The 55084-nt window shown below is 61.6% G+C and carries 60 protein-coding genes and 1 pseudogene (1 of these 61 cut by a window edge); 28 read left to right on the top strand and 33 right to left on the bottom strand.

Annotation, left to right across the window (positions count from 1 at the left end):
* Both FHS92_RS00305 and FHS92_RS00300 read left to right on the top strand, forming a co-directional pair.
* Nucleotides 1-43: the end of a Do family serine endopeptidase gene (locus FHS92_RS00305; RefSeq protein WP_184076435.1), read on the top strand. Its footprint begins 1454 nt before the window's first position; the window shows 43 of its 1497 coding nt (coding positions 1455-1497); its start codon lies beyond the left edge, outside the window; its stop codon occupies nucleotides 41-43.
* Nucleotides 44-195: 152 nt separating this feature from the next.
* Nucleotides 196-1845 carry a helicase HerA-like domain-containing protein gene (locus FHS92_RS00300; protein ID WP_184078632.1) on the top strand — a complete coding sequence of 550 codons (1650 nt, stop codon included), beginning with the start codon at nucleotides 196-198 and terminating at the stop codon, nucleotides 1843-1845.
* 6 nt (nucleotides 1846-1851) lie between these two features.
* Here the strand turns inward: FHS92_RS00300 and glmS are convergent, their stop codons facing one another.
* Together glmS and glmU are read right to left on the bottom strand one after the other, a co-directional pair.
* Entirely contained in the window at nucleotides 1852-3675 is a 1824-nt protein-coding gene (gene glmS / locus FHS92_RS00295; RefSeq protein WP_184076433.1) for a glutamine--fructose-6-phosphate transaminase (isomerizing), read from the bottom strand.
* Nucleotides 3676-5043 (bottom strand): bifunctional UDP-N-acetylglucosamine diphosphorylase/glucosamine-1-phosphate N-acetyltransferase GlmU, encoded by a 1368-nt coding sequence (glmU, locus tag FHS92_RS00290; RefSeq protein WP_425506208.1) that lies wholly within the window; start codon nucleotides 5041-5043, stop codon nucleotides 3676-3678.
* 114 nt (nucleotides 5044-5157) lie between these two features.
* On the opposite strand from glmU, the gene FHS92_RS00285 reads away from it, so the two are divergent.
* The gene (locus FHS92_RS00285) at nucleotides 5158-5826 is read left to right on the top strand and encodes an HAD family hydrolase (RefSeq protein ID WP_184076431.1); all 669 of its coding nucleotides are present in this window, start codon (nucleotides 5158-5160) and stop codon (nucleotides 5824-5826) included.
* Here the strand turns inward: FHS92_RS00285 and FHS92_RS00280 are convergent.
* The 4 genes from FHS92_RS00280 to FHS92_RS00265 are packed head-to-tail and all read right to left on the bottom strand — an operon-like array spanning nucleotide 5823 to nucleotide 8427.
* Nucleotides 5823-6818 (bottom strand): nucleotidyltransferase domain-containing protein, encoded by a 996-nt coding sequence (locus FHS92_RS00280; RefSeq protein WP_184076429.1) that lies wholly within the window; start codon nucleotides 6816-6818, stop codon nucleotides 5823-5825. The genes FHS92_RS00285 and FHS92_RS00280 overlap by 4 nt on opposite strands.
* Nucleotides 6815-7681: an HprK-related kinase A gene (locus FHS92_RS00275; RefSeq protein ID WP_184076427.1), complete on the bottom strand. Its 867-nt coding sequence runs from the start codon at nucleotides 7679-7681 to the stop codon at nucleotides 6815-6817. The genes FHS92_RS00280 and FHS92_RS00275 overlap by 4 nt, the downstream gene beginning before the upstream one ends.
* Nucleotides 7678-7917, bottom strand: coding sequence for an HPr-rel-A system PqqD family peptide chaperone (locus FHS92_RS00270; RefSeq protein WP_343056604.1), 240 nt, complete (start codon nucleotides 7915-7917; stop codon nucleotides 7678-7680). The genes FHS92_RS00275 and FHS92_RS00270 overlap by 4 nt, the downstream gene beginning before the upstream one ends.
* Nucleotides 7918-7971: 54 nt before the next feature.
* Nucleotides 7972-8427 (bottom strand): hypothetical protein, encoded by a 456-nt coding sequence (locus FHS92_RS00265; RefSeq protein ID WP_425506207.1) that lies wholly within the window; start codon nucleotides 8425-8427, stop codon nucleotides 7972-7974.
* Nucleotides 8428-8519: 92 nt separating this feature from the next.
* On the opposite strand from FHS92_RS00265, the gene FHS92_RS00260 reads away from it, so the two are divergent.
* Both FHS92_RS00260 and phoB read left to right on the top strand, forming a co-directional pair.
* Nucleotides 8520-9803, top strand: coding sequence for a sensor histidine kinase (locus FHS92_RS00260; RefSeq protein ID WP_184076421.1), 1284 nt, complete (start codon nucleotides 8520-8522; stop codon nucleotides 9801-9803).
* 134 nt (nucleotides 9804-9937) lie between these two features.
* Nucleotides 9938-10633: a phosphate regulon transcriptional regulator PhoB gene (gene phoB / locus FHS92_RS00255; RefSeq protein ID WP_184076419.1), complete on the top strand. Its 696-nt coding sequence runs from the start codon at nucleotides 9938-9940 to the stop codon at nucleotides 10631-10633.
* 31 nt (nucleotides 10634-10664) lie between these two features.
* On the opposite strand, the gene FHS92_RS00250 is transcribed toward phoB, so the two are convergent.
* A complete protein-coding gene (locus tag FHS92_RS00250) occupies nucleotides 10665-11018 on the bottom strand; it encodes a DUF2794 domain-containing protein (RefSeq protein ID WP_184076417.1) in 354 nt (117 codons plus the stop codon).
* A complete protein-coding gene (gene epsC, locus FHS92_RS00245) occupies nucleotides 11018-11731 on the bottom strand; it encodes a serine O-acetyltransferase EpsC (protein WP_184076415.1) in 714 nt (237 codons plus the stop codon). Before epsC ends, FHS92_RS00250 begins: the two co-directional genes overlap by 1 nt.
* Nucleotides 11732-11876: 145 nt before the next feature.
* Between epsC and FHS92_RS00240 the strand changes: the two genes are divergently transcribed.
* Nucleotides 11877-12797 carry a hydrogen peroxide-inducible genes activator gene (locus FHS92_RS00240; RefSeq protein WP_184078627.1) on the top strand — a complete coding sequence of 307 codons (921 nt, stop codon included), beginning with the start codon at nucleotides 11877-11879 and terminating at the stop codon, nucleotides 12795-12797.
* Nucleotides 12798-12799: 2 nt separating this feature from the next.
* Here the strand turns inward: FHS92_RS00240 and FHS92_RS00235 are convergent, their stop codons facing one another.
* Genes FHS92_RS00235 through pgsA form a run of 3 tightly spaced genes read right to left on the bottom strand, consistent with a single transcriptional unit; the run spans nucleotide 12800 to nucleotide 14065 of the window.
* Nucleotides 12800-13240: a molybdenum cofactor biosynthesis protein MoaE gene (locus FHS92_RS00235; RefSeq protein ID WP_184076413.1), complete on the bottom strand. Its 441-nt coding sequence runs from the start codon at nucleotides 13238-13240 to the stop codon at nucleotides 12800-12802.
* Complete coding sequence (locus FHS92_RS00230; RefSeq protein ID WP_184076411.1) at nucleotides 13237-13497, bottom strand: MoaD/ThiS family protein; 261 nt, start codon at nucleotides 13495-13497, stop codon at nucleotides 13237-13239. The genes FHS92_RS00235 and FHS92_RS00230 overlap by 4 nt, the downstream gene beginning before the upstream one ends.
* 4 nt (nucleotides 13498-13501) lie before the next feature.
* Nucleotides 13502-14065 carry a CDP-diacylglycerol--glycerol-3-phosphate 3-phosphatidyltransferase gene (pgsA, locus tag FHS92_RS00225; RefSeq protein WP_184076409.1) on the bottom strand — a complete coding sequence of 188 codons (564 nt, stop codon included), beginning with the start codon at nucleotides 14063-14065 and terminating at the stop codon, nucleotides 13502-13504.
* A 157-nt stretch (nucleotides 14066-14222) separates the two neighbouring features.
* On the opposite strand from pgsA, the gene FHS92_RS00220 reads away from it, so the two are divergent.
* Nucleotides 14223-15521, top strand: coding sequence for an MFS transporter (locus FHS92_RS00220; protein ID WP_184076407.1), 1299 nt, complete (start codon nucleotides 14223-14225; stop codon nucleotides 15519-15521).
* Here the strand turns inward: FHS92_RS00220 and FHS92_RS00215 are convergent, their stop codons facing one another.
* Complete coding sequence (locus FHS92_RS00215; protein WP_184076405.1) at nucleotides 15522-15701, bottom strand: hypothetical protein; 180 nt, start codon at nucleotides 15699-15701, stop codon at nucleotides 15522-15524.
* 200 nt (nucleotides 15702-15901) lie between these two features.
* Nucleotides 15902-16528, bottom strand: a complete 627-nt coding sequence (locus FHS92_RS00210; protein ID WP_184076403.1) for a class I SAM-dependent methyltransferase — start codon at nucleotides 16526-16528, stop codon at nucleotides 15902-15904.
* A gap of 188 nt (nucleotides 16529-16716) precedes the next feature.
* Here FHS92_RS00210 and FHS92_RS00205 point away from each other — a divergent pair, with 188 nt between their 5' ends.
* Nucleotides 16717-17493 carry an enoyl-CoA hydratase-related protein gene (locus tag FHS92_RS00205; protein ID WP_184076401.1) on the top strand — a complete coding sequence of 259 codons (777 nt, stop codon included), beginning with the start codon at nucleotides 16717-16719 and terminating at the stop codon, nucleotides 17491-17493.
* A 28-nt stretch (nucleotides 17494-17521) separates the two neighbouring features.
* Here the strand turns inward: FHS92_RS00205 and FHS92_RS00200 are convergent, their stop codons facing one another.
* From FHS92_RS00200 to FHS92_RS00145, 12 genes are all read right to left on the bottom strand, one after another.
* On the bottom strand, nucleotides 17522-18046 hold the full coding sequence (locus tag FHS92_RS00200; protein ID WP_184076399.1) for a L,D-transpeptidase family protein: 525 nt from the start codon (nucleotides 18044-18046) through the stop codon (nucleotides 17522-17524).
* Nucleotides 18046-19107, bottom strand: a complete 1062-nt coding sequence (ribA, locus tag FHS92_RS00195; RefSeq protein ID WP_184076397.1) for a GTP cyclohydrolase II — start codon at nucleotides 19105-19107, stop codon at nucleotides 18046-18048. Before ribA ends, FHS92_RS00200 begins: the two co-directional genes overlap by 1 nt.
* Nucleotides 19107-19901: an exodeoxyribonuclease III gene (locus tag FHS92_RS00190; RefSeq protein ID WP_184076395.1), complete on the bottom strand. Its 795-nt coding sequence runs from the start codon at nucleotides 19899-19901 to the stop codon at nucleotides 19107-19109. The genes ribA and FHS92_RS00190 overlap by 1 nt, the downstream gene beginning before the upstream one ends.
* Nucleotides 19902-20240: 339 nt before the next feature.
* Entirely contained in the window at nucleotides 20241-20873 is a 633-nt protein-coding gene (locus tag FHS92_RS00185; RefSeq protein ID WP_184076393.1) for a LolA family protein, read from the bottom strand.
* Between the two features lie 82 nt (nucleotides 20874-20955).
* Nucleotides 20956-21618: a COQ9 family protein gene (locus FHS92_RS00180; protein WP_184076391.1), complete on the bottom strand. Its 663-nt coding sequence runs from the start codon at nucleotides 21616-21618 to the stop codon at nucleotides 20956-20958.
* Between the two features lie 60 nt (nucleotides 21619-21678).
* On the bottom strand, nucleotides 21679-22101 hold the full coding sequence (ribH, locus tag FHS92_RS00175; RefSeq protein ID WP_184076381.1) for a 6,7-dimethyl-8-ribityllumazine synthase: 423 nt from the start codon (nucleotides 22099-22101) through the stop codon (nucleotides 21679-21681).
* Between the two features lie 20 nt (nucleotides 22102-22121).
* Nucleotides 22122-23408: a 3,4-dihydroxy-2-butanone-4-phosphate synthase gene (gene ribB / locus FHS92_RS00170; RefSeq protein WP_184076379.1), complete on the bottom strand. Its 1287-nt coding sequence runs from the start codon at nucleotides 23406-23408 to the stop codon at nucleotides 22122-22124.
* Nucleotides 23409-23465: 57 nt separating this feature from the next.
* On the bottom strand, nucleotides 23466-24074 hold the full coding sequence (locus FHS92_RS00165) for a riboflavin synthase (RefSeq protein WP_184076377.1): 609 nt from the start codon (nucleotides 24072-24074) through the stop codon (nucleotides 23466-23468).
* A gap of 9 nt (nucleotides 24075-24083) precedes the next feature.
* A complete protein-coding gene (gene ribD / locus FHS92_RS00160; protein ID WP_281377732.1) occupies nucleotides 24084-25061 on the bottom strand; it encodes a bifunctional diaminohydroxyphosphoribosylaminopyrimidine deaminase/5-amino-6-(5-phosphoribosylamino)uracil reductase RibD in 978 nt (325 codons plus the stop codon).
* A complete protein-coding gene (locus FHS92_RS00155; protein WP_246351706.1) occupies nucleotides 25061-25609 on the bottom strand; it encodes a hypothetical protein in 549 nt (182 codons plus the stop codon). Before FHS92_RS00155 ends, ribD begins: the two co-directional genes overlap by 1 nt.
* A gap of 257 nt (nucleotides 25610-25866) precedes the next feature.
* Nucleotides 25867-26769, bottom strand: coding sequence for an RNA polymerase sigma factor RpoH (gene rpoH, locus FHS92_RS00150; RefSeq protein ID WP_184076375.1), 903 nt, complete (start codon nucleotides 26767-26769; stop codon nucleotides 25867-25869).
* A gap of 63 nt (nucleotides 26770-26832) precedes the next feature.
* Entirely contained in the window at nucleotides 26833-27789 is a 957-nt protein-coding gene (locus FHS92_RS00145) for an RluA family pseudouridine synthase (RefSeq protein WP_184076373.1), read from the bottom strand.
* Nucleotides 27790-27806: 17 nt separating this feature from the next.
* Here FHS92_RS00145 and FHS92_RS00140 point away from each other — a divergent pair, with 17 nt between their 5' ends.
* From FHS92_RS00140 to FHS92_RS00100, 9 genes are all read left to right on the top strand, one after another.
* On the top strand, nucleotides 27807-28256 hold the full coding sequence (locus FHS92_RS00140) for a M67 family metallopeptidase (protein WP_184076371.1): 450 nt from the start codon (nucleotides 27807-27809) through the stop codon (nucleotides 28254-28256).
* Between the two features lie 51 nt (nucleotides 28257-28307).
* A complete protein-coding gene (locus tag FHS92_RS00135; protein ID WP_184076369.1) occupies nucleotides 28308-28964 on the top strand; it encodes a histidine phosphotransferase family protein in 657 nt (218 codons plus the stop codon).
* 109 nt (nucleotides 28965-29073) lie between these two features.
* Complete coding sequence (locus FHS92_RS00130; protein ID WP_184076367.1) at nucleotides 29074-31479, top strand: chemotaxis protein CheA; 2406 nt, start codon at nucleotides 29074-29076, stop codon at nucleotides 31477-31479.
* Entirely contained in the window at nucleotides 31476-31910 is a 435-nt protein-coding gene (locus FHS92_RS00125) for a chemotaxis protein CheW (protein WP_184076365.1), read from the top strand. Before FHS92_RS00130 ends, FHS92_RS00125 begins: the two co-directional genes overlap by 4 nt.
* A gap of 72 nt (nucleotides 31911-31982) precedes the next feature.
* Complete coding sequence (locus tag FHS92_RS00120) at nucleotides 31983-32351, top strand: response regulator (RefSeq protein WP_184076363.1); 369 nt, start codon at nucleotides 31983-31985, stop codon at nucleotides 32349-32351.
* A 72-nt stretch (nucleotides 32352-32423) separates the two neighbouring features.
* Nucleotides 32424-33458, top strand: a complete 1035-nt coding sequence (locus FHS92_RS00115) for a chemotaxis protein CheB (RefSeq protein WP_246351704.1) — start codon at nucleotides 32424-32426, stop codon at nucleotides 33456-33458.
* On the top strand, nucleotides 33455-34309 hold the full coding sequence (locus FHS92_RS00110; protein ID WP_184076361.1) for a CheR family methyltransferase: 855 nt from the start codon (nucleotides 33455-33457) through the stop codon (nucleotides 34307-34309). The genes FHS92_RS00115 and FHS92_RS00110 overlap by 4 nt, the downstream gene beginning before the upstream one ends.
* 86 nt (nucleotides 34310-34395) lie before the next feature.
* Nucleotides 34396-35079, top strand: a complete 684-nt coding sequence (locus tag FHS92_RS00105; protein ID WP_184076359.1) for an N-acetylmuramoyl-L-alanine amidase — start codon at nucleotides 34396-34398, stop codon at nucleotides 35077-35079.
* A gap of 25 nt (nucleotides 35080-35104) precedes the next feature.
* Nucleotides 35105-36397: an MFS transporter gene (locus tag FHS92_RS00100; RefSeq protein ID WP_184076357.1), complete on the top strand. Its 1293-nt coding sequence runs from the start codon at nucleotides 35105-35107 to the stop codon at nucleotides 36395-36397.
* Nucleotides 36398-36503: 106 nt separating this feature from the next.
* Here FHS92_RS00100 and FHS92_RS18705 read toward each other — a convergent pair whose 3' ends face one another.
* Nucleotides 36504-37385 carry a PEPxxWA-CTERM sorting domain-containing protein gene (locus tag FHS92_RS18705; protein ID WP_246351702.1) on the bottom strand — a complete coding sequence of 294 codons (882 nt, stop codon included), beginning with the start codon at nucleotides 37383-37385 and terminating at the stop codon, nucleotides 36504-36506.
* 288 nt (nucleotides 37386-37673) lie between these two features.
* On the opposite strand from FHS92_RS18705, the gene FHS92_RS00090 reads away from it, so the two are divergent.
* Nucleotides 37674-38780 (top strand): helix-turn-helix transcriptional regulator, encoded by a 1107-nt coding sequence (locus FHS92_RS00090; protein WP_184076355.1) that lies wholly within the window; start codon nucleotides 37674-37676, stop codon nucleotides 38778-38780.
* Here FHS92_RS00090 and FHS92_RS00085 read toward each other — a convergent pair.
* Complete coding sequence (locus FHS92_RS00085) at nucleotides 38777-39475, bottom strand: NAD-dependent deacylase (RefSeq protein WP_184076353.1); 699 nt, start codon at nucleotides 39473-39475, stop codon at nucleotides 38777-38779. The two genes, FHS92_RS00090 and FHS92_RS00085, sit on opposite strands and share 4 nt — an antisense overlap.
* A 38-nt stretch (nucleotides 39476-39513) precedes the next feature.
* Between FHS92_RS00085 and dapB the strand changes: the two genes are divergently transcribed.
* From dapB to FHS92_RS00055, 6 genes are all read left to right on the top strand, one after another.
* A complete protein-coding gene (gene dapB, locus FHS92_RS00080) occupies nucleotides 39514-40245 on the top strand; it encodes a 4-hydroxy-tetrahydrodipicolinate reductase (protein ID WP_184076351.1) in 732 nt (243 codons plus the stop codon).
* A 6-nt stretch (nucleotides 40246-40251) separates the two neighbouring features.
* The gene (nth, locus tag FHS92_RS00075; protein WP_184076349.1) at nucleotides 40252-40896 is read left to right on the top strand and encodes an endonuclease III; all 645 of its coding nucleotides are present in this window, start codon (nucleotides 40252-40254) and stop codon (nucleotides 40894-40896) included.
* Nucleotides 40897-40987: 91 nt separating this feature from the next.
* Entirely contained in the window at nucleotides 40988-41401 is a 414-nt protein-coding gene (locus FHS92_RS00070) for a hypothetical protein (RefSeq protein ID WP_184076347.1), read from the top strand.
* 176 nt (nucleotides 41402-41577) lie between these two features.
* Nucleotides 41578-42516 carry a sulfate adenylyltransferase subunit CysD gene (gene cysD / locus FHS92_RS00065; RefSeq protein ID WP_343056673.1) on the top strand — a complete coding sequence of 313 codons (939 nt, stop codon included), beginning with the start codon at nucleotides 41578-41580 and terminating at the stop codon, nucleotides 42514-42516.
* Nucleotides 42516-44453: a sulfate adenylyltransferase subunit CysN gene (gene cysN / locus FHS92_RS00060; protein WP_184076343.1), complete on the top strand. Its 1938-nt coding sequence runs from the start codon at nucleotides 42516-42518 to the stop codon at nucleotides 44451-44453. The genes cysD and cysN overlap by 1 nt, the downstream gene beginning before the upstream one ends.
* Nucleotides 44450-45178 (top strand): 3'(2'),5'-bisphosphate nucleotidase CysQ, encoded by a 729-nt coding sequence (locus FHS92_RS00055; protein WP_184076341.1) that lies wholly within the window; start codon nucleotides 44450-44452, stop codon nucleotides 45176-45178. The genes cysN and FHS92_RS00055 overlap by 4 nt, the downstream gene beginning before the upstream one ends.
* An 81-nt stretch (nucleotides 45179-45259) precedes the next feature.
* Here the strand turns inward: FHS92_RS00055 and FHS92_RS00050 are convergent, their stop codons facing one another.
* The 3 genes from FHS92_RS00050 to FHS92_RS00040 all read right to left on the bottom strand — a co-directional run bounded on the left by FHS92_RS00050 (nucleotide 45260) and on the right by FHS92_RS00040 (nucleotide 47866).
* Nucleotides 45260-45502: a hypothetical protein gene (locus tag FHS92_RS00050; protein WP_184076339.1), complete on the bottom strand. Its 243-nt coding sequence runs from the start codon at nucleotides 45500-45502 to the stop codon at nucleotides 45260-45262.
* A 68-nt stretch (nucleotides 45503-45570) separates the two neighbouring features.
* Nucleotides 45571-46104, bottom strand: coding sequence for a peptide-methionine (S)-S-oxide reductase MsrA (gene msrA, locus FHS92_RS00045; RefSeq protein WP_184076337.1), 534 nt, complete (start codon nucleotides 46102-46104; stop codon nucleotides 45571-45573).
* Nucleotides 46105-46180: 76 nt separating this feature from the next.
* Entirely contained in the window at nucleotides 46181-47866 is a 1686-nt protein-coding gene (locus FHS92_RS00040; protein ID WP_184076336.1) for a long-chain-fatty-acid--CoA ligase, read from the bottom strand.
* Nucleotides 47867-47974: 108 nt separating this feature from the next.
* Here FHS92_RS00040 and FHS92_RS00035 point away from each other — a divergent pair.
* Nucleotides 47975-48565, top strand: a pseudogene (locus tag FHS92_RS00035) (IS5 family transposase); the annotation flags it as partial.
* A 147-nt stretch (nucleotides 48566-48712) separates the two neighbouring features.
* Entirely contained in the window at nucleotides 48713-49093 is a 381-nt protein-coding gene (locus tag FHS92_RS00030; protein ID WP_184076334.1) for an EthD domain-containing protein, read from the top strand.
* 64 nt (nucleotides 49094-49157) lie between these two features.
* Here FHS92_RS00030 and FHS92_RS00025 read toward each other — a convergent pair whose 3' ends face one another.
* Nucleotides 49158-50045: a LysR family transcriptional regulator gene (locus FHS92_RS00025; RefSeq protein ID WP_184076332.1), complete on the bottom strand. Its 888-nt coding sequence runs from the start codon at nucleotides 50043-50045 to the stop codon at nucleotides 49158-49160.
* 98 nt (nucleotides 50046-50143) lie between these two features.
* Between FHS92_RS00025 and FHS92_RS00020 the strand changes: the two genes are divergently transcribed.
* Nucleotides 50144-50557, top strand: a complete 414-nt coding sequence (locus FHS92_RS00020) for a nuclear transport factor 2 family protein (protein ID WP_184076330.1) — start codon at nucleotides 50144-50146, stop codon at nucleotides 50555-50557.
* A complete protein-coding gene (locus FHS92_RS00015; RefSeq protein ID WP_184076328.1) occupies nucleotides 50554-51405 on the top strand; it encodes an N-acyl homoserine lactonase family protein in 852 nt (283 codons plus the stop codon). The genes FHS92_RS00020 and FHS92_RS00015 overlap by 4 nt, the downstream gene beginning before the upstream one ends.
* A gap of 127 nt (nucleotides 51406-51532) precedes the next feature.
* Here FHS92_RS00015 and FHS92_RS00010 read toward each other — a convergent pair whose 3' ends face one another.
* Both FHS92_RS00010 and FHS92_RS00005 read right to left on the bottom strand, forming a co-directional pair.
* A complete protein-coding gene (locus FHS92_RS00010) occupies nucleotides 51533-51934 on the bottom strand; it encodes a cupin domain-containing protein (protein WP_184076326.1) in 402 nt (133 codons plus the stop codon).
* A 220-nt stretch (nucleotides 51935-52154) separates the two neighbouring features.
* Complete coding sequence (locus FHS92_RS00005) at nucleotides 52155-54191, bottom strand: FAD-dependent oxidoreductase (protein WP_184076324.1); 2037 nt, start codon at nucleotides 54189-54191, stop codon at nucleotides 52155-52157.
* Nucleotides 54192-55084: the final 893 nt, after the last annotated feature.

Below are 55084 nucleotides of genomic sequence, written 5' to 3'. Positions count from 1 at the left end.
CCAGTCCCCTGCCTTCATCGGCGTTCGCCTGCGCGGCAGATAATCATGTCTCTCCGCTCCCGCCCGGCGCGGGAGCGGAGATAATGTGCTGCGGTCTTGCAACCAGCCCTTGATCGATCGGCGCTAATCCCGCAAAACCCGAGTGAAATGTTCGAGCCGCGCTGCAGGGCGGCTCCGGCTGGTGGGGAACGCGCGATGACCGACGGCATCTTTCTGGGCGCTAGCAATGGCACGCCGCAAACTCTCAACCTGAAGCGGGCGAATCGCCACGGCCTCATAGCCGGAGCGACCGGCACCGGCAAAACCGTCACGCTCCAGAGCATCGCCGAAGGCTTCTCCGCGCAGGGTGTCCCTGTCTTCATGGCGGACGTGAAGGGCGACCTTGCTGGTATCTCCATGGCCGGATCGCCGACCTTCAAGAACGCCGACAAGCTGGTGGCGCGCGCGGCCGAAATCGGCCTCGATCCTTATGTCTATTCCGACAATCCCGCGACGTTCTGGGATCTATACGGCGAACAGGGCCACCCAATCCGCACCACGGTGAGCGAGATGGGACCGCTGCTTCTCGCTCGGCTCATGGACCTCAATGAAACGCAGGAAGGCGTGCTCAACATCGCTTTCCGTTATGCGGACGAGGAGCAACTGCTGTTGCTCGATCTCGCGGATCTCCAGTCGATGCTCGCCTATTGCGCCGAAAACGCCGATACCCTCAGCGCAAAATACGGCAACATCACCAAGGCCAGCGTCGGCACGATACAGCGCCAACTGCTGCAGCTCGACAGCCAGGGCGGCGCGGCCTTCTTCGGCGAACCGGCGCTCGACATCCACGATTTCCTCAAAGTGGACGAGAAAGGGCGCGGCTACATCAATGTGCTCGCCGCCGACAAGCTCATGCAGAGCCCCAAGCTCTACTCCACCTTCCTGTTGTGGCTGCTGTCCGAATTGTTCGAGACGATGCCGGAAATCGGTGATCCGGAAAAACCGAGTCTCGTCTTCTTCTTCGACGAAGCGCACCTGCTGTTCACCGACGCGCCCGAGGCACTGGAGGACAAGATCGAGCAGGTCGTCCGGCTGATCCGTTCCAAGGGCGTCGGCGTCTACTTCATCACGCAGAACCCGATCGACATCCCGGAGGCGGTGGCGGGCCAATTGGGCAACCGCGTGCAGCACGCGCTGCGTGCCTTCACCCCGCGCGACCAGAAGGCGATCAAGGCGGCGGCCGAAACCTTCCGCGTCAATCCAGACCTCGATGTCGAAACCGCTATCACCGAGTTGAAAGTCGGTGAGGCGCTGGTTTCGGTGCTTCAGGAAGACGGCTCGCCCTCCATCGTGCAGCGCACGCTGATGGCCCCGCCCCGCTCCCGCCTCGGCCCGATCGACGCGAAGGAACGTGCCATCATCCGGTCGATCTCACCCGTCGACGGTAAATATGACACGGAGATAAACCGCGAATCGGCGGCAGAAATTCTCGCCGCGCGCGGCCAAGCCGCCGCCGCCGCCGCGCAGGCGGCCAAGGCACAGGCCGAAGCGGAGAAAACCGCCGCCGTGCAGGCCAAGGTCGAGGCAAAGGCCCGGGAAGCCGAGCTGAAAGAGCAGGCGCGTCTGGCCGCTGCCGCCGAGAAGGAACGGCTGCGCGCCGAGGCCGCCGCCGCGCGCGAAGCGGCCAAACCCACCGCGCTGGGCCGCGCGGTCCAGTCGGCCACCCGCTCCGCCGCATCCACCGTGGGGCGTCAGGTGGCGAACGAGATCGGCAAGGCCGTATTCGGAGGATCGTCGCGCAAAAATACCGGCGGCGGCCTGGTCGGTGGACTGGTGCGAGGGATATTGGGCGGCCTGTTCAAATAGGCCAAGTCACTCCACCGTCACCGACTTGGCGAGGTTGCGCGGCTGGTCGACATCGGTCCCCTTGGCGACCGCCACATGGTAAGCGAGCAGCTGGACGGGTACGGCATACACCAACGGCGCGATCAGCGGGTGCACCTTTGGCATTTCAATCGTTGCCATGCAGCCTTCTCCTGCTTGCGCAATGCCCTCCGCGTCAGAAATCAGCACCACCTTGCCGCCGCGCGCCTGCACCTCCTGCATATTGCTGACGGTCTTTTCGAACAGCGGCCCGGACGGCGCGATGACGATCACCGGGACCGCCTCGTCAATCAGCGCGATGGGGCCATGCTTCATCTCACCCGCTGCATAACCTTCGGCGTGGATGTAGCTGATTTCCTTGAGCTTGAGTGCCCCTTCCAGCGCCATCGGATAGTCCGGCCCGCGCCCCAGATAGAGCACGTCGCGCGCCGGTACGATCAGCGGTGCGATCGCTTCGATTGCCGCATCGTGGGACAGCGCCTCGTTCATCGCGGCGGGCGCTTCGGACAGGTGCCAGACGATCTCGGCTTCTTCCTCTGCGGTCAGTTTGCCGTTCGACCGCGCCAGATTCGCCGCCAGCGCCGCCAGCACCGCCAGCTGGCAGGTAAACGCCTTGGTCGACGCCACGCCGATTTCCGGCCCCGCGTGGGTCGGCAACAGCAAGTCCGCCTCGCGCGCCATCGAACTGGTCGGCACGTTTACGACCACCGCGATGATCTGTCCGTGCGCCTTGGCATGGCGCAACGCCGCCAGCGTATCAGCCGTCTCGCCCGACTGGCTGATGAACAGCGCCAATCCGCCGTCTTCCAGCACCGGGTCGCGATAGCGGAACTCACTCGCCACATCGATATCGACCGGGATCCGCGCGAACTTCTCGAACCAGTATTTGGCGACCAGCCCGGCATAATAGCTCGTGCCGCACGCGACGATGGTCACGCGCTTCACACTGCCAAGGTCGAAATCCATGTCGGGCAGCGACACCTGGTTTTCCATCCGGCGCAGATAAGACCGCAGAGTCTGCGCAACTACAACAGGCTGCTCGTAGATTTCCTTCTGCATGAAGTGGCGGTGATTGCCCTTGTCAATCATCGCGCCGGACACGCCGGAAATCGTCACCGGCCGCTCGACGGGCCTGTTGTCTCGATCGAAGATCTTCGCGCCATCCCGCGTGATGACGACCCAGTCGCCCTCCTCCAGATAGGCGATCCGCTGGGTCAGCGGGGCGAGCGCCAGCGCATCCGACCCCAGATAGGTCTCCCCGTCTCCATAGCCCACGACCAGCGGCGATCCGAGGCGCGCGCCGATCAGGATATCGGGACGGCTGCGAAAGAGTATGGCAAGCGCAAACGCCCCGTGCAGGCGCGGCAGAACCTGCTTTACCGCGTCCTCCGGCGAAGCACCCTGCTCGACCAGTTCGCTCACCAGATGCGCGACGACCTCCGTATCCGTTTCGCTGTCAAACCGGCGGCCCCGCGCCATCAATTCCTGACGCAGCGGCTTGAAATTCTCGATGATCCCGTTGTGGACCAGCGCGACCTCCTCCGTGGCGTGGGGATGCGCGTTGCTGGTCGTTGGCGCACCATGAGTGGCCCAGCGCGTATGCGCGATGCCGGTCGAACCGGGCAGTGGATGCGCCATCAGTTCGCGCGCGAGGTTATTGAGCTTGCCCTCCGCCCGACGGCGTTCGATCACGCCATCATGGACAGACGCAACGCCCGCGCTGTCATAGCCCCGATATTCCAGCCTCCGCAGTCCATCGAGCAGCCGCTCCGCCACGTCATCCTTGCCGACAATGCCGATGATCCCGCACATTTACTTGCCCGCCTTCTTCGCCGTCATGGCGTCTCGAAACCGTTTCGCCCACCCTGTCTTCTCGCTCTGCTCAGGGCGCACCAGCGCCAGTGCATCCGCCCCCACGTCGCGCGTCACGACCGATCCCGCCCCCACGATGGCGCCCGCGCCGATCGTGACGGGCGCGACCAGCGCGCTGTTCGATCCGATGAATGCACCCGCGCCAATATCGGTCCGATACTTGAAAAAACCGTCATAATTGCAGGTGATCGTCCCAGCCCCAATATTCGCGTTTGCGCCCACGATAGCGTCCCCAATATAGGACAGGTGGTTAGCCTTCGCGCCCTCACCCAGGGACGCCTTCTTGATCTCCACGAAGTTGCCAACCTTCGCTTTGACGCCGATGTCGGCCCCGGGACGGAGCCGCGCATAGGGGCCAATTTCCGCCCGCGTGTGGATTGTCGCGCCCTCGATGTGCGAGAAGCTGTGGATCGTGACGTTGTCCTCGACCACCACGCCGGGGCCGAAGACGACATGTGGCTCCACGACGACGTCGCGGCCAAGCTGCGTGTCATGGCTGAAGAATACGGTTTCCGGCGCAATCAGGGTCACGCCGTCGGCCATCACTGCGATACGCCGCTGCGCCTGCCAGGCCGCCTCCACCTGCGCCAGCTCGATACGACTGTTGACGCCCGCGACCTCCGCCGCTCCGGTCTCGATCACCGCGCTTTTTCGACCATCGGCGGCGGCGAGCAAAACGATATCGGGCAGATAATATTCGCCCGCAGCATTGTCGTTCCCGACACGCTCCAGCAACGCGAACAGATCCTCCGAGCGCACCGCCATCAGCCCGCTGTTGCACAAGGTGACCGCGCGTTCCTCCGCCGACGCGTCCTTATACTCGACCATCTTGCCGATAACGCCCGCCTCGTCCGCAATGATGCGGCCATAGGCTCCGGGATCGGCAGGACGAAAGCCCAGAACCACCGTCGCGGGCGCATCGTCGGCGTTCAGCCGGTCAAGCATCGCGCGCATCGTCTCCGCGCGCACCAGCGGCACATCGCCATAAAGGATCAGCACATCGCCCGAAAAGCCGTCCAGCGCGCCTCGCGCCTGCGCCACGGCATGGCCGGTGCCCAGTTGCTCTGCCTGCAACGCTGTGCCCACGCCGTGGGGTGCGAGCGCGGCCTCAAGCTGTTCCCGGCCCGCGCCAACGACGACGACCTGCCGCTCCGGAGCCAGCGCCTGCGCAGCGGCCAGCAGGTGCAGCACCATCGGGCGCCCGGCGATCGGGTGAAGCACCTTGTGCAGCGATGATTTCATGCGCGTGCCCTGCCCGGCGGCAAGGATGATGATCGCGAGCGGAGGGCGGGTCGTTGCGGCGGTCACGGGCGGCCTTTGTCGAAAACTGCGCCGCTTTCCCCCACGGAACCGGCGGCGATATCGGGTTCTCTGCCATGTTTGCCTTGCATATGCCACAGGGCAAAGGGCATGGACGCCGCCATGACGCAAATTCCTTTCGATATCGTTGGATTCGATCTCGACGGCACCCTGTTCGACACCAGCGGCGACCTTGCTGCGGCCGTCAATCACGCCATCGGCACTATCGGTCGCCCACCCTTTGAAAGCGAAGCGGTCAAGCCGTTCATCGGCAAGGGTGCGCGGGTCATGCTGGACCGGGCGCTCATGGCATCAGGAGAATCGAGCACGGAGATGCTGGATGCGTTGCATCCCGTGCTGCTCGATTATTACGGGCGTAACCTGACGCGGTTTACGACACCCTATCCCGGTCTGATCGCCGCCATGGAGACGCTGCGGGCGCGGGGCGTGCGCCTGGCTGTCTGCACGAACAAGGTCGAGCGGTTCGCGGTCCCGTTGATCGAAGCGCTTGGCCTGTCGTCGTTCTTCACTACCATCGTGGGCGGAGATACGGTCGGGATCGGAAAGCCGGACCCCACACCCATCCACGCGATGATCGAGCGCGCAGGCGGCGGGCGCTGCGTGTTCGTCGGCGACACGACAAATGACATCGACGGCGCGAAGAATGCGGGGGTGGCGAGCATCGCCGTGAGTTTCGGCTTTCCAGACGTGCCCGTGCAGGATCTCGGCGCCGATGCGGTGATCGATCATTTCGACGAACTGGTACCCGCGCTGGAACGCTGGCCCGCCTAGACCGGCCGATGCCCCTTGCGCCATTTGGTCCACAGGTGGCGCAGCAGCATGGTGAGCGGCATGCGGAGGAGATGCGAGCGGACGTAAAATGCGAGCCCCAGAAGCTTGCGCCCGTCCCGTCCCCAGCCATCGGTCGCCGTCAGCCGCGCCACAAACACTCGGTCAACCATCGACAGCCGGGCGGTGCGCGTTCCGTATACGGCGTCCGCAAGCCGCTCCGCTCGGGTCAAATGCGCCGTCAAACCATGACGATCCGCGCGCCTGAAAAGCGCCGAACAATCCTCAATATCGTTCAACAAGCATTTGATATCCCATAGGTTTCGCAGCCCTCCCCCAAGATCCCCATCCGCCAGCATATGCGCCACCGCATGGCAGACGCGATCCTCCGCGCTCAGCACCCGCAGCCCGCCGGGAAGCGCCACACTGTCCGCGATCATACCAGTCGCATCCGGCTTCGGCCGCGCGGTCAGCGGCAGGATGGTGTGGTGCACGTCGATCATCCTGTCGCGCTCCCGGTGGATCATCGGCGGCAACTCGTGCATCCATTGTCGGTAATAGGCGTCGTCATAAGGGTCCGGCTTCACCCATTCCCACCCCGCTGCCAGCAACACCGTCTCCACGTCGTCCAGCGCATCGTGTGGCACCATGATATCCAGATCGCCGATAAACCGTCCTTCGCCCGCAGTCAGCCCGGCCGCGACATAGGCGGTGCCCTTCATCGCGATAACCGGCATTCCCAGCGGCCCCAGCGCCTGCATCGCGCGGTCGGCCTCCCACAACGCATGCCGCTTCTCGCGCTCCGCTTCCGCACGGCCATCAGCCAGCACGCGCGCCGCGGCGGGGGGCACATCGAGCCCGTCCAGCCGTACTGCCAGCGTGCCGATCAGCCGTTCCGCCCGCGCCGCAGCGATCAGCGCGTTCCACAGCCCCCCGCTCAGCACCGTCGCCCGGGCGGGATCGCGCAGCACATCGACCAGAAGCCGCCCGCTCATGACAGTTGGCTCCACAGGTCCTCGACCAGCCCCACCGCCCGGTCTCCATCGGGAAAGTCCATCGCCATTGCGGGGACTGCGGTGACGAAGCGGTGCAACGCGTCAAAACCCCGCTCGCCACAGGCGACATAGTTGGTCGACGCCTGCGTCAGGCGCACGAACACTTCCGCCTGTCCCACAGGACGCAGTTCCGGGTCGGCACCGAAGCGGGGAAACAGCAACAGGGCGGGCGGCGCGCCCTCGCCCATGCGGCCGATGGCCCCGCGCGGCGGCGCCAGGTGACGGATGTCACCCTTCGGCGTGGCAAAGAGCAGCGGCCCGAACCGCCCTTCATCGTGCACTTCCGCCCGCATGACATCGATCGCCGCGTTCTTGAGCGACACCAGCCGGGGAAACGGCAGGATCCGTCCATCGTCCAGATCAATCAGCGCGAATTCGTCGCCCATGAAACGCCAGCCCCGTTCGCCCAGCAGCGCGGCGAGCGTCGACTTGCCCGACCCCGATTCGCCGGTCATCACGAGTACGCGTCCGCCCTTCTCCACCGAACTGGCGTGGATCAAAAGGTGCCGCCGCCATCCCAGGGCCATCTGCAAATTCATGCCCATTTCCGCCGCGAGCAGTCCATGGCGCAGCGCCATGGGCGCGGCGTCGGCCAGCATATGGTCCCCGGCAATACGGACGGAGGGATGCAGCCAGCGCCTGAGCGGCCCGGCCGGATCCAGTCGCACGGTGAAGTCGGCAATGGCGTCCGGCTGCTGTGGATAATCGGCATAGAGCCGCTTCAACCAGGTGATCGGCTCCCTCCAAGGCGATCCCAGGCGGAACGTCGCGGGGCCAATTGTGAGCGTGATGCGATGTTTCATGCGGGCCGTATGAGACCGAGGGCTACGAGCGCATCCACATGGTGGGTCAATTCGGCAATCGCCTCAGCACGATCCCCCAGATCAAAATCATGCGCCAAAACCTCGTAAAGAGTCGAAATATCGGCATCAACTTTTTGTAATACTTGTATTATCTCGGGAACTGGGCTCGCAACTAGATGCGTCTGACCGGACGGCCGATGGTACAGCAGAGTGAACCCGTCGAGCGACCGCACCACCAGCGCGTCCTTCCCTGCCGGCCGGTAATGCGTCACCCGAAATGCACGATAATCTTAGCGCGGCATCTGCAACGACGCGTAGCAGGTGAACCCGCTCGTGCCGGATTGCAGGCGCCGGATGTAGTTGAGATAGGCGTTGTTCTGACTATAGCTCGTGCCGGGAAGTGTCCGCCCGCCCCGCAATGCGGCCTTGACCTCCTCACCCGTAAACGGCCGCCCGGAGCCCGGAAACGCCCCCGGAGTTCCCGCAGGCACGACCGATCCGTCAGCGGCGATCAGGCCGCCGGAGCGCGGGGCGTCTGGCACTGGCACCTGGCAATGCAATACCGATGCCGCCGTCTGCGCGAGCGCGGGGCGGATGGAAATGATCGCGCTCGCGGCCACCGCACCACCCATCAGCAACTGCCGACGGCTGGGCACGGCTGCGCCCGGCGCTGTCACGTCACTGTCACGATTCTTCGCTTGAGAAGCGGCATCCGCTGCAGCTCTATCCCCCGGACCATCCGTCATATCGCCACCATCCGTACCCGTTTGATCGTCCCCGGCCCATTGCCCGCAACATTCCATCGCAATATTCGCGAGAATAATCCACTATGCTAACCATGAATCAAGGCCGAACTCCGCGATGGATCGCCAGTCTGGCGATTATGGGTGCGGGCGCCATTGTTGGGATCTTCGCCGGGATAAACGCCGCCGGCCTTCTGATCCTCCTGATTTGCGCAGTCCTTATTGCTGTTCAGGGCATGACGGAGGCAGAGCAGGAAACCAATCCGGCGGCGCCCCCCATACCGCGCACCGCATCGACCGATCTGCTGGACAATGACAGCTTCACCCGCATTCTTGATGGACTGGCCGACCCGATGATCGTCGTCGACCAGCGCCGCGTGGCGCTCGCGAACCGCGCCGCGCTGCGCCTGCTCGGCAACCATATCGTAGGCGAGGACATAAGGCTCGCGATCCGGCACCCCGCCGCTGCAGAGCGCCTTTCGGGCACGGACCCGGTCACCACCCCCCTTACGCTCGACATTGTCGGGCTGGGCGCGCGGGACCAGCGCTGGTCGATGCAAATCGTCCCCATCGATGCCGATAGCGGGGCGCAGCGCCTCCTCGTGCATATGCTCGACCAGACGAGCCGCTATGCCGCCGAGCGCGCGCGCGTTGATTTCGTTGCCAACGCAAGCCACGAACTGCGCACCCCGCTTGCCGCCATATTGGGTTTCATCGAGACTCTGGCGGATCCGGACGTGGGCGCAGACCTGGAAACGCGAACGCGCTTTCTGGGTATCGTCGACGGCGAGGCGCGGCGCATGCAGCAATTGGTCGACGACCTCATGTCCCTCTCCCGCATCGAGGCGGACAAGCATCGTCTGCCTGCCGAAACCATCGACATCGGCGCGCTGGCTAAACAGGTTGCGGCCGACGCGCGACAAAGCCTTGGCAAGCGAGGGCAGGACATTGCCTGCGACGTGGCACCCGGCCTGGGGCCGATTCAGGGGGATACGGCGCAATTGTCCCAGCTTCTCCACAACCTCGTGAACAACAGCGCGAAATATGGGCGGGCGGGCACCCCCATTGGTCTGTCGATCGTCGCCAATTCGCTGGAGATGTTGCGGATTACAGTCAGCGACGAGGGCGAAGGCATCTCCCCCGATCATCTGCCTCGCCTGACGGAGCGCTTCTATCGCGTCGATTCGGGCCGCAGTCGCGCCGTCGGAGGAACCGGACTCGGCCTTGCGATCGTCAAGCACATCGTTGAACGGCATCGCGGTCGGCTCGATATTTCCAGTGTGGTGGGCAAGGGCACGACCGTCTCCGTCCTGCTTCCCACCACGCCATCGGCATCATCGCGGGATGGGGCAAATCCGGACACGACGCTTGTGTCATGAAAATGAAAAGGAAATGTCACATAAAAGCGATCAAGCATGCCTAAAGCGACGCGAGCGAGCAGGATCGATCTTTCGGCCCGGTCGCGAAACGGATGGGCGCTCTGCGCGTCCTGCCAGATAAGGAATACAGGCCGATGAGCCGCGCGAATATGCTGTTGGTCGAAGATGACGCCGCTCTGGCGGAATTGCTGATCTGGCATTTCAAGAAAGAGAATTTCGACGTCGTCCACACGGTCGATGGCGAGGAAGCCCTCATCCTTGCGCAGGAACGCGTGCCCGACATCGTTCTGCTCGACTGGATGGTGGAAAACTTGTCGGGCATCGAGGTATGCCGCCGCCTGCGCCGCGCTTCGGCCACTGCGAATGTACCGATCATCATGCTGACCGCCCGGGGCGAAGAGGAAGACCGGGTTCGCGGCCTGGAAACCGGCGCGGACGATTATGTCACCAAGCCCTTTTCGCCGCGCGAACTGGTCGCACGGGTGAACGCGGTATTGCGCCGCATCCGTCCCGCCCTCGCCGGGGAAACCCTGGCGTTTGCCGATATCGAAATGGACACAGTGGCCCACAAAGTCCGGCGCAGCGGGCAGGTGATTCCGCTTGGGCCGACCGAGTACCGCCTGCTCAAGCATTTTCTGGAGCATCCGGGTTGGGTCTTTTCCCGGGAACGCTTGCTCGACAGCGTCTGGGGCCGAGATAGCGACATCGAGCTGCGCACCGTCGACGTGCATATCCGCCGCCTGCGCAAGGCTATCAACGTCGGCGACCAGAACGATATCATCCGCACGGTCCGCTCGGCGGGCTATGCATTGGATGCGGGAGGGGATTGAGGCAGAACGTCCGTATATGCGAACGGCAGCCCTAATCCTCGATCAGCCGCACCAGTTTGCGTTCCACCGGTGCCAGGACACCAGCCAATTCCTGCCCACGCTTGAGCACCATGCCGCCCTCGCCGATCAAGGTCCACATGCCCTGACGATTGCGCAGGGCCGGGCGCTTTTCGATACGGAATTCAGGCCGCTCGCTCGCACGTCGGAAGGCAGAAAACGTCGCCGCCTCCTTACCCAGATCGATGGCATAATCGCGCCAATGACCTGCCGACACCATCCGGCCGTAGAGATCCATGATGCGAGACAATTCGCGCCGGTCAAAGCCGATCTGGCTGGGCGGCGTGATGCGAAGTCCAGATCTCGGAAAAGGCGTGATTTCGCCCATCAGGCGCGGCCGCGCTCCTTGACCTTGCCGATGGGGGCGGGAGGAACGGCCGCTTCATGCTCCGCGACAAGTTCACCCAGGCGCTTGCGCAACGTCTCCACCTCGCATTGCAGCAGTTCCAACTTCTGGGTCGCCGGGTCGAACGCTTCGCTGCACGGCGTACCATAAGGAAGAAATTCGCGCTGATAGGCGGTCACATCGACCAGCATCTGGCGGGCGGGTATGCCGACCATCGTCGCACCCTCGGGCACGTCTTTCGTTACCACCGCATTGGCACCGATCCGCGCGCGCGCGCCAACCGTCACCGGACCGAGCACCTGCGCGCCCGAACCGACGATAACACCGTCATGAAGCGTCGGATGGCGCTTGCCGCCGATCCCGTTCGCCGGATCCGTGCCGCCCAGCGTCACATTCTGGTAGATGGTGACATTATCGCCGATCTCGGCCGTCTCTCCGACGATCACAAAGCCATGATCGATGAAGAAATTGTGCCCGATCTTGGCGCCGGGATGGATGTCGTTACCCGTGAGGAAGCGCGACAGATGATTGACCGCGCGGGCGAGAAAGAAGAGCCGCGCGTTGAACAGCGTGTGCGCAATCCGGTGCCAGAACACCGACCAGACGCCCGGATACAACAGGATCTCCGCCCGAGAGCGGGGAGCAGGATCACGGGCCTTGATCGAATCCAGATAGGCAATGAGCGAGCCGAACATGCCCTGTCCCCTTGTTATTCCAGTAATGACTATAAGCGCGGCCGCCCGGTTTTTCCAGATGCTCGGCAAACAAACCCATGACGCGGCCCTTGGGTTAATCGACCGGATCGATTATAGAGTTATTCAACAGCGACCGGAGCGATCAATGTCCAGTTTTTTGCCCACTCTCAAGCAGCTGCAATATCTCGTCGCCCTGAAGGAGCATGGTCATTTCGGTCGCGCGGCGGACAGCAGTTTTGTGACGCAATCGACGCTTTCGGCCGGCATCCGAGAGCTCGAATCGCTGATTGGTGTGATCCTGGTGGAGCGCACACGGCGCATCGTGCGTTTCACGGCCCTGGGCGACCGCATTGTGGAAAAAGCGTATCGCGTGTTGCGCGAGGCGGAGGAACTCGCCGCGCTCGCACAAGCGTCCGGCAAGCCGCTGGCGGGCGAGTTGCGCATGGGTGTCATCCCCACCATCGCACCATTTCTGTTACCTCGACTGTTGCCCCGCCTGCGCGCCGAACAGCCGGAACTCAAGCTTTACCTGCGCGAGGAAACCAGTCAGGCGGCCATCGATTCGCTGCGGCACGGCCATGTGGACTGTGTGCTGATGGCCCTGCCCTTCGCGACCGGAGAGGTGGACCATGTCCATCTTTTCGACGATCGTCTGTTTGTCGCCTTTCCGCGCAACGAGCCCCGCGATCCGCCGGCCTTCATCCTGCCTCAGACGATTGACGAAAGCCGGCTGCTCTTGCTGGAGGACGGGCATTGTTTGAAGGATCACGCGCTGGCCGCCTGCAACCGTCCTGAGCTCCGGGCCGAAGCGCAGATGATGGGTACATCGCTTCATACGCTGGTGCAGATGGTGGACAACGGCCTGGGCCTCACCCTGTTACCGGAGATGGCGATTACCGGCGGCATCCTGGAACACACCAATATCACCGCTCGCCCACTTCAGTCGCCCCATGCATACCGCGAAATTGCGTTGGTGTGGCGCAGAAGCAGCCCGCGTGAAAAGGAATTCCGTATGTTGGCAGACATTCTTCAGAAGTTGCGACAGGATAAACCCGTCGCTGCCTGACATTATGTCCAGCGTGCCAGAGCGGCGTCGTCAGCGGCGCACGCTTCGACCCAGCGGGCCGATCCATCCGCGAAGCTTTCCTTCTTCCAGAACGGCGCGGACGTTTTGAGCCAGTCGATCAGGAACGCGCAGGATTCGAGTGCGGCGCCCCTGTGAGAGGACGCGGTACCCACAAACACGATCCGGTCGCCCGGCCGCATCACGCCTACCCGATGCAATACCACGACGCCCAGCAACGGCCAGCGCGCCAGAGCGTCGTCCATCAGGCGTCCTACCTGCATTTCCGTCATCGCCGGATAATGATCGAGCCGGAAGGTTTCGAGGCCATCGTCGCCGCGCACGATCCCCGTGAAACTCGCCACCGCACCCCCGCCCAATGCCTCCAGCGCCGCGATTTCGGCGGCGGCGTCGAAATCCGCCTCGCTGACCGCTATGCGCCTCATCCGCCGGTCACCGGCGGGAACAGCGCCAGTTCGCGGCCCGACCCGAGCGGATCAGACAGACGGACGAAGCGCTGATCGAGCGCGGCGCGCAGCCGTTCCGGTTCGGCAAAGGCTTGCCCATATCCGCCGCCCCGCGCGGCAAGCAACGCGACCACGTCAGCGACGCTGGCGTCCGGCCCGGGATGCTCGATTGTCTCGCCATCAAGGCCAATCGCCTCACGCACCCAAGCGAAATAGAGGAGAGACAGCGTGCTCACCGGGTCAGTCCATATGTTTCAGGCCGACGCGCAGATAATCCCAACCCGTCACGAGGGTCAGGATCGCGGCGGCCCACAAGGTGGCAAGGCCCACAGTCTGCACAAATGCCCACTGCGGCAGCGCCCCCGCGAGGATAAGCGCGCCGAGCGCGATCAGCTGGAACGTGGTCTTCCACTTCGCCAGGCGTGACACCGGCATCGACACCTGCAAGCCGGCCAGAAACTCGCGCAGCCCGGATACCGCGATCTCGCGCAGGAGGATGACCAGCGCAGCAACGATATGCGGCCCCCGGATGTCGCGCGTCGCCGCCAGCATCAGAATGACCGCACCCACCATGATCTTGTCCGCGATGGGGTCGAGAAAAACGCCCAGCTTTGACACCGACCCGTGCGAACGCGCGACATAGCCGTCGAAATAATCGGTGATGCCCATCAGGCAGTAGAGCAGGAACGCCAACGCGTAGCCCAGACGCCATTCATGCCCCTGCTCGGCTGGCCACAGCAGCGCGACGAGCAGCGGCATCGCGAATATGCGCGAGAGGGTCAGGATATTGGGCACGGTCAACATCCCGTCCCGCCTGCCACAGAGGGCGGGTGCTGACAAGCGGTCACACTTTGTTGCGCATGCGCCTCATCTATTTCATCGGCTCGCCACTGGCCATTGGACAGCGCCCGCGCGAACGGCTAATCGCCGCGCGACACGCAACAAGGACAGCTCACCCTTTATGAAAGCATCCCTGCGGCTTTTGACGAAACGTCGCTTCGCTCCCCTGTTCGTCACGCAGATGCTGGGGGCATTCAACGACAATCTGTTCAAGAACGCGATGGTGCTGTTCGTCGTCTACACCGTGTACAGTGACCCGCGCGCGGAAACCTGGTTCAGCGCAGTGTCGACCGGCATCTTCATTCTGCCTTTCTTTCTGCTGTCGGCGCTATCGGGCCAGATCGCCGACCAGCGTGACAAGGCGGCGGTGATCCGCATCGTCAAGGCGGCTGAGGTTGCCATCATGCTGGTGGGTGGTGCTGGACTGGCGCTTGCCTGGGCGGGTGTCGCGATCCACCTGTTCGCCATTCCGCTGATGCTGCTCGCCCTCTTTGCCATGGGGGTTCACTCGACGTTTTTCGGACCGATCAAATATGCGATCCTGCCCCAGCACCTCTCGGACGATGAAGTGCTCGGCGGGACCGGCCTGGTGGAAGCCGGGACGTATATGGCGATTCTCGCGGGCACCATCCTCGCGGGCCTGATTGCGATCGAAGTGGCTGCCGTCGCAGTGATCCTCATCGCGGTGGCGGGCTATCTTGTCTCGCGCCAGGTTCCGCCCGCACCGCCGCTCGGCACGATCGAACCGCTGGATTATCACATCATCCGGTCATCGATCGCGCAGGTGCGCGCGACGATGCATATCCGCCGCCTGTTCCTTGCGATCGTCTCGATCAGCTTTTTCTGGACGATCGGGACTGTGTTATTCATCCAGTTCCCGCCGCTGGTGAAGAATGTGCTGGAGGCGGACAAGTCCGTCGCCAGCCTGTTCCTGGGCGTCTTTTCCATCGGCGTCGCCATCGGATCGGTCGCCGTTAATCGGATGCTCGGGGGCAAGGTGTCAGCACGCTTTGCACCGGCATCGGTTATTGTCATGGGCGCGTTCGTCGTCGCGTTTCACGCTGTCTGCCTGATCTGGAACAGCGGTCAGCCGGTCGGAGAATTGATGTCGCTGCGGGACTTCATGCATCACCAGCATGCGGTTGTATTGATCCTGTCGCTGCTGGGAATCGCGATTGCAGGCGGCATGTTCGTCGTCCCGCTCTACGCGTTTCTGACGACGACCGTGGCAAAGAGCCACGCCGCGCGCACGGTCGCAGCCAACAACTTCGTCAACTCCGGCGCGATGGTTATCGGCTCCGTTGTAACGCTCGGCATGAATTTCCTGGGGGTGGCGGTGGTCAACCAGTTGCTGTTTGCCGCCGCGATGTGCCTGGTGTCGGCGTGGCTCGCGTGGAAGCTCCACTGCGCATGCGACTGATCAGCCGATAAAGCCGTAGAATGCGATAAAGAACGCCGTGAAGCTCATCAGGAAGAGCTTCGCGTCGCCATCCTGTGCCCGGCGGACGTCCTGCAGGGGACGCAGCACATGGGGGGGCAGCGTCTGACGAAAGGGATGGCGAGCATTCTCGCTGGTGAGGACTAGGCTACGACGCTTCATGCGTCAGGAGTTAAGAAATTCTTAACCGGCCGGAAAGGTAAATAGATGGTTAAGAAATGCCTGTGCCATATTGGCTCAGCCACGCATCATGATGAAAAATTGGGGAACTTTTTGCGACAGGCGAAGACCCGCCCGCTCCCGGTTCTCGGCGTGGAGTTCAGGACATCAGAACAGTAAGGCCGTAACCGGCACGGTCGCCTTCAGCGCCGTGTGTAGCGGAACACCGTCGCAGGCGGGAAATTGCGGACAACCTGCCCCACCTTGTGGACCTTCAGGCCCAGCGTATCGAGCACATCCTTGTTCACCGGGGATCGCATCGAATAGGTAAACTGAACGAAGTCGCCGCCTTCGACCAGAAGCGAGAAGGCCTCGCGCAGAATTGCCACATGCGCGGTCTTGTCCATCGCCAGCAGCGGCAGGCCGCTCACCACCGTCTGATAATCGCCCGCCTGTCCGGTGACATGGCTCGCGATCATCTGTGCGGGCACTTCGACCACATCGACGCCGGGGAACTGACGCCGCAGGCTGCGCGCAAAGGCGGGATTGATTTCCACGACTTCCAGCTTGTCGACCGGCAGGCCCGTCGCCAGAATTTCGCGCGTGAAGACGCCAGTGCCGCCCCCCAGCTCCAGGACGCGCGCGCCTTGCGCATCGATCCCGCGCACCATCAGCCGGGCCAGATAACGGCTCGACGGTACGACCGACGCGGTCTGCCGCGGCCTGCGCAGCCAAGCGGCGAGGAAATCGATATATTCGGCGGCGCGCTCACGCGGTCCGGCTGGAACAGGATAGGCGACCGCACGGGCGCGCGAAAATTTGTCATTCATCGAGCGCGAATTCCACAATCGGAGGCGGTCCGGATCATGAGCCTTTTGTGTCGGCACTCGGGCCGCAACGCAAGCCAAACTTTGGCCTGCCGCGAAATGAACGCCGTGCAAAGCAATGAACGCTTGTGCTTGACCTCCGGGTTTCGCTACGAGCAACGACAGCATTCTTTACATATCTGGAACCCGTCATGAGCTATGAAACCATCCTCGTCGAACAGCGTGATGCCGTTACCCTCGTCACCTTCAATCGGCCGCAAGCGCTTAACGCCTTGAATAAGCAGGTTCTCAAGGATCTGATCGACGCGTTCGCCGCTTATGATGCCGACCCGGCGCAGCGTTGTCTTGTTCTTACCGGCAGCGAGAAAGCGTTCGCCGCCGGGGCGGACATCAAGGAAATGTCCGAAAAACCATCGGTCGACTTCTTTCTGGAAGATTTCTTTGCCGAATGGACATCGCGCGTCACCGCCACACGGAAGCCGTGGATCGCGGCGGTCTCCGGTTTCGCGCTGGGCGGCGGCTGCGAAGTCGCCATGATGGCCGACTTCATCCTCGCGGCCGACACGGCAAAGTTCGGCCAGCCGGAAATCAAACTCGGCGTTGCCCCCGGCATGGGCGGGTCGCAGCGCCTGACGCGCGCGGTGGGCAAGGCCAAGGCAATGGAAATGTGCCTCACCGGCCGGATGATGGACGCTGCGGAAGCAGAGCGTTCCGGGCTCGTCGCGCGCGTCGTGCCAGCCGCCGATCTGCTGGACGAAGCGCTGAAGAGCGCGGCGGCGATCGCCGCAATGCCGCCCGTCGCCGCGATGATCAACAAGGAGATGGTGAACCTCGCGTTTGAAGGAGGGCTGAGCCAAGCCATCCTGATCGAGCGTCGCCTGTTCCAGATCCTGACCAGCACCGAGGACCGCACCGAAGGTATGAAGGCTTTCGTTGAAAAGCGGCCCGGCCTGTGGAAGGGCCGATAAGGCGGAAGCCTCGGGCCTAGGGGGCGCTTTAAGCCCGGATCTCCATCAGCATCCCCGGTCGCAACAGCTGAAGAATGCTGAGCATCGCGGCGCCGTCAATGGCAACGCACCCTTCGGTTGCGTTTGGGGCGCCATCGGCGCAGGGGTTCCAGATATGAAAGAAGATCGCGCTGCCCCTGCCCGGCACCGGCGGCGCGTCATTGTGGCCCAGCACGACGATCACATCATAGGCGTGATCGTCCCGCTGAAGGGTCTCCGCCGAAAAGCCATGGGGCAGCATGACCGGGCGGTTATATTGCGGATCGGCTGGATCGTCGGACCAGCCATCCTGTTTCCGCGTCCAGCGCCAAGGGAGCTTCAGCGCCTCGGTCAGGCTGATCCGCCCCGGCCGTAGCAAAACGCCGCTCACCGGCCACAGCCCCAGCGGCGTGCGTCCGTCTCCCTCACGCTTGTCATCGGCGGCGCACCAGCCGCCCTTGCCGATGACGCACGGAAATTGCTGTGCTCCCAGCGAAAGCGTCAGAGAGAGCGCATCGACGATGATCCGTTCCATCAGAGCTGATGCCCGGTCCGGTCCCGCTTGGTGTCAAGATAATGGGCATTGTGCGGATTGGCAGCGATCGCGAGGGGCAGACGCTCGACTACAGCGATCCCCTCACCCTCCAGCCCGGCGACCTTGGCCGGGTTGTTGGTCAGCAGGCGGATGGAAGGGACATGAAGCAGCTTCAGCATCTGCGCCGCAACCGAAAAGTCCCGCGCATCGATCGCAAATCCCAGGCGTACATTGGCGTCCACGGTATCGAAACCCTGATCCTGCAACGCATAGGCGCGCAGCTTGTTGATGAGGCCGATGCCCCGCCCCTCCTGCCGCAGATACAGAAGAATGCCCCAACGCCCTTCCGCAATCTGGTGCATCGCGCGGTGCAATTGCGGCCCACAGTCACACTTCAGCGATCCCAGCACATCGCCCGTCAGACACTCGCTGTGCAGGCGCACGACCGGCACGGTCCCGTCGCGGTTGCCGATAACCAGCGCGATGTGCTCGCGCGGATCGTCCGCGCTGCGGAACGCCACGATTTCGCTGTTTTCCGCGACTTTTACCGGCAGGCGCGCGCGGGTTGCGATGGCCAGCGCCTCCCCAGCGCCATAGAGCGCCACGGCATCCGCAGCCACGCTGGCTTCCGGCACAACAGACTCATCGCCCACGAAAAAGGCGGGCAACACTCCGGCCAGTCGCGCCAGACGCAGCGCGGCCGCAGCCGCTTGAGGCGCCCCTAGGGGAATCGCACGGAACGGACCCTTGAGCGGCGTCGCCAGATCGCGCACCGGATCGGCGAGCGCCATGGCCAGATCATAGCCGATCCACGGTTCCCGCCGCACCAGCACGGGCGCTTCCGGGTCAGCGGCAGCTCGCTGGTTTGACAGGTGCAAGGTCTGCGCACGCGCGGCAGACAGCAGAATGTCGGCTTGCCCGTGCGGATCGAAACCAGCCAGCGTCACGTCGTCAGCGGCCTCCACCGCCAGCAGGACCAGAGCACCGTTCGCTCCCCTCACCTCCACCGGCCAGCCCCGGCGCAGGGCGTCGATAGCGCGAGCGGCGGCGCGGGCGTTCATCAGAACCGGAATTCCGTGACCAGCGGCGCGTGGTCGGACGGACGAGCCCAGTTGCGGCATGGTTCGGCGACCCTGTGGCTCACCGCATTGTCCAGAAGCTCGGGGCTGATCCACATATGGTCGAGACGACGGCCCCGGTCGGATGCCGCCCAATCGCGCGCGCGGTAGCTCCACCACGTGTAGAGCCGCGTCGGTGCCGGATGGAAATGGCGCCCGATATCGACCCAGTTGTGCGACGCCTGCAGCCGCGCGAGCAACTCGCACTCCACCTCGGTATGGCTCACGACGTCGATCAGCTGCTTGTGGCTCCATACATCGCATTCCAGCGGCGCGATGTTGAAATCGCCCGTCAGGATCGTTGGCTTATCGAGTTTCGACGACCATTCGATCATCCGTTCAACAAAGGCCAGTTTCTGCCCGAACTTCGGATTGACCGTGTGGTCCGGGACTTCGCCGCCCGCCGGGACATAGACGTTTTCCAGGCGCACACCGTTGTCCAGCCGCACGCCAACATGGCGCGCCTCGCCGTTGGCCTGCCAGTCCAGCCGGTCGTCCTCGCGGATGGGGATCTTGCTGACGATCGCCACGCCATGATGCATCGGCTGACCGTGGAGCACCTGATGATTATAACCCATCTGCCGAAAGATGCCGCCCGGAAAGGCATCGTTCATGACCTTCGTTTCCTGCAGGCAGAGAATGTCCGGCGCTTCTTCGGTCAGAAAGCGGGTAACGATGTCGAGGCGGGCACGAACGCTGTTAATATTCCAGGACGCGATTTTAAGATTTTGAGACATGTCTTTCCCCCTAAGGGGCCGCGCAGCGGGACGCAAGCGGCGCAATCGGCAATCGTCCATCCCCTGCGCACCACTCGGGATACTTGCCCCTCCGGACGCGAAAGACCCTCGCTCCGGGGGCGTGGAACGAGGGTCTCTGTTGCGCAATATGCGCGTCGGATCGAGAACAGTGGGTCGGTCAACAGGGGGGAATCCCGACAGCCCGTCCTCGTCTTCATGAGTTGTTATAAGAGGATTTGCCTGTCGCGAAGATGAACGAACGCGGTTGCCAAGCCGTTATAATCCACTTCTCGCTTCCCAGATGTGCATCAGCTGCGATGGACCGAGGAAACGCTCCACTCAGTGGCTGGGTCGTGAAACGGGTCGCGGATCACGCCAGCGGAAGGCCGAATCGGGAATATCCGCGCCATAACGGTGATTCGTCAGACGGACCGCCGTACGGTTGCTTTGCGCGTCCCGGGCAACCCAACCGTATAATTCCAGTCCTGCCGGGGCGCTGGCTTTACGATTGAACACCAGCGTGATCGTGCCAAACTCCGGCCGCTTGGGGTCACTCGCCTCTACCGTCAGCACATTGGGATCGCCGGTCTGCACCACCTTGCCAAATTTCGACAGATCGCGCTTCGGGTCGATCAACGCACCGAGCGGAGAACTCCCGATCGGCCAACGCTGAACCTGCCGCACCTCATAATCGATCACCGTCAAAGCCTTGCCATCCCCGACGATCAGCAGCGGCACTCCCTTCTGATATTGGAAGCGGATCTTCCCCGGCTGCTTGAGGGTGAGTTTGCCTGTGAGCGTCTGGCCGTTGCGGTCGGTTTGGGAGAAATCCGCCGTGAGCGACGACACCTGACGGATATACGCCGACACCTGTGCCAGGTCCTGCGTGGGCGTAGCCGCAACAGCAGGCAAAACGGCAAAAGTCGGCGGAACCGCGGAAGCCAGTACGAGCGCAAGCATCAGGCGCTTCATGAAGTTTTCTCCCGTAAGTGGACGAGTGCCCGGAATAGGCAACGGGCGTTGAATAACGCCTGAATTAACCCGTGATGCCGTTTCAGGTTGCAGGATACCGCAACCGGCCGATGAAACGGGCGGGGCTGAATACACGATCCTTCTTTGCAAACAGGCGCCCCTTGGCCTGCTCGAACCGCATGATGCCTTCGATACGCCGCGCAAGAAACGCGCGCGTGTCCGCCCACCCGTCGCTGTCGTCATCCAGAAACGCCAGCAAGGTCGCCCCATAGACGCCCGCGAGCGTGGCACGCTTAGTGTAGTGGTTCACATCGACCGAGCTGTCGCCGGCGGCACGCCAGATCGCATCGGCCGCGCGCCACCCCAGTTGCCCCGCGCGCGCCACGTTCTGCGGCATGGCGAGGATGGAAAGTGCCCGTCGCAGCGCTTCGCGATCGCGCTCGATCAGGGTGAGGCGCGTTTCCACCAGAGCCGTGATGCGCTCACGGATTTTCAAGGGCATGATTGTGTCGGCAGGCCAAGCGTCAGCCATGCGCGCGTCGATGCTCGCGAACCAGGCATCGATCATGTCGACCGCCCCACCCTTGAAGGCAAGCTTTGCGATAGTCGGATCCACGGGCAGTTGCGCCGCCGCATTCTCCACCGCCGCGGGGCGCCAGCCATCAAACGCAGCATGGCGCGCCAACAACGGCGCCAGCGCACCGCGCAGTTCATCCAGTGTGGGATCGTCGGGAATTTGGGTCATCGCTCACGCCTCCAGTCCCTCATTTAGTCGGCGTGAGCGGCAGAGCAAGGGAAAGGCGCGTTATCCCGCGAAGCGCTGGCGCAGGTTCAGCATTGCGATTGCCGCCTTCGCCGCCTCTCCGCCCTTGTCTTTCTCGTCTGGCCTGGCGCGGGTCAACGCCTGCGCCTCGTTCTCGACCGTCAATATCCCATTGCCGATCGGAATGCCGTCCATGCTCAGCGCCATCAGGCCCCGTGCGCTTTCGTTCGAAACCACCTCGAAATGATAGGTCTCGCCCCGGATCACAACGCCGATGGCGACGAAGCCGTCATAGCGCCCACTCTCCGCCGCCAATGCGACCGCACCGGGAATTTCCAGCGCGCCGGGCACGGTAACGACATCGCATTTGTGCCCCGCATCCTCCAGCGCCGCCTTCGCGCCCGCGATCAGCAGATCATTGAGATGGTCGTAGAAGCGCGCCTCGACGATCAGAAATTTCGCCATATGCTATGTCCTTAAAGCGTTCAGAGATCGATCGGCTGCTGGCCAACCACCGTCAGCCCATAGCCATCGAGCGCGACAAGGCTATGGCTGGTGTTGGTAAGAAGGATCATGTCGTGCACACCCAGGTCGGCAAGGATCTGCGCACCCACACCATAATCGCGCAATTCGTCCATATCGCTCCGGCTCGGTGCGCCGCTTGCCGCCACCATCAGCATACGGCTGAACTGATCGGACGATTGGCGGTTCAACAACACGACCAGTCCGCTACCGGCCTCCCCGATGATCTCCATCGACCGGGACAACAGCCGGCTGCGCGGGCCGTCCTCGCCGAACAGGTCGGCAAAGGGCATGATCTGGTGCATCCGCACCAGCGTCGGGCTGTCAGGGTCGATCCGCCCCTTCTGCAACACCATTTGCTCGGTATGAGTCGCGCGGTTGTAGAACGCTATCGCTTGCCATTCCCCGCCCCAGCGGCTCGTGAACCGCGCCTCGGAACGGCGCTGGACCATATGGTCATAGCGGCGGCGATACGCGATCAGGTCGCGGATCGTGCCGATCTTCATCCGGTGCTTCTGCGCAAACGGGATCAGGTCGTCGAGTCGCGCCATCGTCCCGTCATCCTTCATGATCTCGCAGATCACGCCGGAGGGATTAAGACCGGCAAGACGGGACACGTCCACAGCCGCTTCCGTATGCCCGGTCCGCACCAGCACACCGCCATCGCGTGCCACCAGCGGAAAGACATGACCCGGCGTCACGATATCCTGCGGACCGTTGCCCGCGTCGATCGCCACCGCAATGGTCCGTGCCCGGTCGGCCGCAGAAATGCCGGTGGTCACGCCCTCGCGCGCCTCGATCGATACCGTAAAGGCCGTCTCATGGCGTGTGCCATTGGCGCGGCTCATCAGATTGAGGCCGAGCTTTTCCACCCGATCGCTGGTCAGCGCGAGGCAGATCAACCCCCGCCCGTGCGTTGCCATGAAGTTGATCGCGTCGGGTGTCGCCATCTGCGCGGGAATGACGAGATCGCCCTCATTCTCGCGATCCTCATCATCGACAAGAATGAACATGCGGCCGTTGCGCGCTTCGTTGATGATTTCTTCCGGACTAGCGAGCGCGGACCCGCCTTCGCGCTTCAAAAGATAGCCTTCGAGCTTGTCGAGTGTCTCGACGGTCGGGTTCCAGTCCGACTCGCCCAATCGGCGCAGACTGTTGGCATGGAGCCCCGCGGCGCGCGCCAGACCGGATCGGGATAGCCCGCCCTGCGTCACGAGGTCGACGAGTTTGTGTGTAAGTTCGCTGTTCATGCGTCCGGTCAATCACATTGGAATGTGATAGTCAATGCATGGAATCACATTGTGTGACTAAAGACTCGGCTTCCGCTGCTGCATGCGGGCCAGATAACGGGCTAGGACGTCGATCTCGATATTGACCTGCGCCCCTGTCTGCCACCCAGACAAGGTCGTGACGTCCCAGGTGTGCGGGATGATATTGAGCGTGAACAGAGCTCCATCCGCGTTGTCCGATACGGCGTTCACGGTCAGCGAAACGCCATCGACCGTGACCGAACCCTTGGCCGCGATATAGGGCGCAAGCGAAGCGTCCACCTGTACCGAAACCCGGTGCGAATCGCCTTCCTGAACCAAGGTCGTGATCGTCCCCACGCCATCGACATGACCGGTGACGATATGGCCGCCCAGTTCGTCGCCGAGCTTCATCGCGCGTTCGAGGTTCAGGCGATGTCCCGCTTCCCACATCCCCGCCGCCGTGCGCCCCACCGTCTCGCCCGATGCGTCGACCGCGAACCATCCGTCACCCTTGTCCACGACCGTCAGGCACACGCCCGAGCAGGCGATCGACGCCCCGATAGCGACATCCGCCATGTCATAATGGCTGCCGATGACGAGGCGCAGGTCGCCGCGATGCTCGGCGGACTGGATGGTTCCAATGTCGGTGATGATGCCCGTAAACATATGCCGTCCCTAGTGGCTGCGCGTCCGCAGGTAAACCTCCATCCGGTCCTCGCCCAGCATCCGGCTGTCCGCAAGGGCCCAGCGGCCATGCGCCTGCGCGAGATCGGCAAGACCGACGTCACCCAGCGCCGGTTTACCGCCGCCCAGCAGGATGGGCGCACGGTAGAGCAGCAGCCGATCGACCAGATCGGCCCGCAAGAACGCGGCAGCCGCCTGCGCGCCGCCTTCGACCAGCAGATATTCGACGCCAGGCAAGGCCGCGATCCCGGCCGGTTCGGACAACAGATCCCAGCCGTCCGGCGCATCGCCATGGCCCAGCATGATGCGACGTGGCGAGCGGTCTTCCAGGCCTGGCAACCGCACATCGAGCTTCGGTGCATCCGCCCACCATGTCCCGCGTCCCACCAGAATCGCTTCATGCCGGGTGCGTTCCAGATGGGCATGCGCACGGGCAATGGGACCTGTGATCCAGCGGCTGGATCCATCCGCCATCGCGATGCACCCGTCGAGCGACAGGCCGAGCTTCAGCGTCACGAACGGCCGCCCAGAGGTCTGACGGAGCAGAAACCCCGCCATGGCCGCCCGGGCCTCGTCTTCGAGGACACCCACGTCCACCGCAACGCCATGCTCGCGCAGCCAGGCTATGCTCTGCCCATCGGTACGCGGATCGGGATCGCGCAATGCGATGGCCACGCGTCGTACGCCCGCGCGCGACAGCACATCGACGCAGCGCGGCCCGCGTGGAGACAGGTGAAAGCACGGCTCAAGCGTGACATAGGCGGTCGCACCCTGCGCCCGGTCGGCGGCCTGCGCTATCGTAATCGCTTCGGCATGCGGACGTCCGCCCGGCTGAGTCCAGCCGCGCCCGACCACCACGCCATCCCGCACGATAATACATCCGACATTCGGATTGGGCGCGGTGCGACCCTTTCCCCGCAAAGACAGTGCAATCGCCGCGCGCATCCACCGCGCATCCTGGTGCGCCATTAATGCTCGCCTGCCCCGGTAAAGGACGACGGCAACCGAATCCCGGCCTTCGCGGCTTCCTCTTGCTCGGCCATGCCCGCCGAAATAGGTGCCGGGGACGCCCCCGTGAGGCCCTCAGCCTGTTCCTTCGCCTTGGCTTTCGCCAAACGCGCGTCGAGCATCGCGTTAATCTGCCGCAGCGCTTCGGCCCGGCGCGCAGCGTTGCGCTGTTCATCCTTCCGCCAGTCGATGCCGAACGTGTCGGCAATCTTCTGCATCTCCTTCTGCTTGCCCCGCAGGGCCTGCTCGTAGCGAGCGAGATCGCGCTTCTGCTGCTCGATGATTTCCGATTCCCGCCGCTGCTGGCTCCATGTCTGGAAATAGATAATCTGGTTCTGGCGGGGCATGGTATTGATGTTAGCGTCGACCACGAACGCCCAGACGATGATCCCCGTCAGCGTCGCCGACAGTGCCAGCACCGGCCATTTATGCGCCCGCCGCTCCACGAGATAAGTCCACAGGTCGCTGGCGGCGCTTTTAGGGGAAACGGGGCGCGGAAAGATCTTCATATCCGGCATATAGGATATCGTCGGGGACTATGCAAAAGCCGCGCCCCTGCTTTGCGGCAAGCCGCACGACACATCGGCGGCTTCTTTGGTCGATGCGGGGAAATCGTGATCTGCGTCACGAACAATTAATCGAGAGTGTTCATAAAGGCCCTGCGACCCGATGGGCACCAGCCTCTGCTGGCGTTCATCACTTGCCCGGCGCCCCCTTTTGGAGGCGCCGGGCCTTTTCTATCAATCACTTAGATGGGACACCCGGCTCAGGCCGTGAGCAGACGCTTCTCGCCCGCGATTCGCATCATCGCCTTCTGCAACTTTTCGAACGCACGCACCTCGATCTGACGAACCCGCTCGCGCGAGACGCCATAAACCTGGCTCAGCTCCTCGAGCGTCTTGGGCTCTTCGGCGAGACGGCGCTCGGCGAGGATGTGCTTCTCGCGATCGTTGAGCGATCCCATGGCTTCCAGCAGCAGCGAGTGGCGCACATCGCGCTCCTCGGCGTCGGCCACGCGCTCGTCCTGCAAGGGCGTATCGTCGGCCAGCCAATCCTGCCACTGACCATCGCCGTCCTCGCGCATCGGCACGTTGAGGGACGTATCACCACCCATCGCCATACGGCGGTTCATCGATACGACATCTTCTTCGGACACGCCAAGATCGGTCGCGATCTTGGTCACGTCTTCTGGGCGCAAATCGCCGTCCTCGAATGCCTCGATATTGTTCTTCATCCGGCGCAGGTTGAAGAACAGCTTCTTCTGCGCCGCGGTGGTGCCCATTTTCACAAGGCTCCACGAACGCAGGATGAATTCCTGGATCGAGGCACGGATCCACCACATCGCGTAGGTCGCAAGACGGAAGCCACGATCGGGCTCAAACTTTTTCACGCCCTGCATCAGGCCGATATTCCCCTCGGAAATCAGTTCACTGACCGGCAGGCCATAGCCGCGATATCCCATCGCGATCTTGGCGACGAGCCGCAGGTGCGAGGTGACAAGCTGCGCCGCGGCTTCGGAATCCTGATGTTCCGCATAGCGCTTCGCGAGCATATATTCCTGTTCCGGCGTGAGCAGCGGAAACTTGCGGATTTCGCTCAAATACCGATTGAGGCTGGCATCGCTTCCCAATGCGGGTACGACCGCCGTTGTGGTTACCTTCTTGGCCATGTTCCCTAACCCTGGTCCCTTTCTGCCGCCCCCATATGGGCAGCGGCCTTACTCACCAGCAACCTATACGCGAAGCTGGCTTAACAGTTCCTGCATATCCGCTGGCAGCGCACTGTCGAAACGAAGCTTTTCCTCCGTTATAGGATGGATAAAGCCCAGCCGCGCCGCATGCAATGCCTGACGATTAAATCCTATCAAATCCAGTAGCGATTTGCAACTCTTTTTGCCGCGTCCGTAGACCGGGTCACCCAGCAACGGGTGCCCGATGTGGTCCATATGGACGCGCACCTGATGCGTTCGCCCGGTTTCCAGTCGGCATTCCATCAGGCTCGCTTTGCCGAAACTCTCGACCGTGCGGAAATGCGTAACCGCGTGCTTGCCTTTCCCTTCCCGCTGCACCGCCATTTTTTTGCGGTCGCGGTCGGATCGGCCGATCCAGGCGTCGACTGTTCCGGCGGGCGGCGCAGGGCGTCCCGCGACGATGGCCGCATAGAGCCGTTCGATGCTGTGCGCCTTGAATTGGACGGCCAGCCCTTCATGCGCGCGGTCGGACTTGGCCACCACGAGGAGCCCCGATGTATCCTTGTCGATGCGGTGAACGATGCCGGGCCGAGCCACCCCGCCAATGCCCGAAAGGCTGCCGCCGCAATGATGAAGCAACGCGTTGACGAGCGTCCCGTCAAGGTTACCTGCGGCAGGATGCACAACGAGACCCGCAGGCTTGTCGACAACGACAAGATGCGCATCTTCATGGACGATGGCGAGCGGAATATCCTGCGCCTGTGCATCGGCCGGCACGGGCGCGGGCAAGGTGAGCAGGAAGGTCTGGCCCGATGCGACTTTCGCCGCCGGGTCGCGGATCATCCGGCCCTCCCCATCCCGCACCTGGGCGTCGAGGATCAGCGCCTTGATACGCTCGCGCGACAGCTCAGGGAGCAACCCCGCCAATGCGCGGTCGAGCCGCGCACCGGCAAAGCCCGCGTCGATCGTCGCTTCCACAGTGGAATTTCCCTGCCCCATTGGCTAGGGATGTGGGCATGGTGACACGCATATCAAGGGTCGTGCTGGACGATATTCTAGGTCGGGCGCGGGACAATCCCAATGTGGAGGTTTGCGGATTGCTGCTGGGCCAGGATGGCCGCATCACCCACGCTGTAGCCGCTGCCAATGTCGCCGAAGACCCCACCTGCCGATTCGAGATCGAACCCGCCACTCTGCTCGCTGCTCATCGCGCTGCGCGCGCGGGCGGACCCACCATTGTGGGACATTATCATTCGCATCCGTCGGGGGATCTTGTGCCCTCTTCCTGCGATGCCGACGCCGCGCACGCCGACGGATCGCTCTGGCTGATCGTATCGGGGCGCGACTGTGCCCTGTGGTGTACCGGCGAAACGGGCCTGCACGGCCGTTTTTCCCGCGAGAACTGGGAGTATGACGACTCGATCGCGGACGCGGCGCTTGCATCGTCCCGCCCAGAGCGGCAATAGGTCATTAACGGTTTTTCACCGTCATTCCTTTAGTCACGACAGGGCGCATTGATGACCAATCCCACACCCGGACCCAGCCTGGATTTTGCGGCGCTGCTCTGCTCACGCCTGTGCCATGATCTGCTCAGTCCGGTCGGCGCGTTCAACAACGGGCTGGAGCTGATGGCCGACGAGACGGACCCGGATATGCGCCAGCGTTGCCTCGATCTGCTCGCCGAAAGCGCGCTCACATCGGCCAACAAGCTGAAATTCTTCCGGCTAGCCTTCGGATCAGCGGGCGGGTTTGGCGCGTCCGTCCCCGCCGCCGAGGCGAAGCAGGCCATCGAGGGAATGTTCTCTGCCTCGGGCCGGGTGAAGATCGGCTGGCTGGTCGGTGATCAACCGTTGAGCAAGACGGCCACCAAAGTGCTCCTCAATCTTGCATTGATCGCGGGCGACGCGCTGGTACGCGGCGGCCAGCTGGACGTCGGGGCGGAACAGCGCGACGGCATAGTCGAGATCGTCGTGCGCGCGCAGGGGCAGAAAATCATTCTCGACCCCGAACTGCGCAAGGCGCTGACCGGGGGCCTTTCTCCTTCGGAACTCTCCTCGCGCACAGCCGCCGCCTGGATGGTCCGCGCGCTGGTCGAACAGGTGGGTGGCGAGGTCATGCTGTCGGCCGACAGCGAACCCGCCCTGCTTTTCGGTGTCAGCATCCCCAACGGCTAACGTGCCCATTCCAAAGAAATAACTTCGGCCTTTACCGCAAATTAACCCTGTCTGCCGATCATAGGAAAGTCCCTTCAGAGGACATTCCAATGTGGGTCGGGCGAGACATATGGACGAGTTACTAGCGGAATTCATTGCCGAGACACAGGAAACGCTGGAAGCTCTGGCCGGAGAAGTTGTTGCGTGGGAAGCTGATCCCAGTGACCGCGAGCGGCTCGATGCGGTTTTCCGTTTCTTCCATACGGTTAAGGGGAGCTGCGGTTTTCTCAACCTTCCCCGCTTCGAAAAGCTGAGTCACGCTGCCGAGGACGTGCTTTCGCATGTGCGCGCGGGCGAAGCCGTCCCCGACAGCGCAACGATCTCCGCCGTCCTGTCGGTCATGGATCGCATCGCGGAACTCTGCTCGGCCGTCGAAGCCGGGGCGCCCCTGCCCCAGGAAAATGACGATCTGCTGATCCAGGCGCTGCATCATTGCTACGCGATGGCATGCGCCGCGTCCGAAGTCGTGACCGAGGAAAGCGCTAAGGAAATCGAGATTTCGCCGGTGGCGGACCCGCGCCGTCCGAGCGCCACCGCCCGCACCATCCGCCTGCCCCTCACGCTCATCGACCAGCTGATGAACGGCGTCTCCGACATGGTGCTGGCCCGCAACGAACTGGCCCGTCGGCTGCGCGAGCGGGAAAGCGACCCCGAACTCGAAATGGTATTCGAGCGCCTGTCTGGCTGCATTGCCGACATGCGCGACAGCATCTCGAAGACGCGCGTACAACGCGTCGAACGCCTGTTCATGGCGGTGCCCCGCATGGTGCGCGACCTCAGCCGCGACCTCGGCAAGATCGTCGACCTGACCGTCGAGGGCGGCGATGTCGAAATGGACCGCGAGATGGTGGAAATGGTGGTGGACCCGCTGACCCACATCGTGCGCAACAGCATCGACCACGGCATCGAAACGCCCGAACAGCGCCGCGCGGCCGGAAAGCCGGAAGCGGGGCAATTGCGCCTTTCCGCCCGGCAGTCGGGCAGCCAAATCGTTATCGAGGTCAGCGACGACGGGCGCGGCATCAACGTCAACGCCGTCGTGAACAAGGTCGTGTCCTCAGGCGCCATGACCCAGCAGGACGTCGCCCAACTGACCGAACAGGAACGGCTGGAACTGATCTTCAGCGCCGGCCTCTCGACCGCCCAGGAGGTCACGTCCGTGTCCGGACGCGGCGTCGGCATGGATGTCGTGCGTGCAAATATCGAACGCATCGGCGGCGCCATCAGCCTCGCCAACGCGCCGGGACGCGGCCTCACCATCACCATGCGTGTGCCGTTGACGCTCACCATCATTCCCGGCCTCATTCTGAACGCAGGGGGGCAAAGCTTTGCCATTCCACGCTCGGCGGTGGTCGAAATCCTGCACGAAAACAATCCGATGGTCGAAATCGCCACGCTCGGCATGGCGCGCGTGGCCGCGATCCGCGGCCTGCGCTATTCGATGATCGACCTGGAGGAAGTGGTCGGCCTGCCGGTGCCAGAACAGACCGGCCCCCGCTCCATCATGGTCGTGCGCTCGTCCTCGGGCCTGCCGTACGCGCTTGCCGTTTCGAGCGTCGAAAATCACGAAGAGCTGGTCATCCGGCCAGCCGCGCCGATGGTCATGGCGGCGGGCGTCTATGCGGGCATGACCCTGCCCGATAACGGCCAGCCGATGCTTCTGCTCGACGCTGGGGGCATCGCCAATGTGGCCGAACTGCCCCTTGAAACAAACCGCAGGGGCGATCAGTGGGGCCAGCCGGTTGCCGATGCGCCGACGACCGAGTTGCACAGCGGCCTGCAGTTCGTGGAACTGACGGGCGAGGACCGCATCATTCTCCTGTCGCTCGTCGAGCGTGTCGAGGACATCGAGATCGCACATTTCGGCCAGACCGCCGGTCAGGCGCATGTCATGATCGAGGGGCGCCTCATTCCGTCCGTACGGCCGGTGCAGACGTCCGACATCGGCAACGACAGTGGTCTCGTCACCTGCCTGCGCCTGCGCGATGGTCAACGCGAACTCTGCTACCCCATCCGCTCGATCGTCGACATTTTCGAGATCCCGGTCACGCTGGACATGAGCGCACCCTATGATCATGTCGCCGGGCTGACGCTGATCGAAGGCCGCCAGGTGGAGGTGGTGGACGGCTACAGCCTGTTTGCCGACCTTCCGGACACGCTGGAAACAGGGGCCGCTCCCAAGAAATGCATCATCGCCGACGGACAGGACAACTGGAACCGTAACGTCCTTGCACCACTCCTTATCCGCGCGGGATATGAAGTCGTGCTCGGCATCGAGGGCGATGCCGGAATCGGCGATGCGGTCGTGTTGAGCACCAATGCCGACATCGAACCCCGCGATGCGACCTGCCCCATCGTGCGGCTACGGGCGGCCAGCAAACCCGCCACCCCCAGTGACGACAGCATTTACCGGTACGACCGTGAAGCCCTGTTCGAAGCAATTCACGCAGCGCACAGCGAAAGGAAAACGGCATGAGCGGACTGTATCTCTTCGCAACGGTCGCAGGAACCGCCATCGCTATCGACACGGTCGAAATCGAAGCGGTCGTCAAGGTCAAGGAACTCTCCTACGTACCCGCTGTCCCGCCGCACGTCGCGGGCCTCACCGCGCTGCGCAGCCGCGTGCTGACCGTCCTCGACGCAGCGGCCCTGATTAACGGCGCCGTCGACGATGTGGGGCGCGAATATGCCATTGTCTGCAACATTGCAGGGCACAGTTACGGCGTTCTTGTGGACGAAGTGAAAGACATCGTCGCCAAGGATTCCGAGCCGAATACCGTTCGTGGACGGCCCGATCCGGTCTGGAGCAAATATGCACGCGGCGTGCTGTTGCACGACAACGCTCCCCACTTTTTGATATCTCTCGGAAATTTAATCGAAAATTCGATGACTGCGCAGGCGGCGTGAGCCCGCGTTTACGTTTCGATCAGCTTTTCCGCCTATGCTGACAGGAACAAGGCACATCAAGGGATGCATCACATGAAAAATTGCCTGGTCGTCGATGATTCAAAGGTCATTCGTAAGGTCGCTCGTCATATTCTCGAATCACTCAACATCTCGGTTTCCGAGGCGTGCGACGGTCGGGATGCCCTGAACCAGTGCGAGAGCGCATCGCACGATGTCGTTCTGCTCGACTGGAACATGCCCGTTATGAACGGCATGGAGTTTCTCCAGCAACTGACCGCCACCAAGGCGGCGGCTTCGCGTCCGAAGGTGATCTTCTGCACCACGGAAAACGGTCTGGGGCACATCAAGGCGGCACTCGATGCGGGCGCTGACGAATATGTCATGAAGCCGTTCGACCGCGACACGCTCGAAAGCAAGCTGCAGATCGTCGGAGTCATTTAATTCCTCCATTCAGACAAGGTCGTTTCAATAATGTCTGTAATGCGGTCGGCGAATTCCTGGAGCACGGAAGCCATGCCGGCGCTGCGCGTGCTGGTCGTGGACGATTCGCTGGTTGTACGATCGGCGGTCGAAAAGATCTTTGCAAACCGCAGTGACGTCGTGATCGCCGCCAAGGCGTCCAATATCCGCGTCGCCCTCGCCTATCTTGAAGACAATATGGTCGACGTCATCCTGCTCGACCATGAAATGCCAGGCCGCAACGGGCTGGATGCCCTTCCCGATGTGCTCAAAGCGTGTCACGGTGCTCGCGTTATCATGCTGTCCGGCTATTGCGCGGAAGGCAGCCAGAACGCCGTGCAGGCGCTGGCAAACGGTGCGAGCGACGTTATCCTGAAGCCTGGTATCGGCGACTATCGCACGGCCTTCAGCGAAAATCTGGTGGACCGCGTGCTGCGGCTCGGCGCTCGCCCGGGCAAGCGGGCACAATCCGCCGTGCCCCTGCACAGCATCTCTCCGGAATTCCAGCTCCGCTGCATCGGCATCGGTGCGTCGACCGGCGGCATTCCGGCGCTCAGCACGCTGCTCAAGGGCGCGCAACTCAAGTTCAATGTGCCGATCCTGCTGACCCAGCATCTGCCGACCGATTTCATGCATCATTTCGCCACCCAGCTCGCGCGCGCCACCGACCTGCCGGTCGATATTGCGCGTCACGGCGAGCGGCTGCGCAACAATCATGTCTACATTGCGCCGGGCGGCCACAACCTTCTGTGCGTGCCGCGGGGACGCGGGGGCGTGGAAGCGGTCATTTCGGACGACCGTGACGGCGATATGCAGTCCCTTCCCGCTGTCAATCCGATGTTCCGATCGATGGCGGAAAGCTACGGCTCGGGCGCGCTCGGCATCGTCCTCACCGGCATGGGTCGCGACGGCACCGACGGCGCGCGCGCCATCGTCAACGCGGGCGGCACCGTTATCGTGCAGGACCAGGACAGCGCGGTCATTTGGGGCATGCCCGGGTCGGTATCGAAAGCGGGACTGGCAGCCGCGGTGCTACCGCCCGAGCAGATGCCCGCGTTCATCAGCCAATATAGCAGGATCGCGGCATGACCGGATCCCGCCAGAGTGGAGCCATCCGGATGATCGCCGCGTTGCTGGAGGCGCGTACCGGTCAGGTCCTGAGCGAGAACCGCATGTGGCGGCTCGAAACATCATTGAAACCGCTGATGCGCGCCAACAGCCTGCGCTCGCTGGAAGATCTCGTCGCGCGGCTCGCCGACCAAGGCGGCGGTCCCCTCGCCAACGACGTGGTCAATGCTCTGCTCAACAACGAAAGCAGTTTCTTTCGCGACCATCATGTCTTCCAGATGCTCGCCACACAGATCCTGCCGCACATTGCCCAGACACGGAAGGAAAAGTCGCTGCGTATTTGGAGCGCCGGCTGCTCCACCGGGCAGGAAGCCTATTCGCTGGCGATGACGCTGCGCAAACAGGCCGACCTGTGGAAAGGCTGGCAGATCAGCATCCTCGCGACGGACATTTCCTCCTCCGTCGTCGAGCGCGCACAGGCGGGCCTCTTCTCGCAGATCGATGTGCAGCGCGGACTTGCCGTCAACGATCTGCTGCGCTGGTTCGAACCGGCGGGCGACACCTGGCGGATCAGCCAGGAATTGCGCCACATGATTGACTTCCGCGTCGACAATCTGTTCGAACCGCAGGCACCGTCGGGCAGCTATGACCTTGTCATGTGCCGCAACGTGCAATTCTATTTTTCTGCGGAAATGCGTCGCAAGGTGTTCGGCTGTCTGGCGCGGCACAGCGCACCGGGCGGCTATCTGATCCTCGGCGCGGGCGAAACGGTGATCGGCCAGACCATCGATTTCACCGCCAGTATGCAGTTTCGCGGCATCTACGAACGCGTGCGCCCCAAGGAAGACGCCTCCTCGGTGAAAGCCGCCTGACGCGACGCTCGTTCCATCTCCGGTTGTCAGCCCCCGCTGCTGGGTCTAAGGAAGCCACATAAGCAAAGCGGCAGGGAACGAAACCGGTGATCGAAACGCCGTCACCCAATTTCGATGAACGCAGCCTGCCCGTTTCGCTGCTCGTCCTCCATTACACCGGGATGCCCGACGCTGCGAGCGCCATCAACTGGCTTGCCAACCCGGAGTCCAAAGTGTCCGCGCATTATGTCGTCACCGAAGACGGCCAGATCGTCCGCATGGTTGATGAGAGCAAGCGCGCCTGGCACGCGGGCAAAAGCTGGTGGCGCGGGACAAGCGACGTCAATTCCGCCAGCATCGGCATAGAGATCGTCAATCCCGGCCATGAATGGGGGTACCGCCCCTTCCCCGAAACGCAGATGGCGGCGCTCATCCCGCTGGTGCACCAGATCGTCACCCGCCATCGTATCACGCGCGGCAATGTCGTGGGGCACAGCGACATCGCGCCCGGCCGCAAGCAGGACCCCGGCGAGCTGTTCCCCTGGGCGCAGCTTGCCCGCTTACGGCTCGCCCTCCCCCGCCCCACCAAGCATCTGATGGACCCACACTGGAGCGACAGCGGCTTCATGCTCGCGCTCGAACGCTTCGGCTATGACATCACCGATCAGGAAGCCGCCGTGCGCGCCTTCCAACGCCGGTTCCGGCCGGAAATGATCGACGGCATCATCGACGGAGAGTGCCGCGCCATCCTGCTCGCCCTGCTTCTGCCCAAGCCCCAGGGTGACGAATGAACGCACGACGAATGAAAGGCCGCGATTGACCCGTCCTGCCGCGCACCACACCCGCAGCCGCCTCGTTTCCATTTTCGGCGGCTCGGCGGGCAATCTCGTCGAATGGTACGACTGGTACGTCTATTCCGCCTTCACGCTCTATTTTGCGCCGGTCTTTTTCCCCAGCGGAGACCGCACGGCGCAACTGCTGAGCACCGGTGCGGTGTTCGCCGTCGGTTTCCTGATGCGGCCGATCGGCGCGTGGGCGATGGGGGTCTATTCGGACCGACACGGGCGCAAGGCGGGGCTGACCATCTCCATATTGATGATGTGCGCCGGATCGTTGCTGATCGCCGCGACGCCCGGCTATGCCGCCATCGGCATCTGGGCACCCGTGTTGCTGGTGCTCGCCCGACTGTTGCAGGGGCTGAGTGTGGGCGGCGAATATGGCGCGAGCGCGACCTATCTTTCGGAAATGGCGGGCAGCACGCGCCGCGGCTTCTGGTCGAGCTTCCAATATGTGACGCTCATCATGGGGCAGTTGCTGGCGCTCGCCGTGCTGCTGGTGCTGCAGGCAATTCTCTCCGAAACTGCACTGGAAAGCTGGGGCTGGCGCATTCCTTTCGCGATTGGCGGCGTGCTCGCCCTGTGCGTACTGATGCTACGGCGGGGCATGCTGGAAACCACCGCGTTCGACAAGACCAGCGCCAGCGATGCGCCCCGCTCGTCCTTCCTTGGCCTGTGGCGTGAGCATCCCGGCGCGGCGTTGCTGGTGATCGCGCTGACCGCCGGGGGAACGCTCGCCTTCTATACCTACAGCACCTACATGCAGAAATATCTCGTCAACACGTCCGGCTTCTCGCGTGAGACGGCGAGCTGGATCATGGCGGCGGCGCTGTTTCTCTTCATGCTGGTACAGCCGCTCATGGGCGCGCTATCCGACCGGATCGGACGCAAGCCGTTGATGATTGCCTTCGGCGTGCTGGGCCTTCTTGGTACCATACCGATGTTCCATGCGCTCCAGACGACGAATGATCCCCTCGTCGCTTTCGCCCTCGTCCTCGCCGCGTTGCTGGCGGTGAGCTGCTATACGGCCATCAGTGCAGTGGTAAAGGCCGAGATGTTCCCCGCGCATATCCGCACATTGGGCGTCGCCCTGCCTTACGCCATCGCCAACGCAGTCTTCGGCGGCAGCGCGGAATATGTCGCCCTCCAACTCAAGAGCTGGGGCATCGAATCGAGCTTCTACTGGTATGTCAGCGGGATGATCGGTCTCTCGCTGATCGTCTATATCCGCATGAGCGACACGAAGCATACGAGCCTGATCGATCGTGATTAGGAAAGGCCCGCCGCGCCGCGCCACAAGGGATGGGCGGCGCGGCGGGTGGCAGAAAAGAAGGAGGCACGCTCTCCACCCGGCCGGGCCTCCCCTTCACGCACACAAGTCAGGCGAAGCGCACGGCCGTCGAGCGGCGACGGCGCGTGGCCGCGCCCATCGCGCCAAAGCCCGCGAGCATCATCGCCCAGGTCGCCGGTTCGGGCACGGCGGCTGTGGGGGCGGGCGCGACGGTGACGCTGTCGACGTCAAAGGAGCCGGAACTGCTACTAGTGTAACTGCTTGTTTGGAAATTTTGATCAATGAATTCGAAATGACCTAAAGTTCTGTCGCGATTTTTATCAACGATATAACTTAAATTTGCGGTCAGATCGATTGTAGTAATGAAGGTGCTGAAAAAATCACGCACGACGGAACTATCAATATGTTTGCGAACTTGTCCATTGCTGCTGTAATGAAATTCGCTAACTTCATTGAATATCTGACTACCGTTGCCTCCATATCTACTAGCTACGCCGCGATAACCACCATCCACAACTTTACTTATGCCGTTCATGGTAAAAATTGCCGATACAGGGGATGGTGAGCCGCCACCTGTCACGCCCCCGTCTACGTAATGTAGGACACCATCATTGTACTCCAGCGCTCCCGCCAACGGATATGTTAGGGTGTAAACGGCCGTATAAGCCAATCCGACCAGGCTGCTGCCCGGCGAAACCCCGAAATCCCCGGTGTAGTCCACACCGCTCGTAACATGACCCTTATACGTAATGAGATACGTCGCCGCCTCCGCTGGCACTGTCGCCATCGCAATGGTCGCGACGGACACAAGTCCAAACATGCACTTCTTCATAAAAAATCCCCTGTTGATCAATCGCCCAAGCACATAAGATGCAGCGCCGATACGCCGCATCGGCGCACCTTTCACCCCGGCCCGCTCCTGACCTTCGACCTTATTGCTTATCTGCAGGGGGATAGTGCCGCGCCCCATGCTGCACCGCATCCCCCAGGTGGGTAAGACAGCAGCGTAACCTAACGCGAATCCGGTCAATGTGTGGATTTGGGGCAAGTGGAGCAAAATGCGGGCGGGCGTTCGACAGCCTTTTTCCCGGCCGCGAAAGCAGCGATTCTTGGCATGCGCACAGAACCGGCCTCATCTTGGCCGTAAAATCCATTTATTAAGACATATTTACAGTATTGATAAATTTGCAATTGACATCCAATGGATGGAGGGTGAATTTTTTACATATATTTCACTGTATTTACATGTTGGACATCGATGCCTGTTCCACGTCTGATCGACATCATTTATGAAGCGGCGGTCCAGCCCGCCCTCTGGCCAGACGTCCTGCAACAGGTGGCGGACCATTCCCGGTCGCGATGCTGCGTCTTCCTCTCCCGTTCGCCCGATGGTGTGGACTGGACGACATCGACCGACAGCCAGCAGGTCATGAACGATTATGTAAACGAGGGCTGGGCAAACGATATGACCTTGGTCCAGCCGCTGTTCGAGGAACAATGGCCGGGATTTCGCACCGAAACCGACTACCGGACGCCCGAAGAAATCGCCGCTCTGCCGGTCCACAAGTCCTTCTTCATTCCGCGCGGCTTCAGCCACGGCATGGGGACGCTGATCCAGGGTGCGGGGGATGTCGCAGTGCAAATCACCGTGCAGGGATTCGCGTCCGACGCGGCGGCACGGGCCGCCGTTCCGACGATGGATGCGCTGCGCCCCCATCTCGCCCGCGCGATCAGTCTGTCGGCGCTGCTGCGCAGTCGCTCGCAGATTGTCGTCGACAGCCTCTCGCTCGCCGGCGTGGCGGCCGCCGTCATTTCCACTGCCGGGAAACTCCGCTCGGCCAACAGCCTCTTTCTTGACCGGATGGGCGATCGCATCATCGAAAGCCGCGGCAGGTTGCGCTTCATCGACATGTTCCTGAGCACGCAAATGTCGAACGCGCTTTCCCGGTTTCGAAATGGCAGGGAGCGCATACAATCGGTCGGCGTACCGGGCGTCGAGCCATCGTTGGCGTTCGCAATTCATATTTTACCTATCATTGGCACAGCGCGCGAGGTGTGTGACTCGGACGGCGTCTTGATGATCATCGCCGACCCCTCCAACCGCAATGTTCCCTCGTCCGACCTGTTACGACTGCTGTTCGATCTCACGCCGGCCGAAGCGCGGCTGGCGAGGTTGATTGCGCGTGGCCAGACCGTCAGCGAAGTCGCAACGCGCGCGGGCATCCAGGAAAACACCGTGCGGGCGCATCTGAAAGCGATCTACGCAAAGACTGGCTTTTCAAGGCAAACCGATCTGGCTCTCGCCCTCGTCTCGCTAGCGGCGGGAACGCGTCAGGACAATGTGCGGGAAACCTCCCTGCCCTAACCCAGCAGCTGCGCCACCCATTCCGGCACCAGATCGCTCGCCCGTCCCATGTGCGCTTCGTGGAAATAGATGCTGCCTGCTGACGGATCGAGGTTCAGTTCCAGCGTATCCGCGCCAACATAGCGCGCCGTTTGCACGAATCCCGCCGCCGGGTAGACCGCACCCGATGTGCCGATCGACACGAACAAATCGCAGGTGCGCAGCGCGTCGTCGATCCGGTCCATCTCATAGGGCATCTCGCCAAAGAACACGATGTCCGGGCCCAGGCGCGGGGCGCCGCAGCTTTGGCAGAAGGTGCCGGGAGGCAGGCTACCTTCCCAGACCGTCCGCTGCCCGCACTCCGCACACAGCGCCGATTTCAGCTCCCCATGCATGTGCAGGACATGGTCCGAACCCCCGCGCTCATGCAGATCGTCGACATTCTGCGTCACCAGCAGCAGGTCGCCGCCCCATTCCCGTTCCAGCCGCGACAGCGCGATGTGCGCAGGATTGGGTGCGACCTCCGCCAGCTTCGCGCGCCGCTCGTCGTAGAAGCGGTGCACCAGCTCCGGGTCGCGGCGCAGCGCTTGCGGCGTGCAGACATCCTCCACCCGGTGCCCTTCCCACAGACCGTCCGGCCCACGAAAAGTCGCAAGGCCGCTCTCGGCGGAAATTCCGGCACCCGTGAGGATGACAATCGATCGATAGTCTGGCATCGCCGCACCGAAGCAAAGGTTAAGCGCGAAGGCAAGTCATGACGGCAATCGGTATCATCGGCGCGGCGGGGCGCATGGGTCAGGCGATCGCGGCGGAACTGTCGGTGCAGGGCATCACCCCGGCGGGCGGCGTGGACAAGGGTCAAGGCGATCTGACAGCGCTGGTCGGGGCGAGCGACATCCTCATCGACTTCTCCTCCCCCGCAGCGCTCGCCGCCAACCTCGACACCTGCGTCGCTGCAAACACGCCCATCGTGATCGGCACCACCGGCCTCGAAGCCGAACATCATGCCCTGATCGATGAGGCCGCGCGCCGCATTCCGGTGCTCCAGACCGGCAACACCTCGCTCGGCGTCAACCTGCTCGCCGCGCTGGTGGAGGATGCTGCGCGCCGTCTGGGCGAGGATTGGGACATCGAGATCGTCGAGATGCACCACCGGCACAAGGTCGACGCGCCATCCGGTACCGCCCTGCTGCTGGGGCAGGCGGCGGCGCGCGGGCGCGGGGTCGACCTCGCCGCCCACACGGAAAGCGGTCGTCATGGTATCACCGGGGCGCGGGCCAAGGGCGCGATCGGCTTTGCGGCCCTGCGTGGCGGATCGGTGGCGGGCGACCATCAGGTGATCCTGGCGACCGAAGGGGAACGGATCGAAATTGGGCACCGCGCCGAAAACCGTGGCATCTTTGCGCGCGGTGCGGTGAAGGCCGCCCTTTGGCTCGTTGGGCAACCGGCAGGGCGCTACGACATGAAAAGCGTACTGGGCCTTTAACGTGCGATGAAAAAGGCGGACATCTTCGAATTCTACCGGCGCTTGGCGGAGCTCAACCCCGATCCGCGCACCGAGCTCGAATATGGCAATGACTATCAGTTGCTCGTTGCCGTGGTCCTCTCGGCGCAGGCGACGGATGTCGGCGTCAACAAGGCGACCCGCGCGCTCTTCCGCGCCGTCAAGACGCCCGCGCAGATGGTCGCGCTGGGTGAGGAAGGCCTCAAGGAGCACATCAAGACCATCGGCCTCTTCAATGCCAAGGCCAAGAACGTCATCGCGCTGTCCCAGATATTGGAGCGCGACTTCGGCGGCGAGGTCCCCCGCGACCGCGACACCCTCACCACCCTGCCCGGTGTCGGGCGCAAGACCGCCAATGTGGTGATGAACACAGCGTTCGGCGCGGAGACCTTTGCGGTCGACACCCACATCTTCCGCGTCGGCAACCGGACAGGCCTTGCACCGGGCAAGGATGTTCTCGCCGTTGAAAAGCGGCTGGAAAAGGACACGCCCGCCCCCTTCCGCCGCGATGCGCACCATTGGCTCATCCTTCACGGCCGCTATATCTGCAAAGCGCGCAAGCCGGAATGCTGGCGCTGCCCGGTCGCGGATCTCTGCCGCTACAAACCCAAGACCCCAGCGCCAGCAGCCTGACGCAATGCTCCTCTCGACGCGGGGACTTTCTGCTGTCATCCTGCGTTCAGAGTCACACGGCTATGCTGCTGTTTCAGGAGGAGGATACGTCATGACCCATCCGTCACCATCATCCCTTGCCCAACTCGTTCGTACGGGCGCACTGTCGTCGCTCGCGCTATGCGCATTTCTTTTTGTCCCGGCCGATGCGCGCGACAGCAAACCTGATAATCTCGTTCCGGCAGGTGCGCCGGTCGATTGCATCCAGCTGCAGAACATCCGCAGTTCGCATGTGAAGGACGATCGGACGATCGACTTCGAAATGAACGGGCGCAAGATCTACCGTAACACGCTGCCCTACAGCTGCCCCGGCCTGAAGTCGGAGGAGAAATTCGCGTACAAGACGAGCCTCAGCCAGCTTTGCTCCGTGGACATTATCACGGTGCTGCAATCATTCGGTGGTGGCCTGTCACAGGGGGCAAGCTGCGGCCTCGGCAAGTTCCAGCCCATGGAAAAAGCCAAGTAATCCTGTTCTCCTTGAAGCCGGAGCGGGGACGCAAACCCCCTCCGGTTTGCGGGCGTGGCCAAAAAATTGTTTCCCGCCCGCCCAGAAATACTAGTTTGCAAATCCTCGTCCGCCTCCCCATTCCGCATCCGTCGCTGATATGTCGCGCTTGTCATCGATAGGCGCATCCATCATCGATTCGAGACCGGCGATCTCAACCGGCACGCGGAAAGGGTTTCATGTCACTCACGCATCTTCAGCGTCTGGAAGCGGAGAGCATCCACATCATGCGCGAGGTTGTCGCCGAAGCGGAGCGTCCCGTGATGCTCTATTCGGTCGGCAAGGACAGCGCAGTGATGCTGCATCTGGCGAAGAAGGCGTTCTATCCCTCTCCTCCGCCCTTCCCCCTGCTGCATGTCGATACGACCTGGAAATTCCGTGCGATGTACGACTTGCGCGACAAGGCTGCGGCCGATGCGGGCATGGAACTGCTCGTCTATCAAAATCCCGAAGCAAAAGAAAAAGGCATCAACCCGTTCGATCATGGCAGCCTCCACACCGACATGTGGAAGACGGAGGGGTTGAAGCAGGCGCTGGACCTGCATGGCTTTGATGCGGCCTTCGGCGGCGCGCGGCGCGACGAAGAGAAGAGCCGTGCCAAGGAGCGTGTGTTCAGCTTCCGCTCTGCCAATCACCGCTGGGATCCGAAGAACCAGCGCCCGGAGCTCTGGCGCCTCTACAATGCGCGCAAGGCCAAGGGGGAGAGCATGCGCGTCTTCCCGATCAGCAACTGGACCGAACTCGACATCTGGCAATATATCCATCTCGAAAATATCGAGATCGTCCCGCTGTATTTCAGCGCGCCGCGCCCCACAGTGGAGCGTGACGGCCTGCTGCTGATGGTGGACGATGACCGCTTTCGCTTGAAGGACGGTGAAGTGCCAGTCGAACGCTCGATCCGCTTCCGCACACTGGGCTGCTATCCCCTGACAGGCGCAGTGGAAAGCGAGGCGACGACGCTGCCGCAGGTCATTCAGGAAATGCTGCTTACCACCACCAGCGAACGTCAGGGCCGCGCCATCGATCATGATCAGGCGGCCAGCATGGAAAAGAAAAAGCAGGAGGGTTACTTCTGATGGCCGACACCCTCACCCCGGAAGCGCCCATCTATCAGACCGACGCCCTGATCGCGTCGGACATCGATGCCTATCTCGACACGCACCAGCACAAGACGATGCTGCGCTTCATCACATGCGGTAGCGTGGACGATGGCAAGTCGACGCTGATCGGCCGCCTGCTTTACGACAGCAAGATGATCTTCGAGGATCAGCTCGCCGCGCTGGAAGCGGACAGCAAGCGGGTGGGCACACAGGGGCAGGAGATCGATTTCGCGCTGCTCGTCGACGGCCTCGCTGCTGAGCGGGAACAGGGCATCACCATCGACGTCGCCTATCGCTTCTTCGCCACCGAGAAGCGCAAGTTCATCGTTGCCGACACGCCGGGGCACGAGCAGTACACGCGCAACATGGTGACGGGCGCTTCGACGGCCGACCTTGCCGTCATCCTGATCGACGCGCGCAAGGGCGTGCTCGTGCAGACGCGCCGCCACAGCTATCTTGCGCACCTGATCGGCATCCGGAACATCGTGCTGGCCGTCAACAAGATGGATCTCGTCGACTATGACCAGGCGGTCTATGACGGCATCGTCAAGGATTACGCCGAGTTTGCCCGCTCCATCGGCATCACCGATTTTACCGCCATGCCGATCTCCGGTTTCAAGGGCGATAACATCACCGGCTCGTCCGCGAACACGCCGTGGTACAAGGGGCCGAGCCTGATCGAGCATCTCGAGACGGTCGAGGTCGATACCGAGCGCCTGTCCGCCCGTCCGTTCCGCATGGGTGTGCAGTGGGTCAACCGACCCAACCTCGATTTTCGCGGTTTCTCCGGCCTCATCGGATCGGGCGTGATTAGGCCCGGCGACGCTGTGCGCGTGCTCCCTTCGGGCAAGACCAGCACCGTCAAATCGATCGTCACCTATGATGGGGATCTGGAACAGGCGGTCGCGGGGCAGTCCGTCACGCTGACGATGGCGGACGAGATCGATTGCTCGCGCGGCGACGTGATCACCATCGCCGACGCGCCGACCGAAGTCGCCGACCAGTTCGAGAGCACGATCGTGTGGATGGACGAGGCGGAAATGCTGCCCGGACGCCCCTATCTGATGAAGATCGGCACGAGCACCGTCACCGCTACGATCACCGAACCGAAATATGAGGTGTGCGTCAACACGCTGGTGCATCAGGCGGCCAAGACACTGGCGCTGAACGGCATCGGAGTGTGCAACATCTCGACCGACCGGGCGATCCCATTCGAAGCCTATGCCGACAATCCGGATCTGGGCGGTTTCATCCTCATCGACCGTATGACCAATCGCACGGTCGCGGCGGGCATGATCCACTTCGCCCTGCGGCGTAGTCAGAACATCCATTGGCAAGCCACGGATATTACTCGCGAACACCATGCCGCGATGAAGAACCAGACGGCATGCGTGCTCTGGCTTACTGGCCTGTCAGGCGCGGGCAAGTCGACCATCGCCAATATCGTCGAGAAGAAGCTGGCGGCGAGCGGGCGCCACACCTTCCTGCTTGATGGCGACAATGTCCGCCACGGCCTCAACAAGGATCTGGGCTTCACCGATGCCGACCGGGTTGAGAACATCCGCCGCGTCGGCGAGGTCGCCAAGCTGATGACCGATGCGGGCCTCATCGTCATAACCGCCTTCATCTCGCCTTTCCGCGCGGAACGTGAGATGGTACGCTCCATGATGCAGCCGGGCGAGTTTATCGAGGTCCATATCGACACGCCGCTCGCCGAAGCGGAGAAGCGCGACGTAAAGGGTCTCTACAAGAAGGCGCGCTCGGGCCAGCTCAAGAACTTTACCGGCATCGACAGCCCCTATGAGGCGCCGGAAAACCCGGAAATCCGCATCGACACCGCCGCGATGAGCGCGGAGGACGCCGCCGATGCCATTATTGCGCAGCTCAACGCCGGGTGGGCCTACACCATATGACCGACGGGGAACTGGCCGCCCAACTTGCCGAAGCCGCCGGACGCATATTGCTTGCGGTGCGCGACAGCAATCTCATCGCCGCACAGGCGCTGGGCAAGGCGGGGGACCAGACGGCAAACCAGTTCCTGATCGCCGCAATCCGCGACCAGCGTCCCGACGACGGGTTGCTGTCCGAAGAAAGCCAGTGCGACGGCACCCGGCTCGACAAGTCGCGCGTGTGGATCGTCGACCCCGTCGATGGCACGCGCGAATATGGCGAGCGGCGGACCGACTGGGCCGTCCATGTGGCCCTGTCGATCGATGGTGCCCCGGCGATCGGCGCTGTCGCCCTGCCCGGCCTTGGCGCGGTGCTTCGCAGCGATCAGCCTGCTCCCCTGCCCGCCGCCGGATCGCCGCTGCGTATGGTCGTCAGCCGGTCTCGCCCCGCCGCTGAAGCGCTGAGCGTCGCAGAGAAGCTGGGAGCGGAGCTGATCCCCATGGGCAGCGCAGGCGCCAAAGCCATGGCGGTCATCCGGGGGGAAGCCGACATCTATCTCCACTCCGGCGGACAATATGAATGGGATAGCTGCGCCCCCGCCGCCGTCGCGCTTGCCCACGGCCTCCATGTTTCGCGCCTTGACGGAAGCCCGCTCGTTTACAACCAGCGCGACAGCTACATGCCTGACTTGCTCATATGTCGGAAAGAGCATGCGCAGGTAGTGCTGGATCTGGTAAAGCGAGGATAGGCGTCGTCCCTGTCCGTTTGTGCTGAATGCTTGTGAACGAAGTCGAAGTCGCCACTCAGGGCGAGCGGGTATCGCGCATACTCAATCGCAGTTTCGATACCCCGCATCCCGACAGGCCTCTCGGTCCCGCTTGCGCTGTTCCTTTTCGGCCTTGCGCATATCGCGGCCCCGGTTGCGGTCCGCCTCGTCCTGACTGACCGTCGCCCAGTCGGCCACCTGCGACCCGGCGCGAACAGGCGCCGTTGCCACATCGGCTGCCGCGCGCACCAGACAGCCGGGCAGCAACAGCGATATGGTCATCAATGCAATCGTCCTGTGCTTCATCCAATGGTCTCCTCGTGGTCGCCACCATGCCACGAAAGGATGAGCGCCAGATGAAGCGCCGGCTCGGTTCAGCCCGCCAGACGCTCCGCGAACCGTTTTTGCAGCTTCTGAAGCTTCGGTGGGATCACCGCCATGCAGTACGGATTGCGATCGCCCACCCGCGCCCAATAGTCCTGATGGTAATTTTCCGCCGGATACCAGGTAGCAAGCGGCTCGATGGTCGTGACAATGGGTGACGCCTGATCCGGCTGCGAGCGTTCGATCGCCGCACGGGCCGCTGCTTCCTGCTCGCCATCATGAGGGAAAATCGCCGACCGATACTGTGTCCCCACGTCATTGCCCTGCCGGTTGAGCGTCGTGGGGTCGTGCGTCGCGAAAAAGATGTCGAGCAGAGCATCATACGATACCACATCGGGGTTGAACGTGATGCGGATCGCCTCTGCATGGCCGGTGCGACCGCTGCACACTTCCTCATAGGTCGGATCGGGAACCGTTCCGCCGATATAGCCACTTTCGACCGCTTTCACACCCGCGACCTGCTGATAGACGGCCTCCGTGCACCAAAAGCACCCACCCGCCAAAGTCGCTACCGCCTCGCTCATGTCATGCCTTTCGTCAGGAAACAGGGAGCAGAGATAGGAAGGATTCTATCTAGAACAAGCGGATGGCGTCCAGGTGTCAGGTCGCGGCGGCAGCTTTGGCCTTTTCTTCGGCGACCAGCTCCTTGCGCGACAGCTTGCCGACCAGTGTCTTGGGCAGCGAAGCGCGAATCTCCACCGCGACCACCCGCTCATGCTTTCCCAGCTGCGGGTTGAGCCAGTCCATCAGCCCCGGCCCGTCGATGGTCGCGCCCTCCTGCAGGGTCACGAACGCCTTGGGACTTTCTCCACGATAGGTATCGGGAATGCCGATGACGAGCGCCTCTTTCACCGCGGGGTGGTGGTACAGCACCGCCTCGACCTGGCTGGGGAACACCTTGAATCCGCCGACCGAGATCATGTCTTTCAGCCGGTCGACGATGCGGATATAACCGTCTTCGTCGATCACCCCGACGTCGCCGGTGCGCAGGTAGCCGCCCACGAACACCTCTTCATCGGCATCAGGACGCTTCCAGTATCCGCACATCATCTGCGGCCCGGCAAAGACGATCTCGCCCGGCTCACCAGCGGGCGCGGGCTGGGTCGGGTCTTCGCGGCTGACCAGTTTCACCCGCGTACCGGGTATGGGCTGACCGATAGTCCCCGTCTTGTTCAGCCCTTCATAGGGGTTGGACGATATAACGCCGCTGCTCTCGGTCAGGCCATAGCCCTCCACCACCTTGGCGCCGGTCACCGCCTCGAACCGCTGCTTGACTTCGAGCGGCAACGGCGCGCCACCGGAAATGCACACCCGTAAGGAAGAGAGGTCGCTCTTCCCAATCGCCGGATGATCGAGCAGCGCCTGATACATCGTCGGCACGCCGGGCAGCGACGTGGCCTTCGTCCGCTCGATACTCGCCAGAACTTGCCCGGCATCGAAGCGCGGCAGCATGACGATTTCGCCACCCATTGCCACCGTCCGGTTCAGCACGCAGCTGTTGGCGAACACATGAAAGAACGGCAGCACGCCCAGCACCCGGTCGACCTGTTCGGGATGCGGATCGAGCAGCGCGACCTGTCGCGCGTTCGCCGTCAGGTTCTGGTGGGATATCATCGCGCCCTTCGGCGTACCGGTCGTTCCTCCGGTATATTGCAGGAGCGCTATGTCCTTTTCCGGATCAAAGTGGAGCGTCTCGCACAGCCCATCATTGTCGATCAGCGCGGAGAAGGACAGGATCCGCCCGTCATTGGGACGCGGTGCGACCTCCTTCTGCCGGAACAGCGTATAGAAAAGCGCCTTGCTCTTGGGGAGCGCGCCCGCCACCGATCCCACCACCAGCCTTTCGAGGCGACTGTTGTTCAGCACCTCGATCGCCGTGGGCAAAAGCGCGCGTGCGGACAGCGTGAACAAAACCCGCGTGCCGCTGTCCTCGACCTGATGCTCCAGCTCGGCAGCGGTGTAGAGTGGGGAAAAGTTGACCACTATGGCCCCCGCCATCAGCGCGCCATAATAGGCGGCGACATAATGCGGCACATTGGGCAAATACAGCCCAACTCGGTCTCCCCGTTCGATGCCCAGATCGCGCAGGCCGCACGCCACCCGCTTGGCCCCGTCGAGCACTTCGGAATAAGGGTAGATGCGCCCCATGAAATCGATCAGTGGCGCGTCCGGATGCGCCGTCGCGCTTGCCCGCAGCATGTCGGGTGCCGACATCGGCGCGAATGCCTGATCCCATTGGGCCGGATGACAATATCTCTCGGCCCAGATCCAGTTTTCTCTCTCCATCGGCCGCAGTGTAAACCAACCACGTGCACAGGCAATGGGATTAGGGTCGGGACCCATTCATGGGAGATGATGGCCGTGATTTGCTTTGGCTGACGGACGAGCAGATGACTCGGATGGTGCCATGCGCCAAAGGGATACGGCCCGGCAAAGACACTTTACAATCGCTGATCCGCTGAGTGGACAAGGGTGTCTTCATCCGGATAATGCAGGGTCTCGCTACGCCTCAGGCTCCGGATCGCAAGACGATCATGATCGATGCGAATTTTCTCAAGCCGCACCGTACAGCTTTCGGCCTGCGACTAAAAGGGAGAGCCGGGACGACTGATCGGACGGACAAAGGACGGTATGAACACGAAGTTGCATGCCGTTACCGATGCGAATGGTCGCCCCAAGAGCTTCTTCATGACGGCGGCCCAGGTCAGCGGCTATACGGGCGCGGCTGCGTTTCTTGATAATTCCCCAGGGCACGATGGTTACTGGCAAACGGGCGATAATGCTGGCTCGTTCGTGAGGCCTTGCATGAAAAAGTTATCAGGCCCTCCATCCCAAACCGGAAGTCCCAGAACAAAGCCATCAAATACGACAAGCGCCGAAACAGGATCGAGATTATGTTTGGTCGTATTAAAGCGCTTCGACAGATGCCCTATCGCCTTCCTGTCGGCCATTGCCCTCGAAGCAATCGTCATCTTCTGGCTCTGATCAATGAGCCACGAGCTCCCGTCGTGGCATAGGGTAGGCCTATGACGAAAAAAGGCATGCGTAGCTCGCGATTTGCAAAGGGCCCCGGTTGTGGTTTTCTCTCATTGTTAGCGTATGCCAAAGAGAGCGTGCGCGTGGAGATCGCGGATGCCCAAAGTTGTAGCATTGATAAAAAGAAAGCCGGGAGTGTCCCGAGAGCAATTTCGTCATCATTATGAGACCTATCACGCTCCGATGGCGCAACGAATGGTGGGACATCTGCTCGTAAAATATGTCCGCAACTACCCTTATAATTTGGTCGAGTATCAGCCGGAAGATAATTTTCTGGATGATGGATATGACGCGATCACGGAGTTTTATTTTAAGGACGAGAACGGGCCATCCGAAATGGCCAGAATATTTAGTCTTCCCGAGAATAATGCCGAAATCCTGGTGGACGAAGAAAAATTTCAGGACCGGACAAAAACCAGACTTTTCGTCGTAGATGAAGCGAACACGGGGGTAGAATATCAAGGCGACTGTAAATAGCGCGCGCGTTCTCGGGTGCAAAGAACGTGTGTCGAAATCGCCGGATCATTCGCCTTCCGCGGAATTATGCGACCAGGAATTCGGTAAACGCCTTCGAGGCCGCGGTCTGAAAGCTGTCTTTACGGTGACAAATTTTCCATCCCGGAGAGAACGGCAGAAATGGTTCCAGCAGCAGAACCAGTTCTCGAGCGGCGATGTGCTTGTACGCTGCACTTTCGGTGACAAACGCAAGGCCAATATCATCCCGTGCGGCTTGAACTCCGATTTCACACTCCGATACGACCAGCGGTCCGCTAACTTCAATTATGCGCCAACGATCATTTATCCAGAATTGCCACTGAAATGGTTCTGCAAATCCTGATCGGCGCCAATGGATACAACGGTGGTTCGTGAGGTCGTCGGGCGTTTCTGGTGCGCCCATTTCAGATAAATATCCTTTCGACGCGACCACGACGTTTCGAATTTCGCCGCCCAGATCCACAGCGGCCATGCGGTCATCAATCCATTCGGCGCGTTGGATCGTGAGGTCGTATCCCGCCGAAATGAGATGGACCGGCGCATCGTCCACGGTAATATCAAGCCGGATATCCGGGAACAGTCTGTGAAACCTTCCCAGGTGTGGCTGGACGTGAAGGCGGAAGGGCTGCCGCGGAACATGGATACGGACGAGGCCGCTCGGTACCGCTTCGGTGTCCCGGGCATCGTCGAGAGCGGCATTCATTTCTTCTAGAGCGGGTCGGAAACGGTTAATGAGCCGGGTTCCTGCTGCGGTTATCGAAACCCTCCGGGTTGTCCGCTCAAACAGTAGCACGCCAAGCCGATCCTCCAACTGTCGGATCGTCTGGCTCAGCGTGGATGGAGCCATCCGCAGGCGCTCCGCGGCCCGGGCAAAGCTGCCCAGTTCTGCGACGATAACGAAGGCGTGCAACTCCGCAAATTCTCTGCCGCGCATTATAGTGCAGTTTCCGAAATATTAATTCCAAAAATGGTCCATAGTCGTATAATCGATAGCGCTCTATTTATCCAGCCGTGATGGAAATGGAGCCATAAATGACCACTGCGGATCGAAACCGCGCGCTGATCGAAGACATTTTCGCGCAATGGGCGGCGGGGTTGAGCAGCTTCTTTGACCTGCTGGCGGACGAAGCCGTTTGCACTATCTCCGGTACGACCCCTCACGCTGGGACCTATAACGGGCGCGACCAATTTCTGCGCGACATCGTCACGCCCTTTATGAGCCGCTTAAAAGGTCCGATCGTTCCGACCCTGCACAAGATCATAGCGCAGGGCGATGAGGTTGCAATTCTTTGGAGTGGTCGGGCGCCGCTGCAGAACGGGGAGACCTACAGCAATAATTACGCATTTTTCAGCACACTTCAGAGTGGGCGCGTTGTTCGTCTTACGACCGTGCTGGACATGAGCGCATTCGAGCGCGTCTGGACTGATTTTGCGGAGGTCGCATGAAAGTTTTGCGTGCATTTCGGTGGGGATTAACCGCAGGTTATTGCGTGATAGCTGCGTTGGCACTCGGCATTGGATATTTCTGGACACCTGCCTTCGCAGGTTCACCCCGGATTCATATGTGGAGGTTGGACTGCGGCTCGTTTAATGTTGCGACCAATGCTTTTTCCGATACCTTCGCTTATCCCGGCGAGCGAAGGACTTTTGCGGATAATTGCTATCTAATTCAGCATGGCAAGGATCTCATGCTGTGGGATGCAGGGTATCCGACAAGCTATCTCGGAAAAGATCTGAACACGAGCGAACCGCTGAGCGCCGCGTTACGCATACCTATTGTCGACCAGATCAAAAAGCTGGGCTTCAAGGCTTCGGACGTTTCGATCCTGGGCCTGAGCCACGATCATATTGATCATACCGGGCAAGCAGGAAGCTTTCCAGATGCGCGCCTTCTTTTGGGCAAAGAAGATATCGAGCGACTGAAGCAGCAGGAGCCACCCTTTTATGTGGATCCCTCGCCCTTGGCGCACTGGCTCAAGGGAGGCGGCAAGTTGGATCCGGTAGAAGGTGATCGGGACGTTTTCGGGGACGGTTCCGTAATTATGATCGCGCTGCCCGGCCACACGCCGGGGAACCATGGTCTCCTGGTCCGGCTGTCGCCAAGCAAGAACGTCGTGCTCAGCGGGGATGCAGTACATTTCCATGGTCAGCAAGGGATCCCGCCGGTCAATGTTGATAGGGCTCAGACGCTGGCATCTCTCAACCGGATCGAGGGTCTCGTCCGTCAAGGTGCCAAATTGATCATTCAACATGATCCTGCGGACCAAAAACCATTCGATGATTATGTAAAATGATTTTCTATAATAGTTTTTTGTACGTGAATAAAACGTAGCATCATTATGAATATTTATCTTCGATATAAAGTATAGTTCGAGATAACCTCAGTCACCGCGTTTTCAACATTGCCGGCTCTGCTGCGTGTCACAAGCGTCTGGCTGGCCCTTTGGAAAAAAAGTTGCTGTCTTGAGCAATCCAGTCGGATCGAGGAGGAGTGAATACGTCGTACTCAAGCGTGTCTTCCAAGGCGTGAACGCTGTGGTCGACACCGGACGGAATAAATATCAGCTCTCCCGCTGAAACGTCGATCTCCGCATCCGCAACAAAAAAACGTAATCGGCCTTGGACGACGTGCGTAAATTGCTCATTCGGGTGTGAGTGAACAGGAACTTGATCGCCCTTCTTAAATCGCACCTCGCCGATCATGATCCGTTCACTTGTAACGAATTTGCGTGTTATCGTGCCAAGAACGATTTCTTCGGGTCGATCCTTCCAGGTGAAATGACGTGCACGGTTCAACTGGTGCACGGAATCTACGGGTGTCATGGATCAGCGCTCCTGAAACTTGGAATGGGCTCATCAATCGACGTGCAGATTTGCCGCCCATGTGCACTCTTAAGTTTTTGCTTTTGCTTGGGAAGCCAGCGGAGCTACGGTCCTTCGGATCCCATAGGAGCGACCGATACTCCACGACATGCTGATAGAATGTGAACCCGTCTTTCTGCTCTCAGCACGGACCGCGTGAGGGTCGCGCGCCCGACCACTCTCACTCGCTGCAGCTGTCTATCAGCAAGACGCACAACTCCGCTCGCGTGATGGGGAAGCACGACGCTCCCTCATTTAACTTCGGAGAGGCAATCAGGCCCATAGCCTGTCGCAACCGGGCCAAAAACTGTGCCGCCTCACCCCGGCTGATGAGACCGTCAATATCAATTGATATCCAGCGAACGCGCGCCTCCGGCCGCAGATGATCGGCAGGTGCATCAATGACAGGGTGGCGCATGTTGGGGAACAGCTCGATACCGGCCCGGCTGGCGGCGTCATACAGACTTTCCGCGTAACGAAATGCGGGATCACCTGGCTCAATATGTTCAAAATGCAATCCTGTTACGCTGATTGGCACATCGAAAGCGAGAACCGCGCCTTCGAGAAGATCGAACCATGTCGCATTGCGCTCCGGGAAAAATCTGTATTTCCCGTCGCAAGGAACGAAGCCTTTCAGTGCCATGGATTGGATGGCCTCAAAGCTCGGATGCTCTGCCTCGACATCACTGAAATATGTCAGCTTGCATTTCATCTGGAGCATCAGCTTCTGGATCTCATACACCGAAGTATCGATAACGCGGCAGCCATATCTTGCCGCGAGGGCCGCCGCGATGCCCGCCGCCGTGCCGGTTTCCGTCCATAAGGCCTCAACTCTGAGTGCGCAGAACGCAACATGACTCGCCGAAATCGTGGTGGTCACCAGCAAATTGTCGACATCTTCAGGCACGAGGCATCCCATGGGAACCTGGTATGGGGAGCGGAGCGCGCGAATAAACATCGACCCGTCATATGTGCCAGTCTCAGGAGCGCAATGGTCGCTGCAGCGCCTGCTCTCGATTGCCCAGTCACCAATCGCGATCGAGTCCTGTTTCAAGGGCGGACGTGGTCCCTGGCCTGTGATATACGGATTGACATCAGATTCCGTCATCCGGGCGTATCCGCGAAATCGCCGACCCTCACGGACATAAATATTGTGAGGTACGTGGCCGTTACCGGGATATTCGTCGTCCGCAAGCCCAAGCTGGGGCATTCCTCCTTCATTTTGAATAAAATGCAGAAAACCCAGTGCATGATCGAAGAAACGCTTCCGCAACGGCATGCGGGCGCGAGGATCCGCTAATATATAGGCCCGGTTTCCGTCGAGCAGATCGTCGCCCCTGTACCGCTGATTGGTCAGCATCTTGCCAGCGACTGTCGGGATGAGAGCAGTTCCAAACTGGGGTTTACCCAGAGCGACAAACGGCGGGGGAGACCAGCTGTAGCGATCAGGATCATAATCGGCGGGACGCTGCAGCAGATGCTGTCTGTAGTTTTCCGCACGATAGCGCAAGCTAAGACGGCATGTGAACGCCATGAGGGCATTATCCCCTTCGCCGGTACTACCCGGCAAAATCGTTGAGGGAAGAAAGCCGCTGGGATGTATGTCACGCTCGTGGGTTGTCGTATGGATGATTCCGGCGTGAGGTTCCTCCCGTGATCGTCCCTCGCGCCCAAGATCGAAGCGGGCCCCCGACCATGATGCAACATCGCCCTCATATGTTGCGTCAATGACCGTCGTCGCATATTCGCAAACCGGCTCTTCCGCGGGAAAGGAAGGGAGATTGCCGACAGCGTCAATCGCCCGCTCCCAGTTTACGCCGAGAATTCTGCGATTTTCCAGTTTAACGCCGACGGGCACGGCACCATTGATGAACGTGATAGCCGAATGTTCAGCTATCATCTCACGCCATATTTTTTCGGCAACGTGAAATTCCCAGAATATATCCGACTTGCTATCGATCATGGAGAGATCGATGCCCGCGTTTTGATAGTATGAAACCACGCGGCGGATGAATTCCTCTGCGATACCGCTCAATGCCTGTAGCGAGCCTGTGTCGAAGCAGTGGACCCCATTAGCTGTCACGCCTCCGATGGAGGCGGTTGGTTCCAAAACTGTAACGGAAGCTCCCTCACGGGCGGCTGCTATTGCCGCTGCGCAGCCTGCGGCCGTACCTCCGACGACGAGTACGTCCGAAAACCTGACATCTTGATCGCTCATTGGCAATTCCAGTCAATTGGGCCGCAACCCCTTATGCAGCTTGGAATAGCTTAAGCCGGGCCAAAACGAGATATAGGTCAGTACTATGGGGCTTTTAGCGTGCCATGGCGGGGCATCGGCAAGCTTGGACGGGCTCATGCCGCCAAACGTCTTGCGCCAGGTGTATAAGTCGCGTCGCTGATCTCAGCCGAAGGTACGCCGACTGTTCTTCCGAACCAGCCATCACCTGCCGTTCCATCACCCGCCACAGCCTCTAACAAACCTCATTCCCAGGCCGTTTCCGTCATCCCTCGCACCTTCACGCCAATAAAATTAATGGCACAAATTCAAGTGGTTAAGACACACATTTGTGTCAAATTCGCACAAGACGCTGGGCCAGACAGAATGAGCTTATGCCGGTAGACCAAAGCGGCAGCGGGCCACATAGGGAGCGCCTATCGCAACCATAGTATGCCCTCTCTATTGAGTGCACACGCCCCATGCTAACGAGCGCCGGAGTACCTGCTCACGACCACATAAAGTGGCGCTAAACACCAAAAATATAGAGGGAGAAGATGATGCTAAAGAGGGTTGGGTCACTTCACTACGCGCATACTGTGAGTGCCATCGCACTGTCATTAATTTCCAGCGGGAGCGCGTGGGCAAACGGTCCGCGCAACGACACTGAAAGCGGTTCAGCCGCAGCACAAAGTACGGCGAACTCCAATGCTTCTCCCACCGTTTCGACCGACGACTCCGAGATCGGTGAAATAATCGTCACAGCCCAAAAGCGTAGCGAATCGATCAATCGAGTTGGTCTGTGGATCGGCGTGCAAAAAGGACCCCGTTAGCGGGGTGATCGGCGTCTAAAAGGGACCCCTCATTTCGATGGTTTAAGCAGCCGGCTGGATTTT

Origin of the sequence: Sphingobium subterraneum (genome assembly GCF_014199435.1) — a bacterium.
In the GTDB taxonomy this organism is placed as follows: Bacteria; Pseudomonadota; Alphaproteobacteria; order Sphingomonadales; family Sphingomonadaceae; genus Sphingobium; species Sphingobium subterraneum.
This window is presented reverse-complemented; position numbering and strand designations above follow the sequence as displayed.

Coding starts and splice junctions, on each gene's coding strand:
- FHS92_RS00300 (WP_184078632.1), top strand. CDS start 196: ATGACCGACGGCATCTTTCTGGGCGCTAGCAATGGCACGCCGCAAACT.
- glmS (WP_184076433.1), bottom strand. CDS start 3,675: ATGTGCGGGATCATCGGCATTGTCGGCAAGGATGACGTGGCGGAGCGG.
- FHS92_RS00285 (WP_184076431.1), top strand. CDS start 5,158: ATGACGCAAATTCCTTTCGATATCGTTGGATTCGATCTCGACGGCACC.
- FHS92_RS00280 (WP_184076429.1), bottom strand. CDS start 6,818: ATGAGCGGGCGGCTTCTGGTCGATGTGCTGCGCGATCCCGCCCGGGCG.
- FHS92_RS00275 (WP_184076427.1), bottom strand. CDS start 7,681: ATGAAACATCGCATCACGCTCACAATTGGCCCCGCGACGTTCCGCCTG.
- FHS92_RS00265 (WP_425506207.1), bottom strand. CDS start 8,427: ATGACGGATGGTCCGGGGGATAGAGCTGCAGCGGATGCCGCTTCTCAA.
- FHS92_RS00260 (WP_184076421.1), top strand. CDS start 8,520: ATGAATCAAGGCCGAACTCCGCGATGGATCGCCAGTCTGGCGATTATG.
- phoB (WP_184076419.1), top strand. CDS start 9,938: ATGAGCCGCGCGAATATGCTGTTGGTCGAAGATGACGCCGCTCTGGCG.
- FHS92_RS00250 (WP_184076417.1), bottom strand. CDS start 11,018: ATGGGCGAAATCACGCCTTTTCCGAGATCTGGACTTCGCATCACGCCG.
- epsC (WP_184076415.1), bottom strand. CDS start 11,731: ATGTTCGGCTCGCTCATTGCCTATCTGGATTCGATCAAGGCCCGTGAT.
- FHS92_RS00240 (WP_184078627.1), top strand. CDS start 11,877: ATGTCCAGTTTTTTGCCCACTCTCAAGCAGCTGCAATATCTCGTCGCC.
- FHS92_RS00235 (WP_184076413.1), bottom strand. CDS start 13,240: ATGAGGCGCATAGCGGTCAGCGAGGCGGATTTCGACGCCGCCGCCGAA.
- pgsA (WP_184076409.1), bottom strand. CDS start 14,065: ATGTTGACCGTGCCCAATATCCTGACCCTCTCGCGCATATTCGCGATG.
- FHS92_RS00220 (WP_184076407.1), top strand. CDS start 14,223: ATGAAAGCATCCCTGCGGCTTTTGACGAAACGTCGCTTCGCTCCCCTG.
- FHS92_RS00215 (WP_184076405.1), bottom strand. CDS start 15,701: ATGAAGCGTCGTAGCCTAGTCCTCACCAGCGAGAATGCTCGCCATCCC.
- FHS92_RS00210 (WP_184076403.1), bottom strand. CDS start 16,528: ATGAATGACAAATTTTCGCGCGCCCGTGCGGTCGCCTATCCTGTTCCA.
- FHS92_RS00205 (WP_184076401.1), top strand. CDS start 16,717: ATGAGCTATGAAACCATCCTCGTCGAACAGCGTGATGCCGTTACCCTC.
- FHS92_RS00200 (WP_184076399.1), bottom strand. CDS start 18,046: ATGGAACGGATCATCGTCGATGCGCTCTCTCTGACGCTTTCGCTGGGA.
- ribA (WP_184076397.1), bottom strand. CDS start 19,107: ATGAACGCCCGCGCCGCCGCTCGCGCTATCGACGCCCTGCGCCGGGGC.
- FHS92_RS00190 (WP_184076395.1), bottom strand. CDS start 19,901: ATGTCTCAAAATCTTAAAATCGCGTCCTGGAATATTAACAGCGTTCGT.
- FHS92_RS00185 (WP_184076393.1), bottom strand. CDS start 20,873: ATGAAGCGCCTGATGCTTGCGCTCGTACTGGCTTCCGCGGTTCCGCCG.
- FHS92_RS00180 (WP_184076391.1), bottom strand. CDS start 21,618: ATGACCCAAATTCCCGACGATCCCACACTGGATGAACTGCGCGGTGCG.
- ribH (WP_184076381.1), bottom strand. CDS start 22,101: ATGGCGAAATTTCTGATCGTCGAGGCGCGCTTCTACGACCATCTCAAT.
- ribB (WP_184076379.1), bottom strand. CDS start 23,408: ATGAACAGCGAACTTACACACAAACTCGTCGACCTCGTGACGCAGGGC.
- FHS92_RS00165 (WP_184076377.1), bottom strand. CDS start 24,074: ATGTTTACGGGCATCATCACCGACATTGGAACCATCCAGTCCGCCGAG.
- ribD (WP_281377732.1), bottom strand. CDS start 25,061: ATGGCGCACCAGGATGCGCGGTGGATGCGCGCGGCGATTGCACTGTCT.
- FHS92_RS00155 (WP_246351706.1), bottom strand. CDS start 25,609: ATGAAGATCTTTCCGCGCCCCGTTTCCCCTAAAAGCGCCGCCAGCGAC.
- rpoH (WP_184076375.1), bottom strand. CDS start 26,769: ATGGCCAAGAAGGTAACCACAACGGCGGTCGTACCCGCATTGGGAAGC.
- FHS92_RS00145 (WP_184076373.1), bottom strand. CDS start 27,789: ATGGGGCAGGGAAATTCCACTGTGGAAGCGACGATCGACGCGGGCTTT.
- FHS92_RS00140 (WP_184076371.1), top strand. CDS start 27,807: ATGGTGACACGCATATCAAGGGTCGTGCTGGACGATATTCTAGGTCGG.
- FHS92_RS00135 (WP_184076369.1), top strand. CDS start 28,308: ATGACCAATCCCACACCCGGACCCAGCCTGGATTTTGCGGCGCTGCTC.
- FHS92_RS00130 (WP_184076367.1), top strand. CDS start 29,074: ATGGACGAGTTACTAGCGGAATTCATTGCCGAGACACAGGAAACGCTG.
- FHS92_RS00125 (WP_184076365.1), top strand. CDS start 31,476: ATGAGCGGACTGTATCTCTTCGCAACGGTCGCAGGAACCGCCATCGCT.
- FHS92_RS00120 (WP_184076363.1), top strand. CDS start 31,983: ATGAAAAATTGCCTGGTCGTCGATGATTCAAAGGTCATTCGTAAGGTC.
- FHS92_RS00115 (WP_246351704.1), top strand. CDS start 32,424: ATGCCGGCGCTGCGCGTGCTGGTCGTGGACGATTCGCTGGTTGTACGA.
- FHS92_RS00110 (WP_184076361.1), top strand. CDS start 33,455: ATGACCGGATCCCGCCAGAGTGGAGCCATCCGGATGATCGCCGCGTTG.
- FHS92_RS18705 (WP_246351702.1), bottom strand. CDS start 37,385: ATGGGGCGCGGCACTATCCCCCTGCAGATAAGCAATAAGGTCGAAGGT.
- FHS92_RS00090 (WP_184076355.1), top strand. CDS start 37,674: ATGCCTGTTCCACGTCTGATCGACATCATTTATGAAGCGGCGGTCCAG.
- FHS92_RS00085 (WP_184076353.1), bottom strand. CDS start 39,475: ATGCCAGACTATCGATCGATTGTCATCCTCACGGGTGCCGGAATTTCC.
- dapB (WP_184076351.1), top strand. CDS start 39,514: ATGACGGCAATCGGTATCATCGGCGCGGCGGGGCGCATGGGTCAGGCG.
- nth (WP_184076349.1), top strand. CDS start 40,252: ATGAAAAAGGCGGACATCTTCGAATTCTACCGGCGCTTGGCGGAGCTC.
- FHS92_RS00070 (WP_184076347.1), top strand. CDS start 40,988: ATGACCCATCCGTCACCATCATCCCTTGCCCAACTCGTTCGTACGGGC.
- cysN (WP_184076343.1), top strand. CDS start 42,516: ATGGCCGACACCCTCACCCCGGAAGCGCCCATCTATCAGACCGACGCC.
- FHS92_RS00055 (WP_184076341.1), top strand. CDS start 44,450: ATGACCGACGGGGAACTGGCCGCCCAACTTGCCGAAGCCGCCGGACGC.
- FHS92_RS00050 (WP_184076339.1), bottom strand. CDS start 45,502: ATGAAGCACAGGACGATTGCATTGATGACCATATCGCTGTTGCTGCCC.
- msrA (WP_184076337.1), bottom strand. CDS start 46,104: ATGAGCGAGGCGGTAGCGACTTTGGCGGGTGGGTGCTTTTGGTGCACG.
- FHS92_RS00040 (WP_184076336.1), bottom strand. CDS start 47,866: ATGGAGAGAGAAAACTGGATCTGGGCCGAGAGATATTGTCATCCGGCC.
- FHS92_RS00030 (WP_184076334.1), top strand. CDS start 48,713: ATGCCCAAAGTTGTAGCATTGATAAAAAGAAAGCCGGGAGTGTCCCGA.
- FHS92_RS00025 (WP_184076332.1), bottom strand. CDS start 50,045: ATGCGCGGCAGAGAATTTGCGGAGTTGCACGCCTTCGTTATCGTCGCA.
- FHS92_RS00020 (WP_184076330.1), top strand. CDS start 50,144: ATGACCACTGCGGATCGAAACCGCGCGCTGATCGAAGACATTTTCGCG.
- FHS92_RS00015 (WP_184076328.1), top strand. CDS start 50,554: ATGAAAGTTTTGCGTGCATTTCGGTGGGGATTAACCGCAGGTTATTGC.
- FHS92_RS00010 (WP_184076326.1), bottom strand. CDS start 51,934: ATGACACCCGTAGATTCCGTGCACCAGTTGAACCGTGCACGTCATTTC.
- FHS92_RS00005 (WP_184076324.1), bottom strand. CDS start 54,191: ATGAGCGATCAAGATGTCAGGTTTTCGGACGTACTCGTCGTCGGAGGT.